The organism is Pseudomonas sp. Eth.TT006 (assembly GCF_054456575.1).
In genome coordinates, this window is sequence record NZ_JBTJEN010000011.1 from 1 (window position 1) to 55,278 (window position 55,278).

Sequence of the window (55,278 nt, forward strand, 5' to 3'; positions counted from 1 at the left end):
CAAAGCCTTTTGGGTTACCTTTTCGGCGTCTGGAAAAGGTGACTCGCTGTAAGAGCGAAACCGCCAGCAGCAACACCCGAAGCAACGGATATGCCCCCAATCCCAATCCCCAAACCCAAAAAAAAGGCGCGATCCCCAAGAATCGCGCCTTCTTCACATCCAGCTATCTATCAACTACCCAAAGCCTTCGAAGCCAACCAGAACAACCCGGCCGACAACGCCACAGTCGCCGGCAGAGTCAACACCCACGCCAGCAGAATGGTACGAACCGTCCCCCCCTGCAGGCCGCTCTTGTTGGCAACCATGGTACCGGCCACGCCCGAGGACAGAACGTGAGTGGTCGACACCGGCAGGCTGAAGATGTTGGCCAGGCCAATCATGCTCGCAGCGGTAATCTGTGCCGACATGCCCTGGGCATAGGTCATGCCCTGCTTGCCGATCTTCTCGCCGATGGTCAGTACCACGCGTTTCCAGCCGATCATGGTGCCCAGACCCAGTGCCAGAGCAACCGCCAGAATCACCCAGAACGGCGCGTATTCGGTGGTGGTGGTCAGGTCTTTGCGCAACTTGTCCAGGTCAGCCTTTTCGCGGGCTTCAACGCCTGGCAGCTTGGCGACTTTCTTCGCCGTGTCGTCCAGGCACAGCAGGTAGCGGCGCACTTCGATGCGGCTTTCGGCCGGCAGCGAGTGGTAGTCCGAAACACCTTTGAGCGTGTGCAGCAGGGCGGAAATGGTCGGTTCGGTCTGCTGCGGGTTGCAGCGGAATTTCTCCGGCAGGTCGCCTTCCACGCTTTTGCCCAGCGCCAGGAACTCGCCGAGGGTGGCGGAATTGCGCTGGTAGAACTGGCTCAGGTGCAGGGTCGCGTCGCGGGTGCGCTCGATCTGGTAAGTGGTGCTGTTCAGGTCGAGAACGAACTGCGCCGGGACGATACCGATTAGCACCAGCATGATCAGGCCGATGCCTTTCTGACCGTCGTTGGAACCGTGCACGAAGCTCATGGCCATCGCCGACATCACCAGCACCAGACGATTCCAGAACGGCGGGTGTTTCTTGTCGTCGATCTTGCGGCGCTGTTCCGGGGTCTTGTGCATCTTCGACAGCGGGCGCCACCATTTCAGGCCGATCAGCACCAGGGCCGCGACAAGGAAGCCGGCCATGGGCGAGAACACCAGCGAAGCGCCGATATCGATCGCTTTCTGCCAGTTCACGCCGTCACCCAGCGGAATGTCGTTGATCAGGGCGTTGGCCAGGCCGACACCGAGGATCGAGCCGATCAGGGTGTGCGAACTCGACGCCGGGATACCGAAGTACCAAGTGCCCAGGTTCCAGGCGATGGCTGCGGCGAGCAACGAGAACACCATCGCCAGGCCATGGCCGGTGTTCACATTGATCAGCAGTTCCACCGGCAGCAAGTGGACAATGGCATACGCCACGCCAACGCCGCCCAGCAGCACGCCGAGGAAATTGAACACACCGGAGAAGAACACCGCCAGGTGTGGCGGCATGGCTTTGGTGTAGATAACAGTGGCTACCGCGTTAGCGGTGTCATGAAATCCATTGATGAACTCGAAGGCGAGGACAAACGTCAGGGCGAGCAAGAGGCTCACAAGCACCCAAGCATCCAGTCCGCTGAATAAATCGATCATGAAGGTTTTCTGACCCGGTCATAAGGGGGCGCGATTATGCCAGAAAAGACTGGAAATCGATGCCCTACCTGCTCATCGGTTACACACTTCTTCGATTTAATTTGTTGCAGTGCATGAAAACCCAGTGTCGCGCATGGTTTTTCAAATCGTTGATTTTATTGATAAAAGTCTTTTTTGGCAGGCGATTTCACCCAGGCGCAGAGGGCTCAAACGCTTGTCTGAAATATCTGTGAAACCTGTAAGACGCCCGTCCTGCGTCTGTAGGACCGAATGATGGCCGCTGCCCGCGGGTAGCGGGCGCGCAAGGCATCGTCGGTACACCGCGCTTGTAACCGGTGCGGACGCAAACCTTCAAAAAGTCCGAAAACCTTCGCTCAAGGCTCTTCGGCTTTGAGTTCCTTTTCGATCTTTTCGATTTCCTGCTTGAAAACCTGATCCTGAACGGTAGGGCGTTTGCGCCATGCTTTGCGTTCCGGTTCGGGTTGCGCGGCGTAGGTGGTGACTTCCCCGCCGTAAACTTCCTTGTAACGTTGTTCCTGGCGCTCAAGTTCCGCGCGCAGTTCGTCTTTCGTCACAGTGCTACCTGTATGAGTTGAGTTAAGTATCTGGTGAAACGCACTGCAATGAATCGATTGAACGAGCCCACCGACAGGCAATGCCCGGACAGGCATTGCTGTTAACGGCAGGGCGATCAAGACTTCCATGTTGCAGGCGGCTACGGCACCAGATTAAAAATGTCGCAGCATCAATTTCCTGGTTCAGCGAGTGCTGGCGCAGCATGAGTCATGCGCGTCGGCGCTGGCCGGGGGCTGTCGGCGAATGGCATCGCCTCGGCATGTGGCGGTCTCGGTGAATAAGACCGGGGGCCACTGAGGTGCATTATAGCGGTCGATTCGGGAATGACTATCTTTGCCTAGTTAAAAACGGTTCCGGAATGTGTGATTGTTTTGTGACTGACGTTTTTTATCGAAAGTTGCATTCGCGGCGGATGTTTATTGGGCCGGTGTTGAGTTTCTGGCGTCATTAAGTCGAACAACTAAAGAAACGATTCACTGGCTCGACAAAGTTGAGCGAATGTTTCTTTGAGGTTGAACGAGTCCTGCAAGCGCCGATTGCGATAATCGGTCGACGGTTCGATAATCGCCCAATCTTGGCGTCCCGGCCCTTGTGCATCGGCGGGTGAGCCGCTTGTATAGCCATTGATCCGTGCCGGAAAAAAGGACAACAAATGAACGATCAAATGCGCAACTCCTTCACCTCCGTGGCACCGCCGATCGTTGCTTCGCCGGCCAAGCGTATCCAGGCGTTGACCGGTGATCCGGATTTCATGACCTCGCTGGCCCGGGGCTTGGCCGTGGTGCAGGCATTTCAGGAGCGCAAACGGCACCTGACCATCGCGCAGATCAGCCACCGCACGGAAATCCCCCGCGCCGCGGTGCGCCGTTGCCTGCACACCTTGATCAAACTCGGTTACGCCACCACCGATGGCCGCACGTATTCGTTGCTGCCTAAAGTGCTGACCCTCGGCCACGCCTATCTGTCCTCGACCCCGCTGGCCGTTTCCGCTCAGCCGTACCTCGACCGCATGAGCGAGCAATTGCACGAGGCCTGCAACATGGCGACGCTCGAAGGCGACGATATTCTTTACATCGCCCGTTCGGCGACCACCCAGCGGCTGATCTCGGTCGACTTGTCAGTGGGCGGGCGGTTGCCGGCCTATTGCACGTCGATGGGGCGCATTCTGCTGGCGGCGCTGGATGACACCTCGCTGCGCGAATACCTCGATCACGCCGAACTGGTGGCCAAAACCAGTCGCACCCTGCATACCCCGGATTCCTTGCTCGAATGCCTGCAGCAAGTGCGGCAGCAGGGCTGGTGCATCGTCGATCAGGAACTCGAGCAGGGCCTGCGTTCGATTGCGGTGCCGGTCTACGACGCGTCGGGCCAGGTGGTCGCGGCGCTCAACGTCAGTACCCACGCCGGTCGCGTCAGCCGCGCCGAGCTGGAGCAGCGCTTCCTGCCGGGCCTGCTCAGCGCCAGCCGCGACCTCAGTGCGCAGCTGTTCGCCTGAGGAAGCTGTTCGATAAACGCACAGTGTTGCGTTTATCGAATTGACGCTAAAACCCTCGGATCATTAATGTCGCGGCAGCGTCATCCGGCGCATATGAATGAGCCTGCCGGATTGTCGACTCCCATAATAATGACAAGAGGCACCCTCACCATGCGCATGCTCCCCGACTGTCTCAGCCCTGTCCGCTGTTGCCGGATTTCTCGCAACGCCTGATCCCGACCTTCTATTCTTGTGACCGTGCCGCTCTCTGGCCGGCCGCCGTTCGACTGCGTTTTTTGCGTGGAATAAAAATAATGAACCAGCCTCAGTCCGCTGTAGGTCACTGCCTCGACGTGCAGACCTTCATCAATGCCCAACCGATCTCGCGCTATCAGTGGCGGGTGGTGATCCTGTGTTTCCTGATTGTGTTTCTCGATGGCCTCGACACGGCGGCGATGGGCTTTATCGCTCCGGCGTTGTCGCAGGACTGGGGCATCGACCGTGCCAGCCTCGGCCCGGTGATGAGCGCCGCGTTGATCGGCATGGTTTTCGGCGCGCTCGGCTCCGGCCCGTTGGCTGACCGCTTCGGGCGCAAAGTGGTGCTGGTCGGTGCGGTGCTGTTGTTCGGCGCGTTCAGCCTGGCTTCGGCCTACAGCAGCAACGTCGAGCAGTTGCTGGTGCTGCGTTTCCTCACCGGCCTCGGTCTCGGCGCCGGCATGCCCAACGCCACCACACTGCTTTCGGAGTACACCCCGGAACGCAAGAAGTCGTTGCTGGTGACCAGCATGTTCTGCGGCTTCAACCTCGGCATGGCCGGTGGTGGTTTTATATCGGCGAAGTTGATCCCGGCGTTCGGCTGGCACAGCCTGCTGCTGATCGGCGGGATCCTGCCGCTGATTCTCGCCGTGGTGCTGCTGTTCTGGCTGCCGGAATCGGCGCGTTATCTGGTGGTGCGCAATCGCGGTACCGACAAGGTACGCAAGACTCTGTCACCGATCGATCCGGTGGCGGTGGCGCAGGCGGCGAGTTTCAGCGTGCCGGAGCAGAAAACCGTCAAGGCGCGCAACGTGTTCGCGGTGATCTTCTCCGGTACCTACAGCGCCGGGACACTGCTGCTGTGGCTGACCTATTTCATGGGCCTGGTCATCGTCTATCTGCTGACCAGTTGGCTGCCGACCCTGATGCGCGAAAGCGGCGCGAGCATGGAGCAGGCGGCGTTCATCGGCGCGCTGTTCCAGTTTGGCGGAGTACTGAGCGCGGTCGCTGTCGGCTGGGCGATGGACCGCTTCAATCCGCACAAGGTCATCGGCACTTTCTACCTGCTGGCCGGGGTGTTTGCCTACGCGGTGGGGCAGAGCCTGGGCAACATCACCTTGCTAGCAACCTTGGTGCTGGTGGCGGGGATGTGCGTCAACGGCGCGCAATCGGCAATGCCCTCGCTGGCGGCGCGGTTCTATCCGACTCAGGGCCGGGCGACCGGAGTGTCGTGGATGCTCGGGATCGGCCGCTTTGGCGCGATTCTCGGTGCGTGGATGGGCGCGACTCTGTTGGGCCTGGGCTGGAACTTCGAACAGGTGTTGACCGCGCTGGTGATTCCGGCGGCGCTGGCGACCACGGCGGTGGTGATCAAGGGCATGGTCAGTCATGCGGATGCGACCTGAGGTCAGGTCTGTAGATCTTCATTGATACAACAGACCTCTTCGCGAGCAAGCCCGCTCCCACATTTGAAATGCATTCCCCTGTGGGAGCGGGCTTGCTCGCGAAGCCTTTGATCTTGATTGTTAGGGTGATAACAATCCGTTCGATAAACGAACACTCAGTCGATTATCGGATTGTTTGGGGTTTTTCCGCAGCTTAATCTGCAGTGACTCCGGCGCTGAACCTCGCGCCCTTTTTATCACTGGCGATTCACTACAAAAACGGGAGCCTGCTCCATGGCTGAGATCCTTTCGCTGCACGACGCGGTGAAGCAATTCGTCAACGACGGCGACACCGTCGCGCTCGAAGGCTTCACCCACCTGATCCCTACGGCGGCAGGTCATGAAATCATTCGTCAGGGCAAGAAAGATCTGACCCTGGTGCGGATGACGCCGGACCTGATCTACGACCAATTGATCGGTGCTGGCTGTGCACGCAAGCTGATCTTTTCCTGGGGTGGCAACCCCGGTGTGGGTTCGCTGCACCGTCTGCGCGATGCCGTCGAGAAGCAGTGGCCGCATGCCCTGGAAATCGAAGAACACAGCCACGCCGACCTGGCCAATGCCTACGTCGCCGGCGCTTCCGGCCTACCGTTCGCGGTACTGCGGGCCTACGCCGGTTCCGACCTGCCGAAGGTCAATCCGCTGATCAAGTCCGTGACCTGCCCGTTCACCGGTGAAGTGCTGGCGGCGGTGCCGTCGGTGCGTCCGGACGTCACCGTGATCCACGCGCAGAAAGCCGACCGCCAGGGCAACGTGCTGCTGTGGGGGATTCTCGGGGTGCAGAAAGAGGCGGCACTGGCGGCCAAGCGCTGCATCGTCACCGTCGAGGAAATCGTCGATAACCTCAATGCGCCGATGAACGCCTGCGTGCTGCCCACCTGGGCCTTGAGCGCGGTCTGCCACGTACCCGGCGGCGCGCATCCGTCCTACGCCCACGGTTACACCGAGCGCGACAATCGTTTCTATCAGGCGTGGGACCCGATCGCCCGCGACCGTGAGACGTTTACCGCGTGGATCAACGAATACATCCATGGCTGCGCTGACTTCAGCGAGTTTCAGGCCAAGCTGGCCGCTGCTTCGGAGGCCAAGTAATGACTTACACCACCAACGAAATGATGACCGTCGCTGCAGCCCGACGCCTGAAGAACGGCTCGGTGTGCTTTGTCGGCATCGGCCTGCCGTCGAAAGCTGCCAACCTTGCGCGTCTGACCTCGTCGCCGGACGTGGTGCTGATTTATGAATCCGGCCCGATTGGCGCCAAGCCGAGCGTGCTGCCGCTGTCGATCGGTGACGGCGAACTGGCGGAAACCGCCGACACTGTCGTGCCGACCGGTGAGATTTTTCGCTACTGGCTGCAGGGCGGGCGCATCGACGTCGGTTTTCTCGGCGCGGCGCAGGTCGACCGCTTTGGCAACATCAACACCACTGTGGTCGGCGACTATCACGCACCGAAAGTGCGCCTGCCGGGTGCCGGTGGCGCGCCGGAAATTGCCGGTTCGGCGAAAAGCGTGCTGATCATCCTCAAGCAGTCGGCGCGTTCGTTCGTCGACAAGCTCGACTTCATTACCTCGGTCGGCCACGGCGAGGGCGGCGATTCGCGCAAACGTCTGGGCCTGCCGGGCGCCGGTCCGGTCGGGATCATCACCGACCTGTGCATCATGGAGCCGGAAGCGGGCAGCCATGAATTCGTGGTCACCGCGCTGCATCCCGGCGTGACCCGCGAGCAAGTGGTCGCCGCCACCGGTTGGGCGATTCGTTTTGCCGACAACGTTGAAACCACTGCCGAGCCGACTGAAGTCGAGCTGAGCGCGCTGCGCGACCTCGAAGCGCGCACCGCCGCGGCCCACGGCCAGGCACCGGGAGAAGCATGATGCGTGACGTGTATATCTGCGACGCGATTCGTACTCCCATCGGCCGTTTCGGCGGTGGTCTGGCCGCCGTACGCGCCGACGATCTGGCCGCGGTGCCGATCAAGGCACTGATGGAGCGCAACCCTTCGGTGGACTGGAACGCGGTCGACGAAGTGTTCCTCGGCTGTGCCAACCAGGCCGGCGAAGACAACCGCAACGTGGCGCGCATGGCGCTGCTGCTGGCGGGCCTGCCGGACAGCGTGCCGGGCGTGACCCTCAACCGCCTCTGCGCTTCGGGCATGGACGCAATCGGCACTGCGTTCCGCGCGATTGCCAGTGGCGAGATGGAGCTGGCGATTGCCGGCGGCGTCGAGTCGATGTCCCGCGCGCCGTTCGTGATGGGCAAGGCTGACGCGGCGTTCTCGCGCAACATGAAACTGGAAGACACCACCATTGGCTGGCGCTTTATCAACCCGTTGATGAAGGCGCAATACGGCGTCGACGCGATGCCGCAGACCGCCGATAACGTCGCCGACGACTACCAAGTCTCGCGCGCCGATCAGGACGCCTTTGCCTTGCGCAGCCAGCAACGCACTGCCGCTGCGCAGGCGGCGGGCTACTTTGCCGAGGAAATCGTCGAAGTGCGCATCGCCCACAAGAAGGGCGAAACCGTGGTCAGCCAGGACGAGCACCCGCGCGCTGATACCACGCTGGAAGCCCTGAGCAAATTGAAACCGGTCAACGGCCCGGACAAGACCGTCACCGCCGGCAATGCCTCGGGCGTTAACGACGGTGCTGCCGCGCTGATTCTGGCGTCTGCCGAAGCGGTGAAAAAACACGGCCTGACCGCTCGCGCCAAAGTGCTCGGCATGGCCAGCGCCGGTGTCGCGCCACGGGTGATGGGCATCGGCCCGGTGCCGGCGGTACGCAAACTGATCCAGCGCCTGGGTGTGGCGGTCAGCGATTTTGACGTGATCGAACTCAACGAAGCGTTCGCCAGCCAGGGTCTGGCGGTGCTGCGCGAATTGGGTCTGGCCGACGATGCACCGCAGGTCAACCCGAACGGTGGTGCGATTGCCTTGGGTCATCCGTTGGGCATGAGCGGCGCGCGGCTGGTGCTGACCGCGTTGCATCAGCTGGAAAAGACTGGCGGCAACAAAGCTCTGGCGACCATGTGCGTCGGAGTAGGGCAGGGTCTGGCCCTGGCCATCGAACGCGTCTGACGCAGCGCGTCGACTGACAAGAACAGAGGAAAGCGAAATGACTGACAAGCCTGGCTACCGTCGTCCGCAGGAAGGCACCCAGCCCGAATATCTGCACCCGACGTATCAATCCACCAACCTGCGCTCGCCGTCCAAGCCGTTGGTGTTTCTGCCGCATTCGTTGTCGGAGATCACCGGCCCGACCATCGGTGCCGAACGTGTCGCCGACAAGGACAACGACCTGACCGCGCAGCACGACGGCGAACCGCTGGGCGAGCGGATCATCATTCACGGCCGCGTGCTCGACGAAAACGGTCTGCCGGTGCCGGGGATTCTGGTGGAGATCTGGCAGGCCAACGCTGCCGGTCGCTATAACCACAAACGCGACCTGCACGACGCGCCGCTGGACCCGAATTTCACCGGCACCGGCCGCACCGTGACCGACGCTGACGGCTGGTATCAGTTCCAGACCATCAAGCCCGGCGCCTATCCATGGGGCAATCACCACAACGCGTGGCGCCCGGCGCACATCCATTTCTCGCTGTTCGGGCCGAGCATCCTCACCCGCCTGGTGACGCAGATGTACTTCCCCGGCGACCCGCTGCTGGCCTACGACCCGATCTACAACTGCGTGCCGGACACCTCCGCCAAGGAACGTCTGATCGCCGCTTTCGATCTGGAAAAAACCATTCCGTCCTACGCCCTCGGTTATCGCTGGGACATCGTCTTGCGCGGCCGCGATGCCACGCCGATGGAGAAATAAGATGACGCTGACTGCCACCACGTCCCACACCGTCGGGCCGTACTACCACATCGGCCTGACCTGGCTGAACCGTGAAAACCTTGCGGTCGAACAAACCCTCGGCGAGCGGGTGGCGATCACTGGCCAGGTCGTTGACGGCAACGGCGATGTGGTCAACGACGCCATGCTCGAAGTCTGGCAGGCCAACGCCGCCGGCAAGTACGCGCACCCGGAAGACGAGCAGGACAAACCACTGGACCCGCATTTCGAAGGGTTCGGCCGGGTGCCGGTGGACGCCGAAGGGCGCTTCCGTTTCACCACGATCAAACCGGGCACGGTCGCCGGCCTGAAAGGCTCGACCCAGGCGCCGCATCTGGTGGTGCTGGTGTTTGCCCGGGGGCTGGTCAAGCACCTGATGACACGCATCTACTTCGAAGGCGAGCCGGCCAACGTCAATGATCCGCTGCTCGAATGTGTGCCAGCCGAGCGTCGCCCGACCTTGCTGGCGAAGCCGGATGCTTCCGGGGTTTATCAGTGGAATGTGATTTTGCAGGGGACTGAGGCGGAGACGGTGTTTTTCGATTATTGAAGAACACCCCAAATCCCCTTCGTAGGAAAGTGTCTCTGCGGTGAGCAATGCTGTTCACTTAACCCCTGTGGCGAGGGGATTTATCCCCGATGGGCTGCGAAGCAGCCCCCAAAACCTGAAATCGCGGTGCTTCAGAAATACTGAGGTTGCAGAGTTTGCGAGTGCTGCGCACTCGATCGGGGCGGTGCGACGTTTCGCTAAATCCCCTCACCACAAGGGTAGGTCAATACAAAGGGAACTGTGTTGTAGATGTATCTGTGGAACGGGACTGTTGCGAAGTGTGTCTAGACTTTCACCTGTCCCCTCAGAGTAAAAAACAATGACAACCACCACTACTCACTACACCGGCGAAGAGCGCAGCAAGCGCATCTTCGCCATTGTCGGCGCCTCGTCCGGGAATCTGGTCGAATGGTTCGACTTCTATGTCTACGCCTTTTGCGCGATCTACTTCGCCCCGGCGTTTTTCCCTTCCGACAATCCCACGGTGCAACTGGTCAACACCGCCGGTGTATTCGCTGCCGGGTTCCTGATGCGCCCGATTGGCGGCTGGATTTTCGGGCGGCTGGCGGACAAGAAGGGCCGCAAGACTTCGATGATGATTTCGGTGCTGATGATGTGCTTCGGCTCGTTGCTCATCGCCTGCCTGCCGACCTATTCGAGCATCGGCGTGTGGGCGCCGCTGCTGTTGTTGTTCGCGCGTCTGCTGCAAGGTTTGTCGGTGGGCGGCGAGTACGGCACCACCGCGACCTACATGAGTGAAGTCGCGCTCAAGGGCCAGCGTGGATTCTTCGCCTCGTTCCAGTACGTGACCCTGATCGGCGGGCAACTGCTGGCGGTATCGCTGGTGGTGATCCTGCAGCAGTTCCTCAGCGAAGAAGAACTGCGTGCCTATGGCTGGCGGATTCCGTTTGTGGTGGGTGCGGTGGCGGCGGTGATTTCGCTGTTCCTGCGGCGTTCGCTGAAAGAAACCGCCAGCAAGGAAATGCGCGAGAACAAGGACGCCGGCAGCATCCGCGCACTGTTCCGCGATCACAAGGCCGCGTTCATCACCGTGCTCGGTTACACCGCCGGTGGTTCGCTGATTTTCTACACCTTCACCACCTACATGCAGAAGTACCTGGTGAACACCGCCGGCATGCACGCCAAGACCGCCAGCTACATCATGACCGGCGCGCTGTTTCTGTATATGTGCATGCAGCCGCTGTTCGGCATGCTCGCCGACAAGATCGGTCGGCGTAATTCGATGCTCTGGTTCGGCGCGCTCGGCACCTTGTTCACCGTGCCGATCCTGTTGAGCCTGAAAAGCATCAGCAGCCCGATTCTGGCCTTTGTGCTGATCACCGTGGCGCTGGCGATCGTCAGTTTCTACACCTCGATCAGCGGCCTGGTGAAAGCCGAAATGTTCCCGCCGGAAGTCCGTGCCCTCGGCGTGGGCCTGGCCTACGCGGTGGCCAACGCGATCTTCGGCGGGTCGGCGGAATACGTGGCCCTGAGCCTGAAAGCCGGGGGCATGGAAAACGCGTTTTACTGGTACGTCACGCTGATGATGGCGGTGGCGTTCCTGTTCAGCCTGCGCTTGCCGAAACAGGCGGCGTACTTGCATCACGATCTGTAAACCGATGTGCGCGGGCCGAACTGGCCCGCGCCGGCAAGGACTGTTTATGACTCAGCGACCGGGCAATCAATTGTTCGATGCCTACTTCACGGCCCGCGACATGCGCGAGGTGTTCTGCGATCAGGGCCGGGTGCAGGCGATGCTCGATTTCGAAGCGGCGCTGGCCCGGGCCGAGGCGCGGGTCGGGTTGATTCCGCCGTCTGCCGTGGCGCCGATTGCCGCGGCCTGCAACGCCGGTCTGTATGACTTCGCCGCACTCGGTGAAGCCATTGCCACCGCCGGCAATTCGGCGATCCCTCTGGTCAAGGCCTTGGGCAAGCAGATCGCCGCGACCAACGCTGAAGCCGAACGTTATGTGCATCTGGGCGCCACCAGTCAGGACGTGATGGATTCGGGGCTGGTGCTGCAATTGCGCCAGGCGCTGGAACTGATCGAAAGCGATCTGGCAGCGCTGGCGGATTCGCTGGCCAGCCAAGCCAAACGCTATGCGGCGACGCCACTGGCCGGGCGCACCTGGCTGCAACACGCCACGCCCGTCACGTTGGGGATGAAGATCGCCGGCTGGCTTGGCGCAGTGACTCGCAGTCGCCAGCGTCTGCGCGAACTCAAGCCGCGGCTGCTGGTGCTGCAGTTTGGCGGCGCGTCCGGCACCCTCGCGGCGTTGGGCGAGCAGGCCTTGCCGATTGCCGCAGCGCTGGCCGAAGAACTGCGACTGAGCTTGCCGGAGCAACCGTGGCACACTCAGCGTGATCGCCTCGTCGAGTTCGGCTCAGTGCTCGGTTTGATCGCTGGCAGCCTTGGCAAACTGGGCCGCGACGTCAGCCTGCTGATGCAAACCGAAGCGGCGGAAGTGTTCGAGCCGTCGGCGCCGGGCAAGGGCGGTTCGTCGACCATGCCGCACAAGCGCAACCCGGTGGGCGCGGCGGTGTTGATCGGCGCCGCAACCCGCGTGCCGGGGCTGGTGTCGACGCTGTTCAGCGCCATGCCTCAGGAGCACGAACGCAGCTTGGGTTTGTGGCATGCCGAATGGGAAACCCTGCCGGAGATCTGCTGCCTGGTGTCCGGTGCGCTGCAACAGGCGCGGCTGCTGGCCGATGGGCTGGAAGTCGATGCCGAACGCATGGCGCGCAATCTCGAATTGACCCAAGGGCTGGTGCTGGCGGAAGCGGTGAGCATCGTCCTCGCCCAGCGCGTCGGCCGCGACAGCGCGCATCACCTGCTCGAACAGTGCTGCAAACGCGCGGTGGCTGAGCAGCGCCATCTGCGCGCGGTGCTCGGTGACGAGCCGCAAGTGACCGCCGAATTGAGCAGCACCGAACTGGATCATCTGCTCGACCCCGCGCATTACCTCGGCCAGGCACAGGTCTGGGTCGAGCGCGCCGTGGCCGAACACAACGCTTTGACTGTCTGAAGGAGAGGGCTGTGGCTTTCGTTCAACTCGCCGATGGCGAACTGCACTATCAACTGGAGGGGCCGGTCGATGCGCCGGTGCTGGTGCTGTCCAACTCGCTGGGCACCGACCTGCACATGTGGGATGCGCAGATGCCGGCGCTCACCGAGCATTTCCGCGTTCTGCGGTTTGATACGCGCGGGCACGGCCAGTCGCTGGTGACAGCGGGGCCTTACAGCATCGAGCAGTTGGGCCGTGATGTCCTCGGACTGCTGGATGCGCTGCACATCGAACGCGCGCATTTCTGCGGCTTGTCGATGGGCGGGTTGATCGGCCAGTGGCTGGGGATCAACGCCGGTCATCGTCTGCACAAACTGATCGTGTGCAACACCGCCGCGAAGATCGGCGATCCGTCGGTGTGGAATCCACGCATCGAAACCGTGCTGCGCGACGGCCCGGCGGCGATGGTTGCGTTGCGCGATGCGTCGATTGCCCGTTGGTTTACCCCGGACTTCTCGGCGGCCCATCCGGCTGCGGCGAAGAAAATCACCGACATGCTGGCCGCGACCAATCCTGAGGGTTACGCCGCCAACTGCGCAGCGGTACGCGATGCGGATTTCCGTGAGCAACTGGCGGCGATCAGCGTGCCATTGCTGGTCATCGCCGGCACTGAAGACGCAGTGACGCCACCGTCCGGCGGGCATTTCATTCAAGCGCATGTACGCGGCGCCGAGTACGCCGAGTTCCATGCCGCACATCTTTCCAACGTGCAGGCCGGCGACGCGTTCAGCGACCGCGTGCTGACATTCTTGCTGGCTGATTGAGGGGATTTCCGTGGACGAGAAACAACGTTACGACGAAGGCCTGCAAGTACGCCGCGCGGTGCTGGGCGATGCCCACGTCGATCGCAGCCTGACCACGCTGACCGAATTCAATTCGGAATTCCAGGAGATGATCACCCGTCACGCCTGGGGCGACATCTGGACCCGCCCGGGCCTGCCACGGCACACCCGCAGCCTGATCACCATCGCCATGCTGATCGGGATGAACCGCGAAGCCGAGCTGAAACTGCATTTGCGCGCAGCGGCCAACAACGGTGTGAGCCGGGGCGAGATCAAGGAGGTGATCATGCAGAGCGCGATTTATTGCGGGATCCCGGCGGCGAATGCGACGTTTCATTTGGCGGAGTCGGTGTGGGATGAGTTGGGGGTTGAATCCCGGGAATAGTCGTTGTCCGGGGCTGACGCCTTCGCGAGCAAGCCCGCTCCCACATCTGGAATGCATTTCAACTGTGGGAGCGGGCTTGCTCGCGAAGGCGATAGTCGCCCGAATGAAGTCAAACTCTGGCCACAATAAACATCCGTTTGAACGCAAACAACGTATGCCCATCCGCCTCCTGCGGATAATGCGCATGCACCCGCATCAGAAAGTGGTAGATAAACCGCGCCTGTTCCGCTGACGTCAGCGCCTGCATCACCGGCCGCAGCGCCGAGACCTTCACCCAGTCATACACCGGCGACTTGCCGTCGATCACCTGCAGTTGCTCGGTCTCCCAGATGTCCAGCGACGTGGTCAGCGGTGCGAGCAGGCGGTAGTAATCCTTCAGCGTCAACAACGGTCGAGCGGCCATGCGCCGGCGCAGTTGCGGGGTGCCCAAGGGCGTGTGATTCGGGCCTGCGTCTTCAAGGGTTTCGAGCATCAGTCGATACCACAGCGCATCGCGCCAGTCCGGCATGTGCGCCGCCAGACAGCCGCCGGGATTGAGATGCCCGAGCAGGCGTGGCAGCAGTTGTTGATGATCGTCGATGAAATGCAGCACCGCTGCCGCAAGCAGCAGATCGGCCGGTTGATCGGGGTGCCAGGCGAGCAGATCGCATTCTGTCCATGACGCGTTGATTGGCAACCTGCGCGCCTCTTCGAGCATCTGTGCGGAGCTGTCGACGCCCTGCAGCCGGGCACGCGGCCAGCGCTCGGCGAGCAGTTGCGTGGCGATGCCGGTGCCGCAACCGAGGTCGTAAATACGTTGGGGATTGTCCAGTTCGACGCGGTCGAGCAATTCGTTGACCGGGCGTTGCCTGAGACGGGAAAACTGCTGGTACGCCTTGGCGTCCCAGTGCGTGCAGGCGTTGCCTGCCGCTGCGGATTTGGTGCGCATGAGGAGGTCCTCTCTGGCGGATTACAGTTGTCTGCCGATCACGTTCAGGGTTTTCAAGACGACGGCCACGCCTTTGCGCGTGTCCTCTTCATGCAGCAGTTTGAGTAGCGTCAGAATGCCCGGCGCCGTGGTCTGCGCCGATACCTCGGCGTTGGCCACCCGCACTGCATTGCTGACGGCCCAGGCGGCGGCAGTGCTGCTCTCAAACAATTGCGCAAGTTTTTCCACCATCGCCGCGTCGAGCAAATCAACCATGTCCGAGACCAGCGACAGCAGGTCGACCAGGTTGTCCAGGCGACCGTTGTCGATGAGGGGCTGCAGTTTTTCCAGCAGATTGTTCAGTCCGGGTGTGCCCGACATCTTTTCCGCACCACTCGGATGTTCACCAGATACATTCATCGCTGTTCACTCCTCCCTGTGCAGGGTCAAAGCATGCCGCGGGCAACGGCCCAATACAGACCGCGATTGAAGCCGTTTCTGAGCAGACCGCCGAGTTTGGTCGGGGGTGTCGGTGTAACGTCGTGTGCGTAGTCGTACCACAGTGGCATACCGGCGTTGAGCCCCATCTGCGCCACGGCCTGAACCCGTCCGTCATAAGCGCTAATGGACGATCCCAGACGAATTTCTCCGGCAATATTGTTGGCAATGACCGGGGCCTGGTTATGGCAGGCCCCCCTGCCTTGCTCACCGGCAGATCGACGGTGTCCCCAATCACGTACACGTTCTCCAGGCCGTATACCTGCAGCGTTTCGTGATTGGTCGGCAGCCAGCCCTCGTTGTCTGGCGCTTGTGAGGCGCCCGATTGCAGTACCGCATCCACGGCACGGATCGGTGGGGTCGCCAGCAAAATATCGAAAGACTCGGATGCGCCCTCGGCCGAATAGGCAATTTTGCGCTCGACATCGACATGACTGAGGGTAAAGCCGCGTTGGTAGAGGATGTTTTTTTGCTCGAAGATGCCGGGCAGTACATTGCCGGTCGGGCGTTGCAAAAACAGGCAATTGCGCAGCAGCTGGGCGATGGTGGGGTAGGTGTAGACAATTTCCACCTGATTGCGCACGCCACGTCGGCGCAGGTAGTCATCGAGCATCAGCGTGGTTTCTACCGGGGCGATACCGCATTGGTGCGGGACATTGGGGGTTTGCGGGAACGAGACGGTGATGAAGATCCGGCCTTTGTTGATCGTACTCAAGCGCTGCGCCAACTGCCGGGCAGGCTCATATTGATAGAAATGGTCGCCGGCTTCGCGCAGACCTTCGATGCGCTCCGGTGCCGGTACACAACCCGTGGCGATCACCAGAAAGTCATAGCTGTAACGCTTGCCGCTGCGGGTCAGCAGGCTTTGAGCAACGAAATCGAAGCGCGTGACTTCCTCCACTGCAAAGGTGATTTCCGGACGCAGCAAGGATCGCTCGGGCCGCTTGAGCTCTTCTTCAAAGAATTGATTGAACGCCACGTACATGAACGCGGGCTTGTAGTAGTGATCGGGGGAGTTGGACAGCAATACAATCGACACGTCGCCGCGTAGAACTTCGGGATACAGCTTGCGGACCAATTGATTGGCCAGCATGGTTCCACCTACACCGCCACTGACGATAACTATTCGCTTGCTCATACCTGACCTCCGTGGCCAAGGCAGCTTCGCGTACAGCATCCGGAGATAACGGAAGAAAACTTAAGGCTCCTACATCAGACTGGAGAATTTACACACCTGATTGAATGTATCTGCGTCGCGACAAATCGCCAGTCGGACTGACCAGTGGTGGTCGCCGGCATCGCCCATGCGCTGCCGGCGCGGTGGATCAGAGCAGGCTGATCGGATAGCTGATGATCAGACGGTTCTCGTCGAACTCGTTGGTGCTGAAGTCGCGGCGCATGGTCGAGTTGCGCCAGCGCACGTTGAGGTCGCGCAGGGCGCCGCTTTGCACGGTGTAGCCCAGTTCCGATTCGCGGCCCCATTCCTTGCCGTCGGTGATGGTCCCGGTGTGCACGTTGTCGCCGCTGATGTAGCGGTTCATCAGGGTCAGGCCGGGGATGCCGAGGGCGGCGAAGTTGTAGTCGTGGCGCAGCTGCCAGGAGCGTTCCTGGGCGTTGTCGTAACTGGCGTTGTAGCTGTCGTTGGCCAGGGTGCCACCGCTGGTGCCGTTGACCCGCATCCAGGCGCTGTCGCCAGTGAGTTTCTGCAGGCCGACGTAGAAAGTGTTGCCGCCGTAACGCGCGGAGAACATTCCCGACCAGGTCTTGTTGTCCAGCTCGCCGGCGCGGGCGCTGCCGTCATCCTTGCCGTAGAAAAAACCGAGATTGGCGCCCAGGGTCCAGTCGCCCACGGGCTGGCTGTGGATCAGGTTGACGTATTGCTGGCTGTAGATGTCCTTGAGTTCGGCGTTCCACACGCCGATCTGCGTGCGTTTTTCGTTGAAAGAATATTCAGCACCCTGAAAGTTGAAGCGGTCGGAGGTGAACGCCGCTTTGCCGGTCATCGACATGTCGCTCATGCTGCTGTCGTCACGCGGGCTGTTGGCGCGGAACTGGCCGCCGTACAGGGTCAGGCCGTTGATTTCCTTCGAAGTGATCTGCCCGCCACGGAAAGTTTGCGGCAGCGAACGCCCGTCGTCCGAACGCAGGATCGGCAGCACTGGCATCCATTCGCCAACCTTGATTTCGGTCTGCGACAGTTTGGCTTTGAACGCGACGTTGGTGCGGCCGAAATTGTCTGCGGGGCGCCCGTCGTGATCCAGCGGCAGCAACTGCGTGCCGCCGGTGCCTTTACCGCCATCGAGCTTGAGCGAATACAGGCCGAGCACGTCCATGCCGAAGCCGACGGTGCCTTGGGTGAAACCGGATTTGGCGTCGAGGATAAAGCTCTGCGTCCATTCTTCAGCCTTGCCCTGCGCCTTGTTCGGGTTAGTGAAGTTGCGGTTGATGTAGAAGTTGCGCAGGTTCAGGTTGGCCTTGGCCCCTTCAAAAAAACCGCTGTCTTCGGCCACCGCCGGCAACGCGGCGCCAGCCAGTGTCAGAGCGATCAGGCCAGTAAATGCATACGGCGCAGTGGGATGGGTCATCGCAAGGTCTCTTGTTATTTTTTTGGGTCGAACGAAATCGTTGCCGCCGTTTCGGGGCAGTCACGAAGTTGTGCATTCTGGAATCAGACGGCGAGAGATCAGCCGGACGGGGCAGGGCGCGGGAGCATGGTGTCGAACCTGTTGTTATTGGTTTTGTGGATCGAATGGTGCGGTGGGCGCAGGGCGGGTTTCAATCGGGGAAAGCGGGTTTTGGGCGATTATCGAACGCAAGATTGATCCGGATTTTTGAGGCGATTTAAGGGCCCCTTCGCGAGCAAGCTCGCTCCCACATTTGAAATGCGTTCCCTGTGGGAGCGAGCTTGCTCGCGAAGAGGTCAGCCCAGACAAAACAATTTTCCGGCAGGCAACAAAAAGCCCGCCAAAAGGCGGGCTTCCTGTATTCACCGGATGATCAGAACAGCTTCATCTTCGGTGCTTCTTCTTTCACCGGCTCGTTCTGCGCGGTCTGCGCATTCCAGCCACCACCCAGTGCCTTGTACAGGTTGACCGCGCTGGTCAGCTGCGCAAGGCGGTCGGTGATCAGCGCCTGTTGCGCGCTGAACAGCTGACGCTGGGCATCGAGGAAGGTCAGGTTGCTGTCGACGCCGATGCGGTAACGGCGCTCGGCCAGGCGGTAGTAATCCTGGTTGGCCGCGACGAAGTCACGCTGCGCCTGCAACTGCTCGGTGTAGGTCTGGCGTGCGGCCAGGCCGTCGGCGACTTCCTGGAAGGCGGTCTGGATCGACTTCTCGTAGTTCGCCACGCCAATGTCCTTCTGGATCTTGGCGTAGTCGAGGCTGGCGCGCAGGCTGCCGGCGTTGAAGATCGGCAGGTTGATCTGCGGCTGGAACAGCCACGTGCCCGATCCCCCCTTGAACAGCCCGGACAGGTCCGGACTCAGGCTGCCGGCGTTGGCGGTCAGGCTGATGCTCGGGAAGAACGCCGCGCGGGCGGCGCCGATATTGGCGTTGGCGGCCTTCAGATTGTGTTCGGCCTGAAGGATGTCCGGACGCCGTTGCAGCAGGTCTGAAGGCAGACCGGCCGGAACGTCGCTGAGCAGGTCGTCCGACAGCGGTTTGGTCCCTTGCAGATTGGCCGGGATGCCAGTGCCGAGCAGCAGGGTCAGGCTGTTTTCGTCCTGAGCCACCTGACGCGTGTACCTGGCCAGTTGCGCCCGGGCGTTTTCCACCGAGGTGCGCGACTGCGCCAGATCCAGCGCCGAGGCCACGCCGACTTCGTTGCTGCGGCTGGTCAGCTTGTAGCTTTCCTCGAAGGCACCGAGGGTGTCTTGCGTCAGCTTGAGCAGTTCCTTGTCGGCCTGCCAGGTCAGGTAGGCGTTGGCCACGTTGGCCACCAGGCTGATCTGGGTACTGCGCCGCGCTTCTTCGGTGGCGAAGTATTGCTGCAGCGCTTGCTCGCTCAGGCTGCGAACCCGACCGAACAGGTCGAGTTCGTAGGCGCTGATGCCGACGGTGGCGGAGTACGAGCTGGTGATGCTCGCGTCGCCCGTCTGCGAGGCACGGGCCGGAACCCGCTGACGGCTGCCGCTGGCATTGGCCGAGACGGCCGGGAACAGATCGGCACGCTGGATGCGGTATTGAGCCGCGTAAGCGTCGATGTTCAGCGCCGCAACACGCAGGTCGCGGTTGTTTTCCAGCGCGACCTGGATCAACTGCTGCAGGGCGGGGTCATGGAAAAACTGCTTCCAGCCCTGCTCGGCAGCGGTTTGCGCCGGCGCCTGGGCCGGCGAGTACGCCGGGCCCTGCGGGTACTGGCCCGCGACCGGTGCTTCAGGGCGCTGATAATCGGGGATCAGCGAGCAACCGCTCAGCACGAAGGCGGCGACTGCGAGGGAGAGTAGCGACTTGCTCATTGGCCAGCCTCTTTAGGGGTTTCAGTCGTTTCATCCTTGTCAGCGATTTTACGCTGGCCCAGGGACGAAACCGTAACGAAGAACAGTGGGACCCAGAAAATCGCCAGGATCGTGGCCGTGAGCATACCGCCAATCACGCCGGTACCGATCGCATGTTGACTGCCTGAACCGGCGCCAGTGGAAATCGCCAACGGTACAACACCGAGGACGAAGGCCAGCGAGGTCATGATGATCGGGCGCAGACGCATGCGGCAGGCTTCGATCGCCGCATCGCGCAGGCTGCGCCCTTGTTCATGCAGTTCCTTGGCGAACTCGACGATCAGAATGGCGTTTTTAGCCGCCAGACCGATGGTCGTCAACAGACCCACCTGGAAGTACACGTCGTTGGACAGACCGCGCAGGCTGGTGGCCATCAGCGCACCGATAATCCCCAGTGGTACCACGAGCATGACCGCGATCGGAATCGACCAGCTTTCATACAGCGCCGCCAGACACAGGAACACCATCAGCAGCGACAGGGCGTACAGCGCTGGCGCTTGCGAACCCGACAGACGTTCCTCATAGGACAGACCGGTCCAGGAGATACCGACACCGGCCGGCAGCTTCTTGGCGATCGCTTCAACTTCGGCCATCGCTTCACCGGTGGAATAACCCGGCGCCGGAGAGCCGAGCACTTCCATCGCTTCTACGCCGTTGTAACGGGCCAGCTTCGGTGAACCGTAGATCCACTCGCCTTTGGCGAATGCGGAGAACGGCACCATGGTCCCGGCGTTGTTGCGCACGTACCATTTCTTCAGGTCTTCAGGGCTCATGCGAGCACCGGCCTGACCTTGTACGTAAACCTTCTTCACCCGACCACGGTCGATGAAGTCGTTGACGTAGCTACTACCGAAGGAGATCGACAGGGTGCTGTTGATGTCGCTGAGGCTCAAGCCAAGGGCCTGGGCTTTCTCGTCGTCGATTTCCAGGTGGTATTGCGGTTCATCGTTCAGGCCGTTCGGACGCACCTGATAGAGCACCTTGCTTTGCGCCGCCAGACCGAGGAACTGGTTACGCGCTTCCATCAGTTTCTCGTGACCGATACCGGCGCGGTCTTGCAGGAACACGTCGAAACCGGTGGCGTTACCCAACTCCAGTACCGCGGGCGGGGCGAATGCAAACACCATCGCATCACGGAAGCTGAAGAAGTGCTGCTGGGCACGCTGGGCCAGGGCAAACACGCTGTTGCTCGCATCCCGCTCGCCCCACGGCTTGAGCATGATGAATGCCAGACCCGAGCTCTGACCTCGACCGGCGAAGTTGAAGCCGTTCACGGTAAACACCGAGGACACTGCGCCTGCTTCTTTATCCAGCAGGTAGCTGCGCATCTCGTCGATCACCACCTGAGTACGCTCGGCACTCGAACCGGCCGGGGTCTGCACCTGGGCGAACAGTACGCCCTGGTCTTCTTCCGGCAGGAACGCGGTCGGAATGCGGGTGAACAGCCAGATCATGCCGACCACGATCAGCAAGTACGCCAGCAGATAAGGCGCTTTGCGCGACAGCATGTTGCCGACACCGCGCTCATAACTTCTGACGCCGCGGTCGAAATTGCGGTTGAACCAGCCGAAGAAACCTTTTTTCGGCGTGCCGTGGTCACCCTTCGCAATAGGCTTAAGCATGGTCGCGCAGAGTGCCGGGGTGAAGATCAGTGCAACCATGACCGACAGGGCCATGGCCGAGACGATGGTGATCGAGAACTGCTTGTAGATCACCCCGGTGGAACCGCTGAAGAACGCCATCGGCAGCAGTACCGCCGACAGAACCAGGGCAATACCGACCAGTGCGCCCTGGATCTGGCCCATGGACTTCTTGGTCGCTTCCTTCGGTGACAAGCCTTCTTCGCTCATCACCCGCTCGACGTTTTCCACCACGACGATGGCGTCGTCCACCAGCAGACCGATGGCCAGCACCATACCGAACATGGTCAGGGTGTTGATGCTGAAACCGGCGGCGGCGAGGATGCCGAAGGTACCGAGCAATACCACTGGCACGGTCATCGTGGTGATCACGGTGGCGCGGAAGTTCTGCAGGAACAGGAACATCACCAGGAACACCAGCACGATCGCTTCGACCAGGGTTTCAACCACACCCTTGATCGACTCGGTCACCACTGGCGTGGTGTCGTACGGGAACACCACTTCCATGCCTTGCGGGAAGAACGGCTTGAGGTCGTCAATCGTCTTGCGCAGGGCTTTGGCGGTGTCGAGGGCGTTGGCGCCGTTGGCCAGTTTTACCGCCAGACCGGAAGCCGGGCTGCCGTTGAACTGCGCGGAAATGCTGGAGTTCTCACCGCCCAGACCGACGTCAGCGACGTCGCCGACACGCACTTGCGAGCCGTCCTGGTTCACCTTCAGCAGAATCGCCTTGAACTGCTCGGCAGTCTGCAGACGGGTCTTGCCGATGATCGTCGCGTTCAGTTGCTGGCCCGGCAACGCCGGCAGACCGCCGAGCTGACCGGAAGACACCTGGACGTTCTGAGCCGAGATCGCGGCGCTGACATCGCCCGGGGTCAGGTTGTACTTGTTCAACTTGGCCGGGTCGAGCCAGATGCGCATCGCGTACTGGGCACCGAAGACCTGGAAGTCACCGACACCGGCGGTCCGCGAGATCGGGTCCTGCATGTTCGACACGATGTAGTTGGACAGGTCGTCCTTGGTCATGCTGCCGTCACGCGAAACCACACCGATCACCAACAGGAAGTTTTTCACTGCCTTGGTGACGCGGATACCTTGTTGCTGCACTTCCTGCGGCAACAGCGGGGTGGCGAGGTTCAGCTTGTTCTGAACCTGCACCTGCGCGGTGTCGGAGTTGGTGCCCTGCTCGAAGGTCGCGGTGATGGTCATGCTGCCGTCGGAGTTACTTTCCGAGGACACATAACGCAAGTTGTCGATACCGTTGAGCTGCTGCTCGATCACCTGGACCACGGTGTCCTGCACGGTTTGCGCCGAAGCGCCCGGGTAGGTCACGGAGATCGCAATGGCCGGCGGCGCAATGCTCGGGTACTGGTTGATCGGCAATTTCAGGATCGAAAGTGCCCCGACCAGCATGATCACCAGAGCAATTACCCAGGCGAAAATCGGACGGTCGATGAAGAATTTTGACATGAGTTACTCCCCTTTGCCGCCAGCGGCTTTGTCAGCTGCCTGAGCGGGGGCCGGGTTCTTCTTGGCTACGTTGGTCGCTTCAGTCGGGTTGACCTGAACACCTGGGCGAACGTATTGCAGGCCTTCGGTGATCAGACGATCGCCGGCTTTCAGGCCATCTTCGATCAGCCATTGACTGCCGACGGTGCGGCTGGCCTTGAGCTGACGCAGCTCGACCTTGTTGTCGGCGCCGACGACCAGTGCGGTCGGGGTGCCTTTGAGGTCACGGGTCACGCCTTGTTGCGGCGCCAGAATGGCGGCAGCGTTGACCCCGGCCTGCAACTGGGCGCGGACGAACATGCCCGGCAGCAGGGTGTGATCCGGGTTCGGGAACACCGCGCGCAAGGTCACGGAACCGGTAGTCGGATCGACCGACACTTCGGAAAATTCCAGCTTACCGTCGAGCTTGTACTGGCTACCGTCTTCCAGCGTCAGCTTGACCGCTGCCGAATTGTCGCCGGCCTTCTGCAGACGACCGCTTTCCAGCTCGCGGCGCAGTTCCAGCAGTTCAACCGAGGACTGAGTGACGTCAACGTAGATCGGGTCCAGTTGCTGGATCGTCGCCATCGCGTCGGCCTGGCCGTTGCTGACCAATGCACCTTCGGTCACCGAAGAACGACCGATGCGGCCGGAGATCGGCGCGTACACCTTGGTGTATTTCACGTTGATCTGCGCGCTCTGCAGCGAGGCTTCCGATTGCAGGCGGTTGGCCACGGCAGTGTCGTATTCCTGACGGCTCACGGCCTGCTCGTCGACCAGTTGCTTGTAGCGGTCGGAGATCGACTTGGTCGAACGCAGGTTGGCTTCGGCGCTTTTCAGGGTCGCTTCATAAACCGATGGATCGATCTGATACAGCTGCTGGCCGGCTTTGACATCGCCGCCTTCCTTGAACAGTCGCTTGAGAATGATGCCGTTGACCTGTGGTCGAACTTCGGCGATGCGGAACGCACTGGTGCGGCCCGGCAGTTCGGAGGTGAGGGTGAACGCTTGTGGTTGCAGGGTGACGACGCCGACCTGAGGAGGCGGAGCGGCCGGGGCCGCTTCTTCCTTTTTACATCCGCTGAGCAGCGATGCCAGGGCGACGGCAGTGACCAGAGCGGTAACAGCTGGCTTGAATTGCATGAAGATCCTCGGGTCAGGCGCGCGAAAAGCGCACAAGAAGTGTGGAAGGGTAAAAAAATCGTCTCGGGTGGATAAGTAGCTTGCTAATGAATATACTTACGTTCATGGTTGTTTGTAAACACCCTGGCGTCGTATCCACCCTGTTACAAAAGTCGTCGCAAGGTTTGAAATTGTAGGCCGGGGAGTCGATTCGTGAGAGATCGTCCCCCTCTTTATTCAGTGGATATTCAGCCATCCCTGAAACACCCTGTTTGAGGTTTTACTGCCATGGTCCGTCGTACCAAAGAGGAAGCTGCAGAAACGCGAAGCCAGATTCTCGAAGCGGCCGAGAAAGCGTTTTATGAACGCGGTGTGGCGCGCACGACCCTGGCGGACATCGCGACCCTGGCCGGCGTCACGCGCGGTGCCATCTATTGGCACTTCAGCAACAAGGCCGATCTGGTGCAGGCCATGTTCGACGCCTTGCGCGAGCCTCTGGATGCATTGGCCCGGGCCAGCGAGAGTGAAGATGAGCTTGATCCACTGGGCTGCATGCGCCAGTTGCTGATTCACCTGTTTCATCAGGTTGCGCTGGACCCGAAAACCCGGCGGATCAACGAAATTCTGTTTCATAAGTGCGAATTCACCGATGAAATGTGCGATTTGCGCCAGCAGCGGCGGGAGGTCAGTCTCGATTGCAACTCGCGCATCGCCCTGGCCCTGCGCAATGCGGTGAATCGCGGCCAGTTGCCGGAAGATCTCGACACTGCCCGCGCGGCCATCAGCATTCATGGCTATATCGATGGCCTCCTGTATGGATGGCTCCTGGCGCCCGACAGCTTCGAGCTGCATGCCGAAGCCGAGCGCTGGGTCGATACGGGACTGGACATGCTGCGCCTGAGCCCGAGCCTGCGCAAATGAAAGAAAATGCGTTATTGGCGACCTCGAGCCTGATTGCTTTCATGCAATGGCGGGGCGCGAGTGTAAACGCAGCGGGCTACGGATTTTGTAGGGATTTTGTGTCGTCCTTGTGAACGAGTGTGAGCTGTCGTCAATAACGACAGCGTCCAGGAAACTCAGACTTCACCAGGATGCCCTTGTGGGAGCGGGCTTGCTCGCGAAAGCGGTGCGCCAGCCAACCCGGATGTTGAATGGACATACCCATTCGCGAGCAAGCCCGCTCCCACTATGGATCTCCAGATGCGGACAAGCCCAAGAAAAAGCCCCCGACTTTCACAAGTCGGGGGCTTTTTCGTTGCTGCGCTAAGGCTTACAGCGTCGGGTAGTCGATGTAGCCGACCGGGCCCTTAGCGTAGAACAGCTCTGGACGTGGCTCGTTCAGCGGGGCGTCAGTCTTCAAGCGTGCCGGCAGATCCGGGTTGGCAATGAACGGAATGCCGAACGCCACCGCGTCGGCCTTGCCTTCAGCCAGCCACGCGTTGGCGCTGTCCTTGGTGAAGCGCTCGTTGGCGATGTACGCGCCGCCGAAGGCTTGTTTCAGTTGTGGGCCGAGGCTGTCGGCGCCTTCTTTCTCGCGCGAGCAGATGAAGGCGATGCCACGCTTGCCCAGCTCGCGAGCGACGTAAGTGAAGGTCTCGGCAAGGTTGTCGTCACCCATGTCGTGAGCGTCGGCACGCGGAGCCAGATGCACACCGACACGGCCGGCGCCCCAGACGTCGATCGCCGCGTCAGTCACTTCCAGCAGCAGACGCGCGCGGTTTTCCAGGGAGCCGCCGTAGTTGTCGGTGCGCTGGTTGGTGCTGCTTTGCAGGAACTGGTCGAGCAGGTAGCCGTTGGCGCCGTGGATTTCCACGCCGTCGAAACCGGCCGCTTTGGCGTTCTCGGCACCGGTGCGGTAGGCCTCGACGATCTCGGCGATTTCAGCGGTTTCCAGGGCACGCGGGGTCGGGTAGTCGGCCAGTGGGCGCACCAGGCTGACGTGACCTTTGGCCTGAATCGCGCTCGGGGCCACCGGCGCTTCGCCGTTGAGGTACGACGGGTGCGAGATGCGGCCGACGTGCCACAGTTGCAGGACGATCTTGCCGCCGGCAGCGTGTACGGCTTTGGTCACGTTGGTCCAGCCGCGCACCTGGTCGTTGGACCAGATGCCCGGGGTGTCCGGGTAGCCGACGCCCAGCGGCGTCACCGAGGTGGCCTCGCTGAGAATCAGGCCGGCGGAGGCCCGTTGCACGTAGTACTCGGCCATCAGCGCGTTCGGAACCCGGCCTTCGTCGGCGCGGCAGCGGGTCAGCGGGGCCATGATGATGCGGTTGGACAGCTCGAGGTCGCCCAGTTTGATCGGATCGAAAATAGTTGCCATGTGTACAACCCTCGTCAGTTAAATGGTTAATCAGTGAGTGGCAGGGGCCAGACCGGCGTCGCCGTTCTGACGGAAAGTGATCAGCGTCACCAGCAGCGCCAACACGGCCAGCGCGGCGGCGGCCAGCGGTACGCTGGTCAGGCCGTAACCGCGGGCGATGACGGTGCCGCCGACCCAGGCGCCGAGGGCGTTACCGACGTTGAACGCGCCGATGTTCAGGGTCGAGACCAGGTTGGGCGCGGCCTTGCCGAAGGTCACCACGTTGACCTGCAGCGCCGGTACCGCGGCGAAACACGCAGTGGCCCAGAGGAACAGGGTGATTTCGGTGGGGATCAGCGCAACGCTGGTCCAGGTCAGCACGGTGGAGACCACGGCCATCGCAATGAACACGCCGATCAACGTGGCAGCCATGCCTTTGTCAGCCAGTTTGCCGCCGATGATGTTGCCGACGGTCAGGCCCAGGCCGATCAGCACCAGCGTCCAGGTCACGCCACGCGGCGACACGCCAGTGACTTCGCCGAGCAGCGGCGCGACGTAGGTGAACAGGGTGAACACCGACGCGGCGAACAGCGCAGTCATGCTCAGCGACAGCCAGATGCCGGCGCCCTTGAGGGCGGCGAGTTCGGCGCGCATGTCGAGTTTTTCCTCGTCACGCTTGGCCGGCAGGAAGCGGATCAGGCCAATCAGCGCTATCACACCGATCACGGTCACCGCCCAGAAGGTCGAGCGCCAGCCGGCTTCCTGACCCAGCGCGGTGCCCAGCGGCACGCCGAGGACGTTGGCCAGGGTCAGGCCGGTGAACATCAGCGCCACGGCGGACGCGCGCTTGTTTGGCGCGACCAGCCCGGCGGCGACCACCGAACCGATACCGAAGAACGCGCCGTGGCACAGCGCCGTGACGACACGGGCGAACATCAGCACGTTGTAGTCGCTGGCGATGGCGCACAGCAGGTTACCGACGATGAAAATCCCCATCAGCGCTACCAGGGCCGCCTTGCGTGGCAGGCGGGCGGTGGCCAGTGCCATGAACGGTGCACCGATGGCCACGCCCAGGGCGTAACCGGTCACCAGCCAGCCAGCGCCGGGGATCGACACACCGAGATCGGCCGCCACATCGGGCAGCAGGCCCATGATGACGAACTCGGTGGTGCCGATGGCGAAGGCGCTCAAGGCGAGGATGAGTAGCGAGAGGGGCATTTGAATCAATTCCTTTCGGGAGCGCTGAGCTCTTTGACGATGGCGTCGAGGAACGCCTGAATCACGTCCTCGTTGCGTTTGAAGAAGTTCCACTGGCCGGCTTTCTGGCTGCTGATCAGCCCTGCGCGTTGCAGGGTCGCCAGATGGGCGGAAACGGTCGACTGCGACAGGCCGCAGCGTTGGTCGATCTGCCCGGCGCAGATGCCGTACTCGTGGTTGTGCAGTTGCTCTGGAAACTGGGCTTTGGGGTCTTTCAGCCAGATAAGGATGTCTCGCCGTACTGGGTGCGCCAGGGCTTTTATTATTTCGTCGAGGTCGAGGTTCATGGCTTTGTGCTCGGGATCTGTAGCGCTATATCGCGATGAGGCGAACTTTAAATCGGTATTTCGCGATATACCAATATGAATTCGATCTGACGACCGCGAAAATCGGTATATCGGGTTATAACGATACGTTGAGTGTTGAAACGAGGGCGCGGTGCTAAGCTGCGCCGATGAACTATCTCGCACATTTGCACCTCGGAGGCCAGCACCCCGAGCAATTACTCGGCAGTCTGTACGGCGATTTCGTCAAAGGCCGGCTGCAGGGGCAGTTTTCACCACAGGTTGAAGCGGCGATCCAGTTGCATCGGCGGATCGATGTGTTCACTGATCGCCACCCACTGGTCGACACCGCACTGGGGCGGTTTACCGATACCCGCCGACGCTACGCCGGGATCGTCCTCGATGTGTTCTTCGATCATTGCCTGGCACGCGACTGGACGCAGTACGCCGAGCAGCCGCTGGAGCAGTTCACCCGCCAGGTCTACCGCGTGCTGTCGAGTGAACGGCAATTACCCGAGCGCCTGGCGCAGATCGCGCCGCACATGGTTGCGAATGACTGGCTGGGTTCGTATCAGGATTTCGAGGTACTGGAACAGGTGCTGCGCGGGATCGCCCGGCGCCTGACCCGGCCGGAGGAATTGGCGGGGGCGATGGGGGAGCTGCGGCGGTTGTATGGGCCGTTGAGTGAGGATTTCCGCTTGTTCTATCCGCAGTTGCAGGATTTCGCACAACATCAATCATCGCCCTGAAACTCATGTGGGAGCGGGCTTGCTCGCGAATGCGCTGGTTCAGCCAACACACATGCTGAATGATCTACCGCTTTCGCGAGCAAGCCCGCTCCCACAGTGGATCTGTGTTCAGGCGGCAATAGCGGGGCGCATCGGTGCTGTCTGTTTCTCCGGGATCGTCCCAAACAAAGCCTTCTGCACCGCCTGCTGCGCTTCGAACGCCAGCGCCGCACGTTCGCGCCCTTGGCAGGCGATCGGCTTGAGCAGGTGCACTTCGACATCGCCACAATCATGGCTGAACAAACGCATCAGGTGCGACAGCAGATCATCGTCACCAATGAACGGCGCGAGCGTGTCGACTTCGCCATCGCGCAGATAACGGATCGCCACCGGTTGCAGCATCACCTCTGAATCGATCGCCGCCGACAGCAGGCGCCCGTGAAAGGTGCGCAGCGAGCGGCCGTCGGTGGTGGTGCCTTCCGGGAACATCAGCAAGGGGTGCTGTGTTTGCAGGTGGCGGGTCATCTGTTTGCGGATCAACTGGCTGTCGCCCGAACCGCGACGGATGAACAGGCTGCCAGCCTTGGCCGCCAGCCAACCGGCCACCGGCCAGGTGCGCACTTCGGCCTTGGACAGAAACGACAGCGGCGTGAGCATGCCCAGTAGTGGAATGTCGGTCCACGACACATGATTGCTCACCCACAGCATCGGCTGTTGCGGCAACTCGCCGTGTACGCTCACGCGAAAGGGCAGGGCATTGCTCAGGCGCGCCATGAAGAACCGCGACCAGCGCTGCCGGCGCTGCATCGAGTGCGCCAGGCCAATGCGCTCGAACACGCCAAAGACGCTGGCCATGGTCAGGCCCAGCGTCACCACCAGCAGCACCCGCGCAATTCGCACGTATACGCGCAGCCGGCTCATCACACCGCCGCCTTGAAGTGCTTGGCGTAGCGTGGGCACAGCTCGTCGCGTTTGAGCAGGATAAACACGTCGGCGACCTGGAAGTCTTCGTCCCAGCACGGCTCGCCGCAGATCTTCGCGCCCAGGCGCATGTAAGCCTTGAGCAGTGGCGGCATTTCGGCGATCACGTTCGAGGGAATGTCCAGCGACGGCAGCGGATTCTTCGGTTCGGCGCGCAGGTGTTCGGTGCACAGGTAACGTTCCCGCAAGCGTTGCATGATCGCGTGGGCCTGCACGCCGCCGTCCTGCATCGGAATGCTCGCGCAGCCCATCAGATAGCTGTAGCCACCCTGGTTCAACACTTCGGCCAGTTCGCCCCAGAGCACAGCAATGGTGCCGCCATTGCGGTAGGCCGGGTCAACGCAGGTGCGGCCGATTTCGAGGATCGGGCCTTGCAGATGCGGCAGGCCGTGCAGGCTGAATTCTTCTTCGCTGTAAAACTTGCCGAGGCTGCTGGCAGCGGTGTGGTCGAGCAAACGGGTGGTCGCGACCAGGCGCCCGGTGTTCAAGTCACGCACGCCGATGTGGCTGCAGTGAACATCATAGTCATCCATGTCCAGACCCAGTTCCGCGCCTTTCAGCTTGGCGTTGAACTCGCCGCTGAACACGTTGAACCGCAGGGCCTGGGCTTGCTGCAGGGCCTCGGCGCCGATCAGGCGTTCGGCTTGCAGGCGGCGTTCATTGCCGGTGTCGCTGATGCGGGCGATCTGAGTCATTTGAATCTCCGTACGGGCCTTGAACCCGTCGTGGGTTGCAGCCGATCGACTTTCTTTATGCAGCCATGTTGTGCAAAGTCAGGCTATGTAGCCCCGGTGTCATCGCCATGAACGTTTGGTGATGCTTGTATGACAGCCCACAAGGAGCCGCTTATGCCCTGGCCCAACCTGCTCGAAAACCGTGAAAGACTGCCCGCCGTCGCTGATCTGGCTGAGGGCTTCACCACCTTGCTGGAGCACTTGGGCAACGTGACGCCGTTCGAACTGGCGGTGGCGGGAGGGCGGCGCATGGCCACGCCGGGGCTGGCGTTTCTGGTGGGTTACCAGGCGGCCTTGCGCATGCTCTGGCCGAGTGCGCCGCCGAGTCTTGGCGCGTTGTGCGCGACCGAACAGCGCAGCCTGCGCCCGGCGGACATGCAAACGCGCCTGACCGATTTGCGTCTCAACGGGCAGAAGGATTTCGTCACCGCAGGCGATGCGGCGGACTGGCTGCTCGTCGCCGCACGCAGCGAAGAACCCGGTGAATCAGCGCGTCTGAGCCTGGCAGTGGTGTGTCCCGGCGAGTCCGGCGTACGCGTGGAAAAACTCCCGGCACTGCCGCTGATGCCGGACATCAGCCACGGTCGGCTGTACCTGGACGGTGCGCTGTGTGAATTGCTCGCGGGGGATGGCTGGGCGGCTTATGTAAAGCCGTTTCGCACCCTGGAAGATGTTTACGTGTTGAGCGCGATGACCGCGTGGCTATATGGCGTCGGCCACGACAGTGATTGGCCGCAAGCCTTGCAATTGCGCTTGCTGGCGCTGTTGGCCGGGTGTGCCGAAGTCAGCCGCCAGCCGCCGGACAATCCAGCGGGCCATGTGTTGCTCGGAGGGTTGTTTGCGCAGTTCGATGCGCTCAAGCCCGAGATTGATCGGGCATTGGCGGAGGGTGAACCGCAGTGGGCGCAGATGTGGCAGCGTGATCAGGGAGTGATGCAGTTGGCGGCGGGGGCTCGGGCCAAGCGTCTGGCCAAGGCTTTGGCGGTGGGCTGACCGGCCCCATCGCGGGCAAGCCCGCTCCCACAGGGTCAGCGGGTTGCCACAGATTTTCGGTGTGACCCGGACCCTGTGGGAGCTGGCTTGCCAGCGATGGCGATCTCATGGGCAACCCAAACACCAATCTGTCATCAACCCCGACTACCCTCAGCAGGTTCTCCCCCAGAGCCCTCACCATGTGCAAAGGCCTGTCCCTGTTTCTGCTGCTGATCAGCTTCACAGTCCACGCCGAGCAATGGCCGGCCGAACAATGGCCGAGCGGCGCAAAAATCTCCGGCGCGGCGGTCGAGGCGCTGGAGAGCTACGCCTTTCCACCGCGCGACGACGACACCCGTCAGGGCATCCGCACCGACGCGCTGCTGATCATCCGCGACGGCCAGATCATCTACGAGCGCTACGCCGGCCCGACCACAGCGCAAACCCCGCACCTGACCTGGTCGATCAGCAAAAGCCTGATGGCCACGGTGCTGGGCGTGGCGTATGGCGAAGGTCTGTTCAAACTGGAAGATCCGGCGCTGAAGTTCTACCCGCCACTGGAAAAACACCCGACGCTCACCATGGCCGACTTGCTGCACTGGGCCTCGGGTCTGGACTGGCAGGAAGACTATGAATACGCGCCGCTGAAGTCATCGGTGGTGGCCATGCTCTACACCCGTGGCCATCGTGACATGCCGGCATTCACCGCTGAGCACGAGGCTTACGCGGCACCGGGGCAGGCGTTCCGTTATTCCAGTGGCGACAGCAATCTGTTGTCGGCGGCGCTGAAGAATATCGTTGGCCCGCAGCGTTATCCCGACTATCCGTGGACGGCGCTGTTCGAGCCGCTGGGCATTCGTCACGCGGTTTGGGAAACCGATGCTGGCGGCACCTTTGTCGCCTCTTCTTACGCCTACCTCAGCGCTCGCGATCTGGCCCGCGTCGGTTTGCTGATGGCCCGAGATGGACGCTGGCAGGATCGGCAGCTGTTGCCCAAGGACTGGGTGGCCTTCAATCGCGAGCCGTTCGCCGGCTACAAGGCCCATCAGGACGAAGCGGTCCCCGGCGGCCAGTGGTGGCTCAATCGCCCGGCGGATGGTGCCGCCGCGCCATGGCCCGATGCACCGCCCGACACCTTCGCCGCCCTCGGCCACTGGGGCCAGGCGCTGTACGTGATCCCCAGCGAGAAACTGCTGATCGTGCGCTACGCCGATGATCGTGACGGCAGCTACCGCCACAACGAACTGCTCAAGCGCGTGCTCAAGGCGGTGCAGCCATGAAACTGCTCAAGCGTCTGTTGCTGCTGGCATTGATTGCGCTGCTGGGCTGGATCTGGCTCGAACGGGACAACCTCTGGGCCTTCCCGGACATCATCAGTGCCTACACGGCCAAGGAATATTGTTCCTGTCGCTACGTGATGAATAACGAGGCCGAGTATTGCCGGGGTTATGTGAAACAGTGGCTGCCGAACAGCAGCTTCAGCGATGACAGCGCGAGCAAAACCGTCAGCGTCAGCGGTATGGGCCGCAGTAGCCGTGCGCAGTGGTTGAGCGAACGCCAGGGCTGCCGCCTCAATCCCTGAAGTCCTCAATCCTTCAGTCAATAAACAACCCAGTGGGAGCGGGCTTGCTCGCGAATGCGGTGTGCCATTGAGCATTTGTGTTGACTGACTCACCGCCTTCGCGAGCAAGCCCGCTCCCACAGGGATTTCATCGATCGATAGATTTGTGGTGACTGAGTTTGCAATAACGGCGCAGCCGGTTAAGGTTCGTGCAGGTTTATCGCCCAACGAGTGTTCCATGTTCAACCGCCCCCTTTCTACAGCCCTTGCCAGTCTGCTGCTGGCCGCTGCCGCGTTGCCGGCGCAGGCCAATTGGTACCTGGACGGCGAGTCGTCGCGGCTGTCGTTTGTCAGCACGAAAAATGCCCATGTTTCCGAAGTGCAGCGCTTTCTGGTGCTGCATGGCAAGGTCGATCCGGATGGCCGCGCCGAGGTCGAAGTCGAGCTCGATTCGATCAACAGCGGCATCCCGCTGCGTGATGAGCGCATGCGCAAGGAACTGTTCCAGATCAGCCAATTCCCCGAAGCGACCATCAGCACCCGGATCGACCTGCGCCCGATCAACGATCTGGCGCCTGGTGCACAGCTGGAATTGCGTCTGCCGCTGACTGTCAGCCTGCACGGCAAGCAACACGAATACCCGGCCGAGTTGCTGGCAACCCGCCTCGATGACCGACGCTTTCAAGTGGTGACCCTGGAACCGCTGGTGATCAACGCCGAGGATTTCGATCTGGCGCCGGGGTTGGAAACCCTGCGCAAACTCGCCGACCTGTCGGCCATCAGTCTGTCGGTGCCGGTGGGTGCGGTGCTGATCTTCACGGCGCGCTGACATGCGCGGCGCAGTGTTTCCATGGCGTGACGGCAACCGCTTCGAGCTGTTGATCGACGGCCCGCAATTCTTCCCGCGAATGCTGGCAGAGATTGCCCACGCCGAAGAACAGATCGCACTGGAGTTGTATCTGGTGGAGGCGGGCGCCTGCGCCGACGCCGTGGTCCAGGCGCTGGTGCAAGCCGCCGAACGCGGCGTGCGGGTGCGCTGCCTGTTCGATGACTACGGCAGCCTCGCGTTTACCCTGCACCTGCGGCAGCGTCTGATCCAGGCCGGGGTCGAGTTGCGCTTCTACAATCGCCTGAGCTGGCGGCGCTGGGTCGGCAATTTCTATCGCGATCACCGCAAATTGCTGCTGGTCGATCAGCGTCTGGCGGTGGTCGGCGGCACCGGTGTCACCGATGAATTCTGGACGCCGGGGCAGGACACCAGCGAATGGCACGAAGTGATGGTGGAAATCACCGGCCCGCTGGTGCTCGACTGGCAGGTGCTGTTCGACCGGCAATGGATCGCCAACCGCCATCGCCGGGCGTGGAAGCCTTCAGCGCATGTCGGCCTGCCGCGCTTGCCCAAGGTTCCGGACCTGGGCGAGGGCATGGGCCGCGTGGCCTACGCCGATGCCCGCCAGCATCGCGACATTCTGCAGTCGCTGTTCCGCGCGCTGAACAGCGGGCAACAACGCATCTGGATGGCCACGCCGTACTTCCTGCCGACCTGGAACATCCGCCGCTCACTGCGCAAGGCCGCTGCCCGTGGTGTCGATGTGCGGTTGCTGCTGACCGGGCCGCGCACCGACCACCCTTCGGTGCGTTACGCCGGGCATCGCTACTACCCGCGCCTGCTCAAGGCCGGGGTGCAGATCTTCGAATACCAGCCGTGCTTCCTGCACCTGAAAATGGTTTTGGTGGACGACTGGGTGAGCATCGGTTCATGCAACTTCGATCACTGGAACCTGCGCTTCAATCTGGAGGCGAATCTGGAGGCACTGGATCCGTCGTTGACGGCAGCGGTGGTGCAGAGTTTCGAGAAGGATTTCGGGCTGAGTCAGCAGGTCAGTCTGGAAGAGTGGCAGCGCCGGCCGTTGTGGCGGCGGGTGAAGCAGCGGGTCTGGGGGTGGGTGGATCGGTTGGTCGTGAATATCCTGGATAAACGCGGTTAGGTCAGAATCAAGATCAAAAGATCGCAGCCTGCGGCAGCTCCTACATTGGGATGGCGTACACCCTGTAGGAGCTGCCGAAGGCTGCGATCTTTTGCTTTTAACGGTTACAGCAACTCAAAACTCTGCTGCGTCACGTCCTGCGAATCCAGGCCGATCTGCACGTTGAATTTGCCAGGCTCTGCCGCGTACTTGAGCTGGGCGTTGTAGAACTTCAGGTCATCCTCGGTGATGGTGAAGTGCACAACTTTCTGTTCACCGGCCTTGAGCATGATCTTCTGGAAGTTCTTCAGTTCTTTCACCGGGCGGATCATCGAGCCGGTGACGTCCTGTATGTACAGTTGCACCACGGTTTCGCCGTCACGTTTGCCGGTGTTCTTCAGCGTGACACTGGCGTCGAGCTTGCCACTGGCGTTCAGCGTGGTCGATGACAGTGCCATGTCGCTCAGGGCGAAGCTGGTGTAGCTCAAGCCGTAACCGAACGGAAACAGGGGACCTGTGGTGTCATCGAAATACTGCGAGGTGTAGTTGCCCGGCTTGCCCGGCGTGAACGGCCGGCCAATGCTCAGGTGGTTGTAGTAGGTCGGGATCTGGCCCACGGAACGCGGGAAGGTCACCGGCAGTTTGCCCGACGGGTTGTAGTCGCCGAACAGCACATCGGCGATGGCGTTGCCGCCCTCGGTGCCGCTGAACCAGGTTTCCAGAATCGCGTCAGCCGACTGGTTCTCTTCGAGAATGGTCAGCGGACGGCCGTTCATCAGCACCAGCACCAGCGGTTTGCCGGTGGCTTTCAGCGCACGGATCAGCTCGCGCTGGTTTTCCGGGATGTTCAGGTCGGTGCGGCTGGAGGATTCGTGGGACATGCCACGGGATTCGCCCACTGCTGCCACAACGATGTCGGCATCCTTGGCCGCCTTGACCGCTTCGTCGATCAACACGTTGGCCGGGCGCGGGTCATCGACCACTTCCGGCGCGTCGAAGTTGAGGAAGTTCAGGTAATCGAGAACCTTCTTGTCGCTGGTGATGTTGGCGCCACGGGCGTAGATCAGGTTCGCCTTGTCGCCGATCACCGAACTCATGCCGTCGAACAACGTCACCGATTGCGCCGGCTTGCCGGCTGCCGCCCAGCTACCCATCATGTCGATTGGTGCCTTGGCCAGCGGGCCGACCAGGGCGATTTTCGCGTCTTTCTTCAGCGGCAGGGTGTCGTTCTGATTCTTCAGCAGCACCAGGCTGCGGCGCGCCACCTCACGGGCTTCGGTGCGGTGCAGACGGCTCTCGGCGTAGGTGTCGGCCGGATCATCCTCGGCCTTGCCGATACGCAGGTACGGATCCTTGAACAGGCCCATGTCGTACTTGGCGGCGAGCACTTCGCGTACCGCGTTATCGATGTCTTTCTGTTCGATCTCGCCGGACTTGAGCAGCCCCGGCAGCTCCTTGCCGTACAGGGTATCGTTCATGCTCATGTCGATACCGGCCTTGATCGCCAGCTTCGCTGCTTCACGCCCGTCGCGGGCGACGCCGTGCTTGATCAGTTCGAAGATTGCCCCGTGATCGCTGACCGCCAGGCCTTTGAAGCCCCAGTCCTTGCGCAGCAGATCGTTCATCAGCCAGGTGTTGGCCGTGGCCGGAATGCCGTTGATCGAGTTCAGCGCCACCATCACCCCGCCGGCGCCGGCATCAATCGCGGCGCGGTACGGCGGCAGGTAGTCCTGGTACATCTTCACCGGGCTCATATCGACGGTGTTGTAGTCGCGGCCGCCTTCGACCGCGCCATACAGGGCGAAATGCTTGACGCTGGCCATGATGCTGTCCGCCGCGCTCGGGCTGTCACCCTGGTAAGCCTTGACCATCACTTTGGCGATGCGCGAGGTCAGGTAGGTGTCCTCACCGAAACCCTCGGAGCTGCGGCCCCAGCGCGGATCGCGGGAGATGTCGACCATCGGCGCGAAGGTGATGTCGAGGCTGTCGGCGGCGGCCTCTTTGGCGGCAATGCGCCCGGACTGACCGATGGCGTCCATGTCCCAGCTCGAGGCGAGGGCCAGTGGAATCGGGAAAATCGTACGGTGACCGTGGATCACGTCGTACGCGAAAAACATCGGAATCTTCAGGCGACTGCGCATCGCCGCGTCCTGCATCGGCCGGTTTTCCGGACGGGTGATCGAGTTGAACGTGCCGCCGATGTTGCCCGCAGCGATCTCTTTGCGGATCAACTCGCGTGGCATTTCCGGGCCGATGCTGATCAGGCGCAACTGGCCGATCTTCTCGTCGAGGGTCATTTGCTTCATCAGGTTGCTGATGAATGCGTCCTTGTTTTCCAGGGGTACCGGGGTCGTGGCGGCCAATACTTGATGACTGGCCAGGCTGACGAACAGACCCAGCAAACACAGCTTCTTCATGAATATTTTTCTCAAGGGCCCAAGCGGCAATGCAACGCCGGCCAGCCAAAATTTAGGGAGCGACTATTGTTGTTCGGGTACAGGCTCAAAAACACACAGCCAGAAAAACGGCAGCCGACACTTGGCAGCACGATCACGCAGGGCACTTTTTAGCCCATTGCCCCGTCGTAATCCAGCGACGCGGCCGATTATGCCCCAAGAGTCCGCCGAGAGGGTTTCGCGCTCTATTTTTAAAATGATATGTGCCAAGGAGCATCACTGCGATGAATGCAATTCCAACCTATCGCTCACGTTTGCAGGTCGCCACGTTGCTGGTGCTGGCCACGCTGTTGACCGCGTGCGGCATCAACAACATCCCGACCCTCGACGAGCAGGCCAAGGCGGCCTGGGGCCAGGTGCAGAACCAGTACCAGCGCCGTGCCGACCTGATCCCCAATCTGGTGGAAACCGTCAAAGGCTACGCCAAGCATGAAGAAGCGACGCTGACAGCGGTGGTCGAGGCGCGCGCCAAGGCGACGTCGATCCAGGTCGATGCCAGCACCCTCGACAACCCGGAAAAACTCAAGCAGTTCCAGCAGGCCCAGGATCAGTTGAGCGGTGCCTTGAGCCGACTGATGGTAGTGTCCGAGCGTTATCCGGACCTGAAAGCCAACCAGAACTTCCTCGCCCTGCAATCGCAACTCGAAGGCACGGAAAACCGGATTGCCGTGGCGCGCCGCGATTTCATTCTGGCGGTGCAGAAGTACAACACCGAGATCCGCACCTTTCCCGGTCGCCTGTGGCACAGCGTGATGTACAGCGATCTGCCTGTGCGCGAAACCTTCGAAGCCACCACCCCCGGTGCGGAAAAGGCCCCGGAAGTGAAGTTCTGACAACTCTCTGTAGGAGCTGCCGAAGGCTGCGATCTTTTGCTTTTAAAGCTCAAGATCAAAAGATCGCAGCCTTCGGCAGCTCCTGCACGGGATCGGTGGAGAATGTTCATGCGTGTGTTGAAGATAGGCCTGGTGCTGATGCTGTGGCTGTTCGCCGTCAGCGCCCGGGCCGAGTTGACGTTCCCGGCGCTGAGCGGGCGGGTGGTGGACCAGGCGCAGCTGCTCGAGCCCTCGGTGCGCGCCCAGTTGAGCCAGCAATTGCAGGCGCATGAGCAGGCGACCGGCGAGCAACTGGTGGTGGTCACGGTGCCTGATCTGCAGGGCACCACCATCGAAGATTACGGCGTCCAATTGGGCCGGCACTGGGGCATCGGCCAGAAGGACAAGAACAATGGCGCGCTGCTGATCGTCGCCCGCGACGAGCGCAAGTTGCGCATCGAAGTCGGTTACGGCCTGGAAGATCGGCTGACCGATGCGCAGAGTTCGGTGATCATCCATCAAGTGATTACCCCGGCGTTCAAGGCCGGCAATTTCAGCAAGGGCATCAGTGACGGCGTGGCCGCGATGCTGGTGGTGCTCGGCGGCAATGCGCTGGACGAGCCGTCGACGGTGTACGAATCGAGCGGCGACCCGCAAAGCGATTTTGTCTCGCGGCATCCGCTGTTGTTCGTTTTTCTGGTGATGTTGTTCATCCTGACGGTGTTTGTCTGCCAGATGCTCGGTATCCTTCCCGCCGGCCGTGGCGGCTCCGGTGGCGGCGGCGGGTTCGGCGGCGGTGGATTTGGTGGCGGCGGCGGTGGAGGCGGGGGCTTCAGCGGCGGCGGGGGCAGTTTCGGCGGCGGCGGTTCGTCCGGCGGCTGGTGAACACACAACAATAATGATCAGGCACTTTTCGACATGGCATTACTGACCGAACACGAACAACGCAAAGTCGCCGAGGCGATCGCCCGGGTCGAACGCGACACCGACGCCGAGCTGGTCACGGTGCTGGCGGCGCGCGCCGATGACTACGCGTACATCCCGTTGCTGTGGGCCAGCTTGCTGGCGCTGCTGGTGCCGGGCATCGTCCATTACCTGACCGGCTGGCTGACCATGCACAGCCTGTTGCTGTTGCAATGGGGGCTGTTCATCATCCTGTGCCTGCTGTTCCGCCTGCCGAAAGTCACCACCCACCTGATCCCGCTCCGGGTGCGCCACTGGCGCGCATCGAACCTGGCCCGGCGGCAGTTTCTCGAACAGAACCTGCACCACACCGTCGGCAGCACCGGGATGCTGATTTTTGTCTGCGAGGCCGAGCGCTACGTGGAAATTCTGGTGGACGAGGGCATTTCCCGGCGTCTGGACAACCACTGCTGGGACTCGATTGTCGCCGCGTTCACCGAGCAGGTGCGGCAGGGGCGTACGCTGGACGGCTTTGTCACCTGCATCGAGGCCTGCGGCGAACTGCTCAAGGTGCATGTACCAGTGACGCAGGTGCGCAATGAGCTGCCGAATCGGCTTGTGGTTTTGGGGTAGGTTGCAGATTTTCGTTCGGCTTCAGGGCCATACCCTCACCCCAGCCCTCTCCCAGTGGGAGAGGGGGCCGACCGAGGTGTCTTGCGCTCACATCGACCTGAAAAAACGTATCGATTATGGATTCAAGGCAAATCGTTCAAGTCGGTGTATCTCGCCAATATCCCCCAATCAGTCCCCTCTACCTCTGGGAGAGGGTTAGGGTGAGGGGCGCTTTTGAAACCGTTCGGTAAATAAGAACGTGTCCCCAACCCCCATCCCCCCTAAAATACCCGCCATTCCCGTTTCGCCCCGCCCGAGGCCGTTTGTTCATGTCCGTTACCGCCCCATCCGCGCCGTCTGCCAAAGTTGCACCCGATCACCACGCCGAGTTCATTGCGCTGCTGCAAACCAGCCTCGAACAAAACGGCTTCATCAAACTGGTGCTGGCCAAGTACGTGGGCGAAGAAGCGGATCTGCAGCGGATCATCATCAAGGCGGTGACGGTCAAGGCTCAGCCCAACCTGTCGTTCGTTTATCGCTACAAGACTCGCGACATCACCAAAAATCTGCCGCTGAGCGAAGGCGTGGCGGTGATTGGCGAGTTGCTGCCGGCGGCGTTCAAAAATGCGCATTTGCTGACCGTGACCGACGAAGCCCAGCTCGAATACAGCAAAAAGGGCAAGAGTTCGCTGTTCAAAAGCAAACCTCAGCAATTGCGTGAAGCGCCGTCCGCTGAACATAACCGTGAGAAGAACCGCTTTCTCGAACTGAGCCGTCCGTTCCTCAAGGACCTGGGCGTGACCAACGCGCAGCACGAGCTGATCCCGGCGATGTCGCGCAAGTGGAAGCAGATCAACAAGTTCATCGAAGTCTTCAGCCACGCGCTGACCTCGTCACCGCTGGCGCTGGATCAGCCGGTGCGGGTGGCGGACTTCGGTTCGGGCAAGGGCTACCTGACATTTGCCATCCACGATTACCTGCGCAACACGCTCAAGGCCGAAGGCGAAGTCACCGGCGTCGAGCTGCGCGAGGACATGGTCACGCTGTGCAACGCCGCTGCGGCGAAGCTGGAACACCCGGGGCTGGTGTTCAAGTGCGGTGACGTGCGCAGCGTGGCGCCGAGCGAACTGGACGTGATGATCGCCCTGCATGCCTGCGACATCGCCACGGACTATGCGATCCACACCGGCATTCGTTCGGGCGCGTCGATCATCATGTGCTCGCCGTGCTGCCACAAACAGATCCGCCTGCAGATCCAGAGCCCGACACTGCTCAAGCCGATGCTGCAATACGGTCTGCATTTGGGCCAACAGGCCGAGATGGTCACCGACAGCCTGCGCGCGCTGTTCCTTGAAGCCTGCGGTTACGAGACCAAGGTCTTCGAATTCATCTCGCTGGAACACACCAACAAGAACAAAATGATTCTGGCGGTGAAACGCGCCGAGCTGGTGGATCCGGCCCAGCTGTTGGAGAAAATTCAGGAGTTGAAAGCCTTCTACCACATCAGCGAGCACTGCCTGGAAACCCTGCTGCGTGCTGACGGTTTTCTGGCCTGACACAACACCTGATGTGATATGACGCAAATCTTAATGTGATACGGCGCAAAACCTGTAGGAGCTGCCGAAGGCTGCGATCTTTTGACTTTTCAAGATCAAAAGATCGCAGCGTGCCGCAGCTCCTACAGGGGACGTATTTCAGGTGCCGGTGTGTTGAGGCCAGGAGTATTTGTCAGGCAGTTGCAGGTTGAGCAGGGCGCACCGCGGTCTTGCGGCCGAGCATGACGGTGGCGATCACCCCACAGGCAAACACCCAGGTAATCGGCTCGACATGCTCTCCAAAAAACAACGCCGAAAACGCGATGGTGAAGAAGATCTGCAGCAACTGGATCTGACTGACCCGCGCGATCCCGCCCAGCGCCAGCCCGGCATACCAGGCGAAGAACCCGAGAAATTGCGAAAACAGCGCCACGTAGCCGAAGGCCCACCAGGACCTGGTCGACACCGCGCCCTGATGCTGCAGCGCCAGGTACAACACCGGTCCGATCAGCAATGGCGTCGACAGTACCAGCGCCCAGCAGATCACCTGCCAGCCGCCCATCTCCTTGGCCAACCGGCCGCCCTCGGCATAACCCAGACCACCCACGGCAATCGCCCCGAGCATCAACAGATCGCCGGCCTGAATGCTGCCGGCGCCGGTGTACAGCGCGTACCCGAGCACCAGCGCGCTGCCCAGCGCGGCGCAGGCCCAGAAGGCTTTCGACGGTCGTTCATGGGACAGCCACGCCGCATACAGCGCCACGCACAGCGGCTGCAAACCGTTGACCAGTGCGCCGTGGGACGCCGGCAAGGTCTGCATGGCCCACGCCGACAGCACCGGAAATCCGAGAATTACCCCGGCGATCACCAGGCTCAGGCCTTTGATCTGCTGCCAGCTCGGCCATCTCTCCCGGCGCCACAACAGCAGCAATGCCGCCGGAATCGCCGCAAACAACGCACGGCCCAGGCCGTTGAGCAGGGGATGAAGCTCCTGCACCACGATGCGGGTGAAGGGCAGGGTGAGGCTGAAAATCACCACGCCGAGCAGGCCGAGGGCCATGCCGGTGTTTTCGCGCGAGGACATAAGAAGACCGAAATTGAGGGGTTCAGGGAACGACCTTCATAAAGCCATAAACCGTGGACTTCTGGCTGTTACAGCTAGGCACAGACTTATCCGTACAGTTCGCTCGCCCCTTCGCGAGCAAGCCCGCTCCCACAGGGGAATACATTCCAAGGGTGGGAGCGGGCTTGCTCGCGAAGAACGATAACGCGGTCTTCGAAGTAGTAGCCGGTTGTTACCCACTCCTCGGGATAAGGTCTACCTTCAATACTTCCAAGCATTTCCCAGAGGAGTCCTCCCCATGGCCGCGAAAAAAATCCTGATGCTGGTCGGCGATTACGTCGAAGACTACGAAGTGATGGTGCCGTTCCAGGCCCTGCAAATGGTCGGTCACACCGTCCATGCCGTCTGCCCGGACAAGGCCGCCGGCAACACCGTGCGCACCGCGATCCATGATTTCGAAGGCGATCAGACCTACAGCGAGAAACCCGGGCACCTGTTTGCCCTGAATTTCGATTTCACCAAGGTCCGTGAGGCCGACTACGACGCCCTGTTGATTCCTGGCGGACGTGCACCGGAATACCTGAGACTCAATGAAACAGTCCTCGATCTGGTGCGCGCTTTCGACAAGGCTGGCAAACCGATCGCAGCGGTCTGCCACGGCGCCCAACTGCTGGCGGCAGCGGGGATTCTCGAAGGGCGCGAGTGCAGCGCCTATCCCGCTTGCGCTCCGGAAGTGCGCCTGGCCGGTGGCACCTACATCGACATCCCGGTGACGGACGGCCACGTTCAGGGCAATCTGGCCACCGCCCCGGCGTGGCCGGCGCACCCGAACTGGCTGGCCGGTTTCCTCGGTCTGCTGGGCACCCAAATCACTCTGTAACGAGGCTTCGTCGATGTGCGAGCTCTACGTCAAAGCCGATCCGATCCTCTACGAATCGCGCTCCCGATCGCTGCGCATCTGCGGGGTGGTGACCACACTGCGCCTGGAAAACCAGTTCTGGGACATCCTCCGTGAAATCGCCGAGGCCGATGGCATGACCACCAATCAACTGATCGCCAAGCTGTACGAAGAGGTGATGGACTATCGCGGCGAGGTGGTGAACTTTGCCTCGTTCCTGCGGGTGAGTTGTACGCGGTATCTGAGTCAACGGCGGGTGACAGAGCCGCAGTTGTCGGTGGTGCGGGCGGTGGTGAAATAGCCCGCTGCGGGTTGACCCCATCGCCAGCAGGCTGGCTCCCACAAGGACAAGACCTTGCCGGTGCTCTAAAACCAACGCGTCCCTGTGTAGGAGCTGCGGCACGCTGCGATCTTTTGATCTTGTTTTTTAAAAAATCAAAGTCAGAAGATCGCAGCGTGCCGCAGCTCCTACAGGTATACGAAGTCAGCGCAGGTTTTTGAGTAGCGCTTGTAGTTGGGTTTGTCCGGCCTCACTCAGTGGGAACACGGGCAACCGTGGGTCGCCAACCTCCAGTCCGGTCTCGCGCAATCCAGCCTTGATCGTTGCCGGCAAACCGCCCTTGAGAATGAAGTCCAGCAGCGGCAGCTGGCGGTAGAACAGTTCGCGCGCGCGCTGCAGATCACCCGCCAGTGCGGCCGCGTACAGATCCAGATTCAACTGCGGAATCAGATTCGGCGCCGCCGTGCACCAGCCTTTCGCCCCGGCAGCGAACGCTTCCAGAGCCAGCGGGTTGCAGCCGTTGTAGAACGGCACCTGGCCTTCGCCCTGCAGTTGCAGCTTGTGCATGCGCTGAATATCGCCGGTGCTTTCCTTGACCATGGTCACGTTTTCCACGCTGTCGACGATGCGCAGAATCAGTTCCACCGACATGTCGGTGCCGCTGGTAGCCGGGTTGTTGTAGAGCATGATCGGCACGCCAATGCTGTCGCCGATGGCGCGATAGTGCGCAAGGATTTCTACCTCGCTGAGCTTCCAGTAAGACGCTGGCAGCACCATCACCACGTCGGCACCGTGGGCCTCGGCGAAGCGGGCGCGGCGCACGGCTTTGGCGGTGGTCAGGTCGGACACGCTGACGATGGTCGGCACGCGTTGGGCCACGTGCCTGATGCTGAACTCGGCGACCTGATCCCATTCGGCATCGCTCAGGTAAGCGCCTTCGCCGGTGCTGCCCAGTGGCGCGACAGCGTGCACGCCGCTGTCGATCAGGCGATCGATTGATTGGCCGAGCGCCGGCAGATCAAGGCCTTCGCCGTTGGCGCCGAACGGGGTGATGGTGTAGCCGATGATGCCGTGAATAGTGGACATGCGAGTCTCCTTGAGAAGCTGAAATCAGTTCAGGCAATCGGCGTGCTGGCGCAGGTTCTGCCGGGCGTAGTAATTGAAAGCGGCGGCGTGGCGTTTGGGTTTCGACACCCAGTCACGGGCCTCGCGCCCCAATTCCGGAATGATCGGCTTGATCGTGCCGGCCGCCATCGCCAGCAGTTGCAGCCTGGCGGCGCGCTCGATCAGCTGAGCGATGACACAGGCTTCTTCGATCGTGGCACCGGTCGACAGCTGGCCGTGGTGCGACAGCAGAATCGCACGCTTGTCGCCCAATGCGCCGGCAATCAGTTCACCTTCTTCGTTGCCCACCGGCACGCCCGGCCAGCCTTCGAGAAACGCGCAGTTGTCGTACAGCGGACACAGGTCCATGTGCGAAATCTGCAGCGGTACTTCCAGCATCGACAGCGCGGCAATGTGCGTCGGGTGGGTGTGGATGATGCAGTTCACATCCGGTCGGGCGCGGTACACCCAGCTGTGGAACCGGTTGGCCGGGTTCGCCATGCCGTGTCCTTCGAGCACTTCCAGGTCTTCGTTGACCAGCAGCAGATTGCTCGCGGTGATTTCATCGAAACCCCGGCCCAGTTGCTGCGTGTAATAGGTACCGGGCTGCGGGCCGCGCGCGGTGATCTGCCCGGCCAGACCGGAGTCATGACCGTGCTCGAACAGGATCCGGCAGGTCAGCGCCAGCTTTTGCCGGTCAGTCCACGTATTATCCGCGAGGCTTTTCTGCATCTGAGTCAGCGCTTGCTGAACCAGTTGTGCTTTAGGTAGTGCTAATGTCTTGGCCATGTGTGTCCTTTGGGTAAGAGCAAATGACACGAGAGAGGCTATATGACACAAAGTGTCATTAGCAAGCGCCAATCCTTGTTTCCTTGCTGGAATAACCGCTGCGCATGTCTATCCGTTTGAAATTACTGAGAAAAAAACTTGGGATAACGCTTGAGGCGCTGGCCGAAAAATCCGGCATGACCAAGAGTTATCTGTCGAAGGTCGAGCGCGGATTGAACACCCCGTCGATCGCTGCCGCGCTGAAACTGGCGAAAGCGCTGAACGTGAAAGTCGAGGAGCTGTTCTCCGAAGACAACGTCAGCCTCGACAGCTACAGCCTGGTGCGCAGCCACCAGCGTCAGTCACTGGCCGCTAACGAACAGAGCGCCGGGTATGCGGTGCTGGCGCATCAGGTCAGCGAGCGCAACCTGTTGCCGTTCATCATCTACCCGCCGAGCGAGTTCACCGACAAGACGTTCAAGGAACACTTGGGCGAGGAGTTTCTGTTCGTCCACGAAGGGCAGGTGGAAGTGGATTTCATGAGCGAACGGGTGCTGCTGGAGCGCGGCGATGCGCTGCACTTCAATGCACAGAAGCCGCACCGGATCCGCTCGGTGGGGGAGGTGCAGGCGCAGTTGCTGGTGGTGGTGCATAGCAGCGAGGAGTGAATTTTAAAATCAAAAGATCGCAGCGTGCCGCAGCTCCTACAGGGGGCTGCGATCTTTTGCTCTTGCGTTAAACCTCGACCGGAACCGAAAGCTTCGGATTCCCCAGCGCATGGGTCTTCGCATCAAAGAAGCGCAACGCTACCCCGGTGCCCTCGAACACTTTCACGTAATGGCGCTTCTGATGCTGAATGAACGCCGCGCTGCGCGGGTAGATCGAGATCGCCACGGTCTGCGGTTTCGCCAGACGCAAGGCGCGCACGATGTGAGCGTCCTGCTCACCCAAGGCATGGCCGAAGATGCATAGGCTGTCGCCATGCCCGAGTAACTGCTGATAACAGAACGACAGGTAATCCGAGCTGCGGATGGTCTTGAGCTTGTCCGCGCTCGGCCCTTCGGTGACGAACAGCGGCACGTCATCCAGGGTCTTGATCGTATTGTTGATCGCGAAACTGCCGAGCAAGGTGCCCTCGGTCGAGGTCAGCTTGCGCGCGGTACCGTCCTGGTTGCGCACCAGGTGCAGGCCACCGTGCAGATAGAGTAAACGCGGCTTGGCGGTGGTGGTTTCGCTCAAGTCGAAACTGGCATTGGCGCCATTGAACAGGTCGTCGATGGCTTCGCTGCGGTGCTGGATTGCCCAGTAGTTGAGCAAGTCATAGTTGGTAGTAAACACCGTACGATAGCGCGCGAGTTCTTCATTCAGGGTTGCCAGCGTAGAGGCCTGCACCAGGCGCCAGGGAATGTGCATCGCGTGCACGGTGTTGATCAGTGCTTCCTTGATCGCGTAGTAACGATTGCGCGGTGCCGCCGAGCTGACCGCCAGCGCCTTGTTGACCCGGCTGGTGGTTTTCAGCGCGCCGAGCACCTGCTCGAAACTGCGCGTCTGCATCGCATCGAACACGCTTAGCTCGGAAGGGCTCAGCGGCTTCTCTTCCACCGTCCGCGCGTTTTCGAACAGCGAGTCGTAGCCGAAGTCGTCCCACACCGCACGGCTGGCGCCATTGCCGACCAGCAGACCGTTGAAGTCGGCGGTGGCGCGCAGGGCGTTCCAGTCTTCAAGGGTGGCATCGACATCCAGAAAATCGCTCATTGCTTGGCACATCTCAAAACATGGGGACTGATGGACGGCAACTTTATCACGAGCGGGCATTGAGCCAGATCAACATCGCTCGTGACCGATCGGTCGATCCTGTGCACATCCGCCGGATCGCAGCAGTCGATTCGGCTCAGTCAGGAGACGCGCATGAGCAGCACCTTTTTCATTCCGGCGGTAAATATCATGGGCAATGGATGCCTCGACGAAGCCATGGTTGCGATTCGCAATTACGGTTTTCGCAAGGCGCTGATTGTTACCGATGCGGGTCTGGCCAAGGCCGGCGTGGCGGCCATGCTCGCCGAAAAACTGGCGATGCAGGACATCGATTCGGTGATCTTCGACGGCGCCAAGCCGAACCCGAGCATTGCCAACGTTGAGTCCGGGCTGGCGCTGCTCAAGGACAGTCACTGCGATTTCGTGGTGTCGCTGGGCGGCGGTTCGCCTCATGACTGCGCCAAGGGCATTGCCCTGTGTGCGACCAACGGCGGACACATTCGCGATTACGAAGGCGTCGATCAATCGAGCAAGCCGCAATTGCCGCTGATCGCGATCAACACCACGGCCGGCACCGCCAGCGAAATGACCCGCTTCTGCATCATCACCGACGAAACCCGCCACGTGAAAATGGCCATCGTCGACCGCAACGTCACGCCGCTGTTGTCGGTGAATGATCCGGCGCTGATGGTCGCCATGCCGAAAAGCCTGACCGCCGCCACCGGCATGGACGCCCTGACCCACGCCATCGAAGCCTACGTCTCGACCGCTGCCAACCCGATCACCGACGCCTGTGCGCTGAAGGCCATGAGCCTGATCAGCAACAACCTGCGCCTGGCCGTACGTGACGGCAGCGACCTCGCCGCGCGGGAGAACATGGCCTATGCGCAGTTCCTCGCCGGCATGGCCTTCAACAATGCCTCGCTTGGCTACGTGCATGCGATGGCGCACCAGTTGGGTGGTTTCTACGATTTGCCCCACGGCGTGTGCAACGCGGTGCTGCTGCCGCATGTGCAGACCTTCAACGCGCTGGTCTGCGCCGAACGCCTGACCGACGTTGCTCATGCGATGGGCGCGGACATTCGCGGGTTCAGTCCGGAAGAGGGCGCTCAGGCGGCGATCAATGCGATCCGTTGCCTGGCCAAGGATGTCGATATTCCAAGCGGATTGCGCGAACTCGGCGCCAAACTCAGCGACATTCCGGTATTGGCTACCAACGCGCTGAAAGACGCGTGCGGCCTGACCAATCCACGGGCGGCGGATCAGCGGCAGATCGAGGAGATTTTCCGTAACGCCTTTTGAGATCTTCGCGCGCAAGCCCGCTCCCACATGTGATCGCATTTCTCAGACGAAACTCGATCAACTGTGGGAGCGGGCTTGCTCGCGAATACGCACTTCCAGACACCGCAGGTAATGGATCAATAGCATCAGTTAACCGCCGCCACTTGCCTCTCAAAAAAACCACCAAACTGAATCAATACCACCCCGCCAATCAGCAACAACGCCCCCAACACTCGCGACACCGTCAACGGTTTCTCCACCAGTCCAAACCAGCCAAAGTGATCCAGCAGCATCGACGCAATCACCTGTCCGGCCAGCGCCAGTGCAACAAACCCAGACGCCCCGAGCCTGGGCAACAGCATCACCGCCAGCGCCACAAAGCACACGCCAAATGCACCGCCAGCCCACATCCACAGCGGTGCCTTGCTGATAATCCCCAGCGACGGCAGCGGCAGGCGCAATGCCAGAATCACCGGCAACAGCACCAGCACGCTCACCACTAATGAAGCCAGAGTTGCCCACAGCGGATGCCCGAGCCCGCGCGCCAGATTGCTGTTGATCGCACTCTGGAACGGCACCACCGCTCCGGCAAACGCCGCCAACAGCAACAGACCGGCCCACTGCAAGGAACTCATGCTCAATCTCCAACAGGTTTTGCTGGACTCTAAGGTATTCGTCGCGCAGATTTAAATTCCGTTTTGTCATCCAGAACATGCACAAGATGAATGATCTGCGCCGTATCGATCTCAATTTGCTGGTGATCCTCGATGCCTTGCTCAGCGAGCAGCACGTCACCCGTGCCGCCGAGCGTCTGCACCTGAGTCAGCCGGCGGTCAGCCATGCGCTGGCGCGGTTGCGTGATGTGCTCGGTGATCCGCTGCTGGTGCGCGCAGGAGCGAGCCTGGTGCCCACGGCGCGGGCGCTGGAACTGGTGGCGCCGCTGGGCGAAGCGCTGGCGCAGGTGCAATCGCTGCTGGCGCCGAACACCTTCGATCCGGCCAGCGCACGGCGAACCTTTCGCGTGGCGATGTCTGACTACGGCGCGGCGATCATCCTGCCAGGACTGATCCGCACCCTGCGCCGCGAGGCACCGGGCATCGACCTGCAGATCAGCCACGCCAGCCGCGAAGGCATGCTTGAAGGCGTGCTCAATGGCGATATCGATGTGGCCGCCGGTGTGTTCCCGGAAATGCCTCATGAATTGCGCAGCACGCTGTTGTTCGAGGAACGCTACGTTTGCCTGCTGGATCGGCGCAGCTTGCCGGCCGCCGGCGTGCTCGACCTGTCGACGTACCTGTCGCGCCCGCACGTGTTGCTGGAAATGCGTGGCAGCGGCACCCCGGAAATCGAACGGGCGCTGACCTCGCTGCGCGAACGCCGCCGCGTCGCCATCAGCCTGCCGCACTGGAATGTCGCGCCACAGCTGATCAGCGGGACCGACTTGATCCTCACCGTGTCGTCACGCAGTGTGCGTGACATCGATCAGCAGGACTTGATTGTGCTGCCGCCGCCGTTCGAGATCGCGCCGTTCAACTTTGTGCTGGCGTGGCACAAGCGGCGGGGTGCGGATCAGGCGTTGAACTGGTTGAATCACACGATCGAGCAGGGGATGAGCCGCGTCACGTGAGCGGCCATTACCACATGCTGGGAGGAAGCCGGCGGGTGTGGAATATGCGCAGAATCTGCAGTCGTCCGTGACGGACACGGTACGGAATCAAATAAGGGCGATCAGGTAGCACCCATTCTCTTGTTCCGGCCAGACGTCCCTCGCGCCCGGAGGCAGGAAAGCGCGCAAGATGATCGACGCAGTCGAGTATGGTTTGCACAAACTCTGAAGCAGCCTTCGGATTTTCAATCGCAATGTAGGCGGCCTCGTCATCAAGATTCTTTAGCGCGGTACGGAGCCACTCAACGCGCATTGGCATTCCACTTTCTGGTGACGGCCATGACTTCATCCTCAGACGCGAAATCGCCAGCGTCGGCTTCTTTCAATGCCTGCTGGATTTCTTCGATTTGCCAGGCTTCCCGCGCGAGATACTCGCGAAGGGCATCCACTGCCAAATACGACTTGCTACGCCCGGTCGCCTTGGCGAGGTTGGCGAGGGTGTCGGCAATTTCATCGGGAAGACGCAAAGACATGACGGACATGATGGTCTCGTTGTAGTGATTTGTAGTGCAGCATACTACAGCGTCATACTTGGGCCCGCCTGCCACTCGTCCAAGAACTGCTCAGCCGACTTTTATCAAGGAAGAAAAATGACCCGCAGAAACACCTTACTCATGGCGTTCGCATCGCTTGCCATCACCGCCAACGCCCAGGCCGCCTGCACCACCAAAAGTTTCGACGGCAAATCCATGTCGCGCTGCAACGTCTGGCCGGCGTTTCCGAGTCAGGCGATTTCGGTCAAATCCACCTATCTGGCCGATTCCGGCGGCGACGATGCCGGGGTGTTCGATCTGGATCTGGCGCTGCTCAATGCGAGCAACGCCAAACCCATCGCCACTTACCACAAGCCGGGCGCCTACAATTCGGATGCCGTGCGCCTGGACGATGTGCGCATCGATACCGCGCGCTATCGCCTGACCCCGGATATTCGCGCTTTCGGGCTGCGGGCGAAGTTCGCGCACACTTCCCAGGCCATTCCTTACGAGAAAACCGATCTGGCGCTGTATGTGCGCGAGGGCGACAGTCTGCGCCCGGTGCTGGAAGGCCTGGTGGTGTTCAAGGACAACGGCGAGTTCGTGAATGACTGCGAGGGCTACAGCAAGAAAATCCGCCGCACGCTGGAGATCGCTCCAACCAGCCACAATGGTTTCGCCGATCTGATCGTCACCAGCAGCGGCAGCAAGACGAAAAACAGCAAATCCGGCAACCAGTGCGTTTCGAACACCACTGAGCTGAAGAAAAAGCAGCTTACCCTGACCTACGATGGCCAGCAGTACAACGTTCCCGAAGACCTGCGAGGTTATTGACCCATGCTCACCGGCCTCAACCACCTGACCCTCGCGGTCAGCGACTTGCCGCGCAGTCTGGCGTTCTACCGCGACGTGCTGAATCTGCGCGTCGAAGCCACATGGGATGCCGGGGCCTACCTGTCGCTGCCGGGGCTGTGGTTGTGCCTGTCGCTGGATGCGCAGCGCAAGTCCGAGCCTGCCGTCGACTACACGCATTATGCGTTCAGCCTTGATCAGGTGGATTTCCCGGCATTCGTGAAAGCGGTGAAAGCGGCGAACGTGCAGGAATGGCGCGACAACCGCAGCGAGGGTGCGTCGTTCTACTTTCTCGACCCGGACGGGCACAAGCTCGAAGCCCACGTCGGCGATCTGGCGTCGCGACTGGCAGCCTGTCGCTTGAAACCGTACGCCGGCATGCGTTTTTACGACGCGCAGTAAACAGACGCCTTGGGCTGATATAGACTGGCCATCATTTGTACTGGCGCCTGCAGGTATCTCATGACCCCATCGCTGCTCATGGCCGTTCTGGCTTCGGGTTTCATCTATGGCATCACGCCGGGGCCGGGTGTACTGGCGGTGTTCGGCATTGGCGCGGCGCATGGGCGGCGGGCCGGGGCGGGGTTTCTCTGCGGGCACCTGCTCGGCGATGTGGTCTGGTGCAGCACTGCGCTGATTGCGATTGTCGGCGCCCGGGAAATCGGCAGCACCGCGTTCGATGTGCTCGGTGTACTCAGTGGCGTGTACCTGTTCTGGCTCGGCTGGCGGGCGGTGCGCGCGCAACGGCGCAGCACTGATCAGCCGCAGGGCGCGGCGCGTCAGCCGTTTTGGCACGGCATCCTGTTTGGCCTGACCAATCCCAAGGCTTACCCGGTGGCGGTGGCGACTTTTACCGCGCTGCTGTCGAGCCGCGCCGAACTGCTCAACTGGTCGATGCTGCCGGCGCTGATCGCCTTGAGCTTCCTCGGTGGCTTGCTGGCTTACGCTATCTTGATCGGGGTGGTCGGCGCCCAGCGGGTGCGCACGCTGTATCAACGCCATGAACTGCTGATAACCCGCCTGTGCGGGGTGATGTTCATCGGTTTTGCGATCAACGCGCTGATGCATGCGCTGCCGGGATTGCTGCCGAACAAGGCTTGACGCTGGTTGCAGGGACGCGGGAGCAAACAGGTCAGGGATGGTGGATCATTGCTGCATTGTCCGGACGCCCACGCTGAACCATGGAAAGCCGAAACTCCGCGCCATTGGCGAGTTATATCGACCTGTTGCTGGACGCCGTCTGCGCGGTGGACAAGCAAGGCCGTTTCGTTTTTGTCAGTGCCGCCTGCGAACGCATTTTCGGTTACACGCCTGACGAGTTGATCGGCCGGCCGATGATCGAACTGGTACACCCGGCGGACCAGCAGCGCACCCTGGCCGCCGCGCGCGAGATCATGGGTGGCGAACCGAAACACAACTTTGAAAACCGCTACGTGCGCAAGGACGGGCGCATCGCGCACATTCTGTGGTCGGCGCGCTGGTCCGAGGTCGATCAACTGCGCATCGCCGTGGCGCGCGACATCACCGAACGCAAGCAGGCCGAATCGCGGCAAGCGGCGTTGTATGCGATTTCCGAAGCGGCGCATGTCGCGGAAGACCTGCTGGCGCTGTTCAAGCGCATTCACCTGATCATCGGCGAGTGGCTGCCGGCGCTGAACTTCTCGGTGGCGCTGTACGACGAGCACTGTGCGCAGCTGAATTTTCCCTATCACGTCGACGCTCACGAATCGCAGCCCGATCAACCGGGCACCGTCACCGGCCGCTTGTGCGGGGAGGTCATTCGCAGCGGCCAGCCGATTCTGCTGACGCCGGACAGCCCCGGTTCGTCGCCCGACTTCGCCGAACTGGTGGCGGGGCAGGATTCACCGTGCTGGCTCGGTGTGCCGCTGAATTCGAAAAACGGCACCATCGGCGCGCTGATCGTCAAAAGCCTGCCGGGCGGCGAGCGTTACACCGAACAGGACAAGGAACTGCTGCAATACGTCTGCGCCCAGGTCGCCACCGCCATTGAGCGCCAGCAACTGCACGCACGGCTCAAACGCATGGCGCAGTACGATCAATTGACTCAGCTTCCCAATCGCGAACTGCTCAAAGAACGACTCAAAGCCGCGCTGGCCGGTGCCCGTGCAGCTTCAGGGAGGATGGCTTTGCTGTACGTCGATCTGGATCGCTTCAAGCAGGTTAACGATACCTTTGGCCATGGCGTCGGCGACATGCTGTTGCAGACGGTGGCCAGTCGGCTCAAGGGCTGCGTGCGCGACACCGATACCGTGGCGCGCATCGGTGGCGACGAATTCGTGGTGCTGTTGCACAGCGTGCATGCCGCCGAAGACGCCGACAGCGTGGCCGCCAAGATCCGTCAAGTGCTGGCACACCCAATGCGCCTCGACGGGCACAACCTTGCTATCGAGCCAAGCATTGGCGTGGCCTGTTATCCCGAACATGGCCATGAAGAACAGCAACTGTTTCGGCATGCCGACCAGGCGATGTACGCCGCCAAACGCCTCCATCACCGGGCGCGGGATAGCTGAATCCTGCGCCGCCGTTCGTCGCGGCACGGGCAACTTTTCTAAACCTTTGGCGGTCCGGCAATTCTGAATCTAGGCGGGCACCTGCTCGCCAACGATCAACACCAGGAGGAAGAGAATCATGCCTAACTCAAGAAACTCGAACTCGGGAAACTTTGCCAACGATCGAACCAAGGCGTCTGAAGCCGGTCGCAAGGGTGGGAAAACCACCACCACGACGGTCGATAAAGAGCCTGCGAAATCCGAAACGGGTCGCAAGCCTGCGCAGAAATCGAAGTAAGTCGCTGCGGTGGTTTTGATTGAGAGGCGGGGGCGCAAGCTCCCGCTTGAATTTGCACAGAAGGAGGGCGCGACCATGAGCCGGATGGCCAGCCAGGTACGTCGTTTGAGTTTTGTCACGTTGTTGGGGCTGTTCGCCAACAGTGCGTTCGCCGGCGGCGCCGCAGCGCAGTCGCCTGCCGATTTCATCAACGATGCTTCAGCCAAAGGCATGGCCGACATCGAAGCCAGTCGTCTGGCGCATCTGAAGTCCGAATCCAAAGAGGTCAAGGATTACACCATCGTGGTGATCAATGACCGCACCACCGCCAATCAGCATCTGGCGAAGATCGCGAAGAAGTTAGACCTGCCGGTGGCGCCCCGCGAAGAAATCGCCGACAAGGCGAAAACCATGATTCCGCAGGTCAAGGATGGTGAAACCTTTGACCAGGCTTATGCCGCCAGCCAGGTGAAAGCCACCGAAGAAGCCATTCAGCAGATCCAGCAGGAAGCGCAGGCCACCGACGTGCCGGAGATCAAGGCATTCGCTGACGAGACCCTGCCAAAACTGCAAAGCCATCTGGAAATGGCCCGGGCCCTGCAAGCCAGCCGCTGATTTCTTTACTCGATAAAAGATCGCAGCCTGCGGCAGCTCCTACACCGATCGATGTAGGAGCTGCCGCAGGCTGCGATCTTTTGCTCTTTTTTAAGGATTCAGTTAGCAGTCATTCAGATTCTGCTTCGGCTTGCTCTGTTCTCCCAGCCCGTCTAGTTCGGCCACCTCGCTCTCGCCCATGCTGCGGTAATGCTTGCGCAACGCTTCCAGTTGCTTGAGGTCCAGCGCTTCCAGGCCAAGCATCGCGTTCTGCGCTTCCTTGTTGGCGCGCAACAACTCATCGAGCTTCAGGTGCAGGATGTCGGTGTCGCGGTTCTGCGTGTTCTGAATCAGGAACACCATCAGGAACGTGATGATCGTGGTCGAGGTATTGATGATCAGCTGCCACGTGTCATTGAACTGAAAAATCGGCCCACTCAGACCCCATAGAGCAATCAGGATCAACGCACCCATGAAGGTCTTCGGGCTGCCCGCC

Annotated in this window: 55 protein-coding genes and 1 pseudogene (1 of these 56 only partly in view); 33 read left to right on the forward strand and 23 right to left on the reverse strand. The window is 61.2% G+C overall.

The window, feature by feature from the left end; translation table 11 throughout:
* Positions 1-170: 170 nt before the first annotated feature.
* Positions 171-1,646, reverse strand: coding sequence for an inorganic phosphate transporter (locus ACXR0M_RS18040; RefSeq protein WP_064586358.1), 1,476 nt, complete (start codon positions 1,644-1,646; stop codon positions 171-173).
* 374 nt (positions 1,647-2,020) lie between these two features.
* Positions 2,021-2,221 (reverse strand): hypothetical protein, encoded by a 201-nt coding sequence (locus ACXR0M_RS18045; RefSeq protein ID WP_008080067.1) that lies wholly within the window; start codon positions 2,219-2,221, stop codon positions 2,021-2,023.
* 653 nt (positions 2,222-2,874) lie between these two features.
* On the opposite strand from ACXR0M_RS18045, the gene pcaR reads away from it, so the two are divergent.
* The 11 genes from pcaR (at position 2,875) to pcaC (ending at position 14,011) form a co-directional block, all read left to right on the forward strand.
* On the forward strand, positions 2,875-3,717 hold the full coding sequence (pcaR, locus tag ACXR0M_RS18050; RefSeq protein ID WP_458833146.1) for a pca regulon transcriptional regulator PcaR: 843 nt from the start codon (positions 2,875-2,877) through the stop codon (positions 3,715-3,717).
* A 293-nt stretch (positions 3,718-4,010) separates the two neighbouring features.
* Positions 4,011-5,357: an aromatic acid/H+ symport family MFS transporter gene (locus ACXR0M_RS18055; protein WP_458833147.1), complete on the forward strand. Its 1,347-nt coding sequence runs from the start codon at positions 4,011-4,013 to the stop codon at positions 5,355-5,357.
* A gap of 273 nt (positions 5,358-5,630) precedes the next feature.
* Positions 5,631-6,488 (forward strand): CoA transferase subunit A, encoded by an 858-nt coding sequence (locus ACXR0M_RS18060; protein ID WP_003222404.1) that lies wholly within the window; start codon positions 5,631-5,633, stop codon positions 6,486-6,488.
* A complete protein-coding gene (locus ACXR0M_RS18065; protein ID WP_458833148.1) occupies positions 6,488-7,267 on the forward strand; it encodes a CoA-transferase subunit beta in 780 nt (259 codons plus the stop codon). The genes ACXR0M_RS18060 and ACXR0M_RS18065 overlap by 1 nt, the downstream gene beginning before the upstream one ends.
* Complete coding sequence (pcaF, locus tag ACXR0M_RS18070) at positions 7,264-8,469, forward strand: 3-oxoadipyl-CoA thiolase (protein ID WP_458833149.1); 1,206 nt, start codon at positions 7,264-7,266, stop codon at positions 8,467-8,469. The genes ACXR0M_RS18065 and pcaF overlap by 4 nt, the downstream gene beginning before the upstream one ends.
* 37 nt (positions 8,470-8,506) lie before the next feature.
* Positions 8,507-9,211: a protocatechuate 3,4-dioxygenase subunit beta gene (gene pcaH / locus ACXR0M_RS18075; protein ID WP_041070512.1), complete on the forward strand. Its 705-nt coding sequence runs from the start codon at positions 8,507-8,509 to the stop codon at positions 9,209-9,211.
* A 1-nt stretch (position 9,212) separates the two neighbouring features.
* Positions 9,213-9,779, forward strand: a complete 567-nt coding sequence (gene pcaG / locus ACXR0M_RS18080; RefSeq protein WP_458833150.1) for a protocatechuate 3,4-dioxygenase subunit alpha — start codon at positions 9,213-9,215, stop codon at positions 9,777-9,779.
* Positions 9,780-10,098: 319 nt separating this feature from the next.
* Positions 10,099-11,394, forward strand: a complete 1,296-nt coding sequence (locus ACXR0M_RS18085) for an MFS family transporter (protein ID WP_458833151.1) — start codon at positions 10,099-10,101, stop codon at positions 11,392-11,394.
* Positions 11,395-11,440: 46 nt separating this feature from the next.
* Entirely contained in the window at positions 11,441-12,805 is a 1,365-nt protein-coding gene (locus ACXR0M_RS18090; protein ID WP_458833152.1) for a 3-carboxy-cis,cis-muconate cycloisomerase, read from the forward strand.
* A gap of 11 nt (positions 12,806-12,816) precedes the next feature.
* Positions 12,817-13,608 carry a 3-oxoadipate enol-lactonase gene (gene pcaD, locus ACXR0M_RS18095; protein WP_458833153.1) on the forward strand — a complete coding sequence of 264 codons (792 nt, stop codon included), beginning with the start codon at positions 12,817-12,819 and terminating at the stop codon, positions 13,606-13,608.
* Positions 13,609-13,618: 10 nt separating this feature from the next.
* Positions 13,619-14,011, forward strand: coding sequence for a 4-carboxymuconolactone decarboxylase (gene pcaC, locus ACXR0M_RS18100; RefSeq protein WP_400759478.1), 393 nt, complete (start codon positions 13,619-13,621; stop codon positions 14,009-14,011).
* Positions 14,012-14,120: 109 nt separating this feature from the next.
* Here the strand turns inward: pcaC and ACXR0M_RS18105 are convergent, their stop codons facing one another.
* From ACXR0M_RS18105 to emhA, 7 genes and pseudogenes are all read right to left on the reverse strand, one after another.
* Positions 14,121-14,939, reverse strand: a complete 819-nt coding sequence (locus tag ACXR0M_RS18105) for a methyltransferase domain-containing protein (RefSeq protein WP_458833154.1) — start codon at positions 14,937-14,939, stop codon at positions 14,121-14,123.
* 21 nt (positions 14,940-14,960) lie between these two features.
* On the reverse strand, positions 14,961-15,338 hold the full coding sequence (locus ACXR0M_RS18110; RefSeq protein ID WP_458833155.1) for a helical membrane plugin domain-containing protein: 378 nt from the start codon (positions 15,336-15,338) through the stop codon (positions 14,961-14,963).
* Between the two features lie 26 nt (positions 15,339-15,364).
* A pseudogene (locus ACXR0M_RS18115) lies at positions 15,365-16,554 on the reverse strand (NAD(P)/FAD-dependent oxidoreductase).
* A 187-nt stretch (positions 16,555-16,741) separates the two neighbouring features.
* Positions 16,742-18,001, reverse strand: coding sequence for an OprD family porin (locus tag ACXR0M_RS18120; protein ID WP_458833156.1), 1,260 nt, complete (start codon positions 17,999-18,001; stop codon positions 16,742-16,744).
* A 412-nt stretch (positions 18,002-18,413) separates the two neighbouring features.
* Positions 18,414-19,874, reverse strand: a complete 1,461-nt coding sequence (emhC, locus tag ACXR0M_RS18125) for an efflux RND transporter outer membrane subunit EmhC (RefSeq protein WP_458833157.1) — start codon at positions 19,872-19,874, stop codon at positions 18,414-18,416.
* Positions 19,871-23,020, reverse strand: coding sequence for an efflux RND transporter permease subunit EmhB (gene emhB, locus ACXR0M_RS18130; RefSeq protein WP_458833158.1), 3,150 nt, complete (start codon positions 23,018-23,020; stop codon positions 19,871-19,873). Before emhB ends, emhC begins: the two co-directional genes overlap by 4 nt.
* Before the next feature lie 3 nt (positions 23,021-23,023).
* Positions 23,024-24,181 carry an efflux RND transporter periplasmic adaptor subunit EmhA gene (gene emhA, locus ACXR0M_RS18135; RefSeq protein ID WP_458833159.1) on the reverse strand — a complete coding sequence of 386 codons (1,158 nt, stop codon included), beginning with the start codon at positions 24,179-24,181 and terminating at the stop codon, positions 23,024-23,026.
* A 267-nt stretch (positions 24,182-24,448) separates the two neighbouring features.
* On the opposite strand from emhA, the gene emhR reads away from it, so the two are divergent.
* Complete coding sequence (emhR, locus tag ACXR0M_RS18140) at positions 24,449-25,081, forward strand: efflux system transcriptional repressor EmhR (protein WP_458833160.1); 633 nt, start codon at positions 24,449-24,451, stop codon at positions 25,079-25,081.
* Positions 25,082-25,430: 349 nt separating this feature from the next.
* Here the strand turns inward: emhR and ACXR0M_RS18145 are convergent, their stop codons facing one another.
* The 3 genes from ACXR0M_RS18145 to ACXR0M_RS18155 are packed head-to-tail and all read right to left on the reverse strand — an operon-like array spanning position 25,431 to position 28,003.
* Positions 25,431-26,480: an alkene reductase gene (locus tag ACXR0M_RS18145; RefSeq protein ID WP_458833161.1), complete on the reverse strand. Its 1,050-nt coding sequence runs from the start codon at positions 26,478-26,480 to the stop codon at positions 25,431-25,433.
* Positions 26,481-26,510: 30 nt separating this feature from the next.
* Positions 26,511-27,677 (reverse strand): MFS transporter, encoded by a 1,167-nt coding sequence (locus ACXR0M_RS18150; protein ID WP_458833162.1) that lies wholly within the window; start codon positions 27,675-27,677, stop codon positions 26,511-26,513.
* A gap of 5 nt (positions 27,678-27,682) precedes the next feature.
* Positions 27,683-28,003 (reverse strand): ArsR/SmtB family transcription factor, encoded by a 321-nt coding sequence (locus ACXR0M_RS18155; protein ID WP_458833163.1) that lies wholly within the window; start codon positions 28,001-28,003, stop codon positions 27,683-27,685.
* Between the two features lie 167 nt (positions 28,004-28,170).
* Here ACXR0M_RS18155 and ACXR0M_RS18160 point away from each other — a divergent pair, with 167 nt between their 5' ends.
* Positions 28,171-28,749 carry an acyl carrier protein phosphodiesterase gene (locus ACXR0M_RS18160; RefSeq protein ID WP_458833164.1) on the forward strand — a complete coding sequence of 193 codons (579 nt, stop codon included), beginning with the start codon at positions 28,171-28,173 and terminating at the stop codon, positions 28,747-28,749.
* Between the two features lie 108 nt (positions 28,750-28,857).
* Here the strand turns inward: ACXR0M_RS18160 and ACXR0M_RS18165 are convergent, their stop codons facing one another.
* Both ACXR0M_RS18165 and olsB read right to left on the reverse strand, forming a co-directional pair.
* The gene (locus ACXR0M_RS18165) at positions 28,858-29,649 is read right to left on the reverse strand and encodes a lysophospholipid acyltransferase family protein (protein WP_458833165.1); all 792 of its coding nucleotides are present in this window, start codon (positions 29,647-29,649) and stop codon (positions 28,858-28,860) included.
* On the reverse strand, positions 29,649-30,404 hold the full coding sequence (gene olsB / locus ACXR0M_RS18170; protein ID WP_458833166.1) for an L-ornithine N(alpha)-acyltransferase: 756 nt from the start codon (positions 30,402-30,404) through the stop codon (positions 29,649-29,651). The genes ACXR0M_RS18165 and olsB overlap by 1 nt, the downstream gene beginning before the upstream one ends.
* A gap of 153 nt (positions 30,405-30,557) precedes the next feature.
* Between olsB and ACXR0M_RS18175 the strand changes: the two genes are divergently transcribed.
* The 5 genes from ACXR0M_RS18175 (at position 30,558) to ACXR0M_RS18195 (ending at position 34,964) form a co-directional block, all read left to right on the forward strand.
* On the forward strand, positions 30,558-31,436 hold the full coding sequence (locus tag ACXR0M_RS18175; RefSeq protein WP_458833167.1) for an acyl-CoA dehydrogenase middle domain-containing protein: 879 nt from the start codon (positions 30,558-30,560) through the stop codon (positions 31,434-31,436).
* Between the two features lie 179 nt (positions 31,437-31,615).
* On the forward strand, positions 31,616-32,695 hold the full coding sequence (locus tag ACXR0M_RS18180) for a serine hydrolase domain-containing protein (protein ID WP_458833168.1): 1,080 nt from the start codon (positions 31,616-31,618) through the stop codon (positions 32,693-32,695).
* A complete protein-coding gene (locus tag ACXR0M_RS18185) occupies positions 32,692-32,997 on the forward strand; it encodes an amidase (RefSeq protein WP_458833169.1) in 306 nt (101 codons plus the stop codon). The genes ACXR0M_RS18180 and ACXR0M_RS18185 overlap by 4 nt, the downstream gene beginning before the upstream one ends.
* Positions 32,998-33,214: 217 nt before the next feature.
* Positions 33,215-33,805 (forward strand): YceI family protein, encoded by a 591-nt coding sequence (locus ACXR0M_RS18190; protein WP_458833170.1) that lies wholly within the window; start codon positions 33,215-33,217, stop codon positions 33,803-33,805.
* 1 nt (position 33,806) lies between these two features.
* A complete protein-coding gene (locus tag ACXR0M_RS18195; protein ID WP_458833171.1) occupies positions 33,807-34,964 on the forward strand; it encodes a phospholipase D-like domain-containing protein in 1,158 nt (385 codons plus the stop codon).
* A 104-nt stretch (positions 34,965-35,068) separates the two neighbouring features.
* Here ACXR0M_RS18195 and bglX read toward each other — a convergent pair whose 3' ends face one another.
* Positions 35,069-37,360 carry a beta-glucosidase BglX gene (gene bglX, locus ACXR0M_RS18200; RefSeq protein ID WP_458833172.1) on the reverse strand — a complete coding sequence of 764 codons (2,292 nt, stop codon included), beginning with the start codon at positions 37,358-37,360 and terminating at the stop codon, positions 35,069-35,071.
* Positions 37,361-37,623: 263 nt separating this feature from the next.
* Between bglX and ACXR0M_RS18205 the strand changes: the two genes are divergently transcribed.
* The 4 genes from ACXR0M_RS18205 (at position 37,624) to ACXR0M_RS18220 (ending at position 41,282) form a co-directional block, all read left to right on the forward strand.
* Positions 37,624-38,232 (forward strand): LemA family protein, encoded by a 609-nt coding sequence (locus ACXR0M_RS18205; RefSeq protein ID WP_458833173.1) that lies wholly within the window; start codon positions 37,624-37,626, stop codon positions 38,230-38,232.
* Between the two features lie 108 nt (positions 38,233-38,340).
* Positions 38,341-39,096 (forward strand): TPM domain-containing protein, encoded by a 756-nt coding sequence (locus ACXR0M_RS18210; RefSeq protein WP_458833174.1) that lies wholly within the window; start codon positions 38,341-38,343, stop codon positions 39,094-39,096.
* Positions 39,097-39,129: 33 nt separating this feature from the next.
* On the forward strand, positions 39,130-39,747 hold the full coding sequence (locus ACXR0M_RS18215; RefSeq protein ID WP_458833175.1) for a TPM domain-containing protein: 618 nt from the start codon (positions 39,130-39,132) through the stop codon (positions 39,745-39,747).
* Between the two features lie 308 nt (positions 39,748-40,055).
* Positions 40,056-41,282 (forward strand): class I SAM-dependent methyltransferase, encoded by a 1,227-nt coding sequence (locus tag ACXR0M_RS18220; protein WP_458833176.1) that lies wholly within the window; start codon positions 40,056-40,058, stop codon positions 41,280-41,282.
* A 172-nt stretch (positions 41,283-41,454) separates the two neighbouring features.
* Here the strand turns inward: ACXR0M_RS18220 and ACXR0M_RS18225 are convergent, their stop codons facing one another.
* Positions 41,455-42,345: a DMT family transporter gene (locus ACXR0M_RS18225; protein ID WP_458833177.1), complete on the reverse strand. Its 891-nt coding sequence runs from the start codon at positions 42,343-42,345 to the stop codon at positions 41,455-41,457.
* Between the two features lie 277 nt (positions 42,346-42,622).
* Between ACXR0M_RS18225 and ACXR0M_RS18230 the strand changes: the two genes are divergently transcribed.
* Both ACXR0M_RS18230 and ACXR0M_RS18235 read left to right on the forward strand, forming a co-directional pair.
* Positions 42,623-43,204, forward strand: a complete 582-nt coding sequence (locus ACXR0M_RS18230) for a DJ-1/PfpI family protein (protein ID WP_458833178.1) — start codon at positions 42,623-42,625, stop codon at positions 43,202-43,204.
* 13 nt (positions 43,205-43,217) lie between these two features.
* Positions 43,218-43,523: a ribbon-helix-helix domain-containing protein gene (locus tag ACXR0M_RS18235; RefSeq protein ID WP_458833179.1), complete on the forward strand. Its 306-nt coding sequence runs from the start codon at positions 43,218-43,220 to the stop codon at positions 43,521-43,523.
* Between the two features lie 183 nt (positions 43,524-43,706).
* Here ACXR0M_RS18235 and ACXR0M_RS18240 read toward each other — a convergent pair whose 3' ends face one another.
* Together ACXR0M_RS18240 and ACXR0M_RS18245 are read right to left on the reverse strand one after the other, a co-directional pair.
* Complete coding sequence (locus ACXR0M_RS18240) at positions 43,707-44,588, reverse strand: dihydrodipicolinate synthase family protein (RefSeq protein WP_458833180.1); 882 nt, start codon at positions 44,586-44,588, stop codon at positions 43,707-43,709.
* Between the two features lie 24 nt (positions 44,589-44,612).
* Positions 44,613-45,395 carry an aldolase gene (locus tag ACXR0M_RS18245; protein WP_458833181.1) on the reverse strand — a complete coding sequence of 261 codons (783 nt, stop codon included), beginning with the start codon at positions 45,393-45,395 and terminating at the stop codon, positions 44,613-44,615.
* A gap of 104 nt (positions 45,396-45,499) precedes the next feature.
* Here ACXR0M_RS18245 and ACXR0M_RS18250 point away from each other — a divergent pair, with 104 nt between their 5' ends.
* On the forward strand, positions 45,500-46,042 hold the full coding sequence (locus ACXR0M_RS18250) for a helix-turn-helix domain-containing protein (RefSeq protein ID WP_458833182.1): 543 nt from the start codon (positions 45,500-45,502) through the stop codon (positions 46,040-46,042).
* A gap of 67 nt (positions 46,043-46,109) precedes the next feature.
* Here ACXR0M_RS18250 and ACXR0M_RS18255 read toward each other — a convergent pair whose 3' ends face one another.
* Positions 46,110-47,129: a DUF4917 family protein gene (locus tag ACXR0M_RS18255; protein ID WP_458833183.1), complete on the reverse strand. Its 1,020-nt coding sequence runs from the start codon at positions 47,127-47,129 to the stop codon at positions 46,110-46,112.
* Between the two features lie 153 nt (positions 47,130-47,282).
* Here ACXR0M_RS18255 and yiaY point away from each other — a divergent pair, with 153 nt between their 5' ends.
* The gene (yiaY, locus tag ACXR0M_RS18260; RefSeq protein WP_458833184.1) at positions 47,283-48,431 is read left to right on the forward strand and encodes an L-threonine dehydrogenase; all 1,149 of its coding nucleotides are present in this window, start codon (positions 47,283-47,285) and stop codon (positions 48,429-48,431) included.
* A 125-nt stretch (positions 48,432-48,556) separates the two neighbouring features.
* On the opposite strand, the gene ACXR0M_RS18265 is transcribed toward yiaY, so the two are convergent.
* A complete protein-coding gene (locus tag ACXR0M_RS18265) occupies positions 48,557-49,045 on the reverse strand; it encodes a DMT family transporter (RefSeq protein ID WP_458833185.1) in 489 nt (162 codons plus the stop codon).
* A gap of 77 nt (positions 49,046-49,122) precedes the next feature.
* Between ACXR0M_RS18265 and ACXR0M_RS18270 the strand changes: the two genes are divergently transcribed.
* On the forward strand, positions 49,123-50,037 hold the full coding sequence (locus ACXR0M_RS18270) for a LysR substrate-binding domain-containing protein (protein ID WP_458833186.1): 915 nt from the start codon (positions 49,123-49,125) through the stop codon (positions 50,035-50,037).
* A gap of 7 nt (positions 50,038-50,044) precedes the next feature.
* Here the strand turns inward: ACXR0M_RS18270 and ACXR0M_RS18275 are convergent, their stop codons facing one another.
* Together ACXR0M_RS18275 and relB are read right to left on the reverse strand one after the other, a co-directional pair.
* Entirely contained in the window at positions 50,045-50,329 is a 285-nt protein-coding gene (locus ACXR0M_RS18275; RefSeq protein WP_458833187.1) for a type II toxin-antitoxin system RelE/ParE family toxin, read from the reverse strand.
* Positions 50,319-50,558, reverse strand: a complete 240-nt coding sequence (gene relB / locus ACXR0M_RS18280) for a type II toxin-antitoxin system RelB family antitoxin (protein ID WP_458833188.1) — start codon at positions 50,556-50,558, stop codon at positions 50,319-50,321. The genes ACXR0M_RS18275 and relB overlap by 11 nt, the downstream gene beginning before the upstream one ends.
* 108 nt (positions 50,559-50,666) lie before the next feature.
* Here relB and ACXR0M_RS18285 point away from each other — a divergent pair, with 108 nt between their 5' ends.
* From ACXR0M_RS18285 to ACXR0M_RS18310, 6 genes are all read left to right on the forward strand, one after another.
* Complete coding sequence (locus tag ACXR0M_RS18285) at positions 50,667-51,383, forward strand: PA3715 family protein (protein ID WP_458833189.1); 717 nt, start codon at positions 50,667-50,669, stop codon at positions 51,381-51,383.
* A 3-nt stretch (positions 51,384-51,386) separates the two neighbouring features.
* Positions 51,387-51,803, forward strand: coding sequence for a fosfomycin resistance glutathione transferase (gene fos, locus ACXR0M_RS18290; RefSeq protein ID WP_458833190.1), 417 nt, complete (start codon positions 51,387-51,389; stop codon positions 51,801-51,803).
* Between the two features lie 60 nt (positions 51,804-51,863).
* Positions 51,864-52,502, forward strand: coding sequence for a LysE family translocator (locus tag ACXR0M_RS18295; protein WP_458833191.1), 639 nt, complete (start codon positions 51,864-51,866; stop codon positions 52,500-52,502).
* A gap of 80 nt (positions 52,503-52,582) precedes the next feature.
* A complete protein-coding gene (locus ACXR0M_RS18300) occupies positions 52,583-53,932 on the forward strand; it encodes a sensor domain-containing protein (protein WP_458833192.1) in 1,350 nt (449 codons plus the stop codon).
* Positions 53,933-54,050: 118 nt separating this feature from the next.
* Entirely contained in the window at positions 54,051-54,209 is a 159-nt protein-coding gene (locus tag ACXR0M_RS18305; RefSeq protein WP_458833193.1) for a KGG domain-containing protein, read from the forward strand.
* Positions 54,210-54,284: 75 nt separating this feature from the next.
* Positions 54,285-54,803 (forward strand): DUF4142 domain-containing protein, encoded by a 519-nt coding sequence (locus tag ACXR0M_RS18310; RefSeq protein WP_458833194.1) that lies wholly within the window; start codon positions 54,285-54,287, stop codon positions 54,801-54,803.
* A gap of 102 nt (positions 54,804-54,905) precedes the next feature.
* Here ACXR0M_RS18310 and ACXR0M_RS18315 read toward each other — a convergent pair whose 3' ends face one another.
* On the reverse strand, positions 54,906-55,278 hold the 3' portion of the coding sequence (locus ACXR0M_RS18315; protein ID WP_458833195.1) for a low affinity iron permease family protein. Its footprint extends 38 nt past the window's final position; 373 of the gene's 411 nt are visible here — the last part of the coding sequence; its start codon lies off the right edge, out of view; it ends in the stop codon at positions 54,906-54,908.

Bases quoted from the DNA above. Each gene is read 5' to 3' on its own strand.
- ACXR0M_RS18225 (WP_458833177.1), bottom strand. From the start codon at position 42,345: ATGTCCTCGCGCGAAAACACCGGCATGGCCCTCGGCCTGCTCGGCGTG.
- ACXR0M_RS18285 (WP_458833189.1), top strand. From the start codon at position 50,667: ATGACCCGCAGAAACACCTTACTCATGGCGTTCGCATCGCTTGCCATC.
- ACXR0M_RS18085 (WP_458833151.1), top strand. From the start codon at position 10,099: ATGACAACCACCACTACTCACTACACCGGCGAAGAGCGCAGCAAGCGC.
- ACXR0M_RS18165 (WP_458833165.1), bottom strand. From the start codon at position 29,649: ATGAGCCGGCTGCGCGTATACGTGCGAATTGCGCGGGTGCTGCTGGTG.
- ACXR0M_RS18110 (WP_458833155.1), bottom strand. From the start codon at position 15,338: ATGAATGTATCTGGTGAACATCCGAGTGGTGCGGAAAAGATGTCGGGC.
- fos (WP_458833190.1), top strand. From the start codon at position 51,387: ATGCTCACCGGCCTCAACCACCTGACCCTCGCGGTCAGCGACTTGCCG.
- ACXR0M_RS18175 (WP_458833167.1), top strand. From the start codon at position 30,558: ATGCCCTGGCCCAACCTGCTCGAAAACCGTGAAAGACTGCCCGCCGTC.
- olsB (WP_458833166.1), bottom strand. From the start codon at position 30,404: ATGACTCAGATCGCCCGCATCAGCGACACCGGCAATGAACGCCGCCTG.
- ACXR0M_RS18230 (WP_458833178.1), top strand. From the start codon at position 42,623: ATGGCCGCGAAAAAAATCCTGATGCTGGTCGGCGATTACGTCGAAGAC.
- ACXR0M_RS18195 (WP_458833171.1), top strand. From the start codon at position 33,807: ATGCGCGGCGCAGTGTTTCCATGGCGTGACGGCAACCGCTTCGAGCTG.
- bglX (WP_458833172.1), bottom strand. From the start codon at position 37,360: ATGAAGAAGCTGTGTTTGCTGGGTCTGTTCGTCAGCCTGGCCAGTCAT.
- ACXR0M_RS18190 (WP_458833170.1), top strand. From the start codon at position 33,215: ATGTTCAACCGCCCCCTTTCTACAGCCCTTGCCAGTCTGCTGCTGGCC.
- ACXR0M_RS18250 (WP_458833182.1), top strand. From the start codon at position 45,500: ATGTCTATCCGTTTGAAATTACTGAGAAAAAAACTTGGGATAACGCTT.
- ACXR0M_RS18145 (WP_458833161.1), bottom strand. From the start codon at position 26,480: ATGGCAACTATTTTCGATCCGATCAAACTGGGCGACCTCGAGCTGTCC.
- ACXR0M_RS18090 (WP_458833152.1), top strand. From the start codon at position 11,441: ATGACTCAGCGACCGGGCAATCAATTGTTCGATGCCTACTTCACGGCC.
- ACXR0M_RS18205 (WP_458833173.1), top strand. From the start codon at position 37,624: ATGAATGCAATTCCAACCTATCGCTCACGTTTGCAGGTCGCCACGTTG.
- ACXR0M_RS18215 (WP_458833175.1), top strand. From the start codon at position 39,130: ATGGCATTACTGACCGAACACGAACAACGCAAAGTCGCCGAGGCGATC.
- pcaR (WP_458833146.1), top strand. From the start codon at position 2,875: ATGAACGATCAAATGCGCAACTCCTTCACCTCCGTGGCACCGCCGATC.
- ACXR0M_RS18295 (WP_458833191.1), top strand. From the start codon at position 51,864: ATGACCCCATCGCTGCTCATGGCCGTTCTGGCTTCGGGTTTCATCTAT.
- ACXR0M_RS18265 (WP_458833185.1), bottom strand. From the start codon at position 49,045: ATGAGTTCCTTGCAGTGGGCCGGTCTGTTGCTGTTGGCGGCGTTTGCC.
- ACXR0M_RS18160 (WP_458833164.1), top strand. From the start codon at position 28,171: ATGAACTATCTCGCACATTTGCACCTCGGAGGCCAGCACCCCGAGCAA.
- ACXR0M_RS18220 (WP_458833176.1), top strand. From the start codon at position 40,056: ATGTCCGTTACCGCCCCATCCGCGCCGTCTGCCAAAGTTGCACCCGAT.
- ACXR0M_RS18255 (WP_458833183.1), bottom strand. From the start codon at position 47,129: ATGAGCGATTTTCTGGATGTCGATGCCACCCTTGAAGACTGGAACGCC.
- ACXR0M_RS18300 (WP_458833192.1), top strand. From the start codon at position 52,583: ATGGAAAGCCGAAACTCCGCGCCATTGGCGAGTTATATCGACCTGTTG.
- ACXR0M_RS18060 (WP_003222404.1), top strand. From the start codon at position 5,631: ATGGCTGAGATCCTTTCGCTGCACGACGCGGTGAAGCAATTCGTCAAC.
- emhB (WP_458833158.1), bottom strand. From the start codon at position 23,020: ATGTCAAAATTCTTCATCGACCGTCCGATTTTCGCCTGGGTAATTGCT.
- relB (WP_458833188.1), bottom strand. From the start codon at position 50,558: ATGTCCGTCATGTCTTTGCGTCTTCCCGATGAAATTGCCGACACCCTC.
- ACXR0M_RS18240 (WP_458833180.1), bottom strand. From the start codon at position 44,588: ATGTCCACTATTCACGGCATCATCGGCTACACCATCACCCCGTTCGGC.
- ACXR0M_RS18275 (WP_458833187.1), bottom strand. From the start codon at position 50,329: ATGCGCGTTGAGTGGCTCCGTACCGCGCTAAAGAATCTTGATGACGAG.
- ACXR0M_RS18120 (WP_458833156.1), bottom strand. From the start codon at position 18,001: ATGACCCATCCCACTGCGCCGTATGCATTTACTGGCCTGATCGCTCTG.
- yiaY (WP_458833184.1), top strand. From the start codon at position 47,283: ATGAGCAGCACCTTTTTCATTCCGGCGGTAAATATCATGGGCAATGGA.
- ACXR0M_RS18150 (WP_458833162.1), bottom strand. From the start codon at position 27,677: ATGCCCCTCTCGCTACTCATCCTCGCCTTGAGCGCCTTCGCCATCGGC.
- emhA (WP_458833159.1), bottom strand. From the start codon at position 24,181: ATGCAATTCAAGCCAGCTGTTACCGCTCTGGTCACTGCCGTCGCCCTG.
- ACXR0M_RS18065 (WP_458833148.1), top strand. From the start codon at position 6,488: ATGACTTACACCACCAACGAAATGATGACCGTCGCTGCAGCCCGACGC.
- ACXR0M_RS18105 (WP_458833154.1), bottom strand. From the start codon at position 14,939: ATGCGCACCAAATCCGCAGCGGCAGGCAACGCCTGCACGCACTGGGAC.
- ACXR0M_RS18310 (WP_458833194.1), top strand. From the start codon at position 54,285: ATGAGCCGGATGGCCAGCCAGGTACGTCGTTTGAGTTTTGTCACGTTG.
- ACXR0M_RS18270 (WP_458833186.1), top strand. From the start codon at position 49,123: ATGCACAAGATGAATGATCTGCGCCGTATCGATCTCAATTTGCTGGTG.
- emhC (WP_458833157.1), bottom strand. From the start codon at position 19,874: ATGAGCAAGTCGCTACTCTCCCTCGCAGTCGCCGCCTTCGTGCTGAGC.
- ACXR0M_RS18210 (WP_458833174.1), top strand. From the start codon at position 38,341: ATGCGTGTGTTGAAGATAGGCCTGGTGCTGATGCTGTGGCTGTTCGCC.
- pcaF (WP_458833149.1), top strand. From the start codon at position 7,264: ATGATGCGTGACGTGTATATCTGCGACGCGATTCGTACTCCCATCGGC.
- pcaH (WP_041070512.1), top strand. From the start codon at position 8,507: ATGACTGACAAGCCTGGCTACCGTCGTCCGCAGGAAGGCACCCAGCCC.
- emhR (WP_458833160.1), top strand. From the start codon at position 24,449: ATGGTCCGTCGTACCAAAGAGGAAGCTGCAGAAACGCGAAGCCAGATT.
- pcaG (WP_458833150.1), top strand. From the start codon at position 9,213: ATGACGCTGACTGCCACCACGTCCCACACCGTCGGGCCGTACTACCAC.
- ACXR0M_RS18040 (WP_064586358.1), bottom strand. From the start codon at position 1,646: ATGATCGATTTATTCAGCGGACTGGATGCTTGGGTGCTTGTGAGCCTC.
- ACXR0M_RS18155 (WP_458833163.1), bottom strand. From the start codon at position 28,003: ATGAACCTCGACCTCGACGAAATAATAAAAGCCCTGGCGCACCCAGTA.
- ACXR0M_RS18235 (WP_458833179.1), top strand. From the start codon at position 43,218: ATGTGCGAGCTCTACGTCAAAGCCGATCCGATCCTCTACGAATCGCGC.
- ACXR0M_RS18180 (WP_458833168.1), top strand. From the start codon at position 31,616: ATGTGCAAAGGCCTGTCCCTGTTTCTGCTGCTGATCAGCTTCACAGTC.
- ACXR0M_RS18305 (WP_458833193.1), top strand. From the start codon at position 54,051: ATGCCTAACTCAAGAAACTCGAACTCGGGAAACTTTGCCAACGATCGA.
- ACXR0M_RS18185 (WP_458833169.1), top strand. From the start codon at position 32,692: ATGAAACTGCTCAAGCGTCTGTTGCTGCTGGCATTGATTGCGCTGCTG.
- ACXR0M_RS18245 (WP_458833181.1), bottom strand. From the start codon at position 45,395: ATGGCCAAGACATTAGCACTACCTAAAGCACAACTGGTTCAGCAAGCG.
- ACXR0M_RS18055 (WP_458833147.1), top strand. From the start codon at position 4,011: ATGAACCAGCCTCAGTCCGCTGTAGGTCACTGCCTCGACGTGCAGACC.